This window comes from Ensifer sp. ENS09, assembly GCF_014852425.1.
GTDB lineage: Bacteria > Pseudomonadota > Alphaproteobacteria > Rhizobiales > Rhizobiaceae > Ensifer.
In genome coordinates this window covers 341,836-399,506 of sequence record NZ_JACVBP010000003.1, presented here as the reverse complement: position 1 = coordinate 399,506, position 57,671 = coordinate 341,836, and the positions used below count along the sequence as shown (strand labels likewise).

Here is a 57,671-nt window from a genome sequence, read left to right as displayed (position 1 = left end):
GACGATCTCGTCGACGAAGATCCGGTTCGTGCCGATCCGAACGACGCCGCCTCCCCTTCCCTTCCCTGCCTTTCGATCCGCCTCGGCCGCACGAAAACAACGACAAGCGATGAGGACGAACGTGTGATCCTGATCGGACGGCCGGTATCGGCGCTGAAGCGCTGGCTCGCTGAGGCTCAGATCAAGGAAGGGCCGGTGTTCCGGCGTATCGACCAGTGGGGAAATGTCGATCGGCGGACTTTGACCCCGCAGTCCGTCAACCTCATCCTGAAGAGCCGCTGCAAACAGGCCGGGCTCGACCCGGCGCTGTTTTCGGCGCATGGACTGCGATCAGGCTACCTGACCGAGGCGGCTAATCGCGGTATCCCCCTTCCCGAAGCGATGCAGCAGTCGCTGCACAAGTCCGTCACCCAGGCGGCGAGCTATTACAACAACGCCGAACGCAAGAACGGGCGAGCGGCGCGACTGATCGTCTGGGAGGAATCTGGGTCTGACGGCCCTAACGGCGCTCAGTAGACCAATCGCGTTCGTATCGTTCCGGGAATTCCGCGCAGAGCCTGAAGAATCTCGTCGGCATTTGTGGAAATTCCATCGGCCTCGACCACGACATAGCCCGTGTCGCCAAGCGTCTGAAGGAACTCAGCGACGATGTTCAGCCCGCGCGACGAGAAGATTTCGTTGAGCTGAATAAGCATTCCAGGGCGGTTTTCATGCACGTGAATGAAACGCGTGCCGTTCGGGCGCTCGGGCAGCTGTACTTGCGGAAAGTTAACCGCGCCCATCGTTGAGCCGATGTCGGAATACTCGACCAGCTTCCTTGAAACCTCCCCACCGATGCGCTCTTGGGCTTCCTCAGTTGAGCCGCCGATATGCGGCGTCAGGATGACATTGCTCAAGCCTTGCAACGGCGTCTCAAAACGCTCGTTGTTCGATGCCGGCTCCTTGGGGAACACGTCGACCGCGGCACCCGCCAGATGCCCGTCCTTCAGGACTTTCGCAAGCGCGTCGAGATCGACAACGGTGCCACGGGAATTGTTGATGAAGATGGCGCCCTTCTTCATGCGACGCAATTCGGTTTCGGTGATCATATTATGCGTCGACGATGTCTCGGGAACATGCATTGTCACATAGTCAGAGATCTCAAGAAGTTCGCCGAGGGAGGCCATAGACTCCGAATTGCCCCGGCGCAGCCGATCAGAAAGATCGAAGTAGCGCACGACCATGCCCATGCTTTCGGCAAGCGCGCTGAGCTGCGATCCGATATTTCCATAGCCGACAATGCCCAGCGTTTTGCCGCGGACCTCCCGGCTGCCGACAGCGGTTTTCTCCCACCCACCTTGATGCGCGGAAGCCGAGCGCGGAAAAATCTGCCGTGTCAGCATGATAATCTCGCCGATCACAAGCTCGGCCACCGATCGCGTATTTGAATAGGGTGCGTTGAACACCGGAATGCCGCGCCGACGAGCTGCATCCAGATCGACTTGGTTCGTACCGACGGAAAAACAGCCAACGGCGATCAATTTCCTGGCGGATTCGAGAATCTCGTCTGTCAGCTGCGTGCGGGAACGAATGCCAATGATATGCGCCTCGGCGATGTGGCGCTTAAGATCCTTGTCGTCGAGCGCCTTCGGCAAATGAATGAGGTTGGTGTAGCCGGACGACGAAAAGTAGTCCACGGCGGTCTGGCTAATACCTTCCAGTAGAAGCACGGAAATTCGGTCACGTGGGAGAGAAAGTTGGCGGTTCATATATGTTGCTCCGATTTCCGGAAGACAGATGTGGCTTGGTTGGCCATGAAGATTTAAGCGGCTGGACAGGCTAATATCAACACACTGATACCGCGAACAAATCTCAAGATACCGCGGTTTTTCCATGCTTTTAAGCCAAAGGTTGGCAAGAATGGATGGCCTAGGCTTCCGGCCCTCCCAACCGACCGGAAAACCCGACCAACGAATGGTCGATCCCGCGGATACCGGCTCCCCCTGCGCGGGGCGTATTGGTTATCATGCGGTCCCCTTTTCTGCGGTCCTAGAACGGCATGGCTAGGCCTTCGCCGATCTCCACTGCTCTGAGACCGTCCCTAAGTCGGCCCCGCTCATCTTCGGTGAGCATTCCCGCACCGATGCGGATGCCGCTCTGCCACTGAGCGCCGCGATCCCACGCTTCGTTGTATACAAGTGCGAGGTCGGCTGCCCTTCGCGTTTGCTGGAGAGCCTCGAAGAGTAGTGCTGCCTGTCGAACATCCTTATCCCGCTTGATTGCGCTCGGTCCGTCGTTGTGTCAGCGCGAAGCCACGACAAGTTTATGGACAGCGTATCGCTCAGGTGCAGGGACTGTTACGGGGACCCCCGGACTTGTGAAGCAAGATCGTTCGAACAGGGTCCGTTATCGAGAAATAAAGGAACCGAAGTGGATACGCGCTGGCCCTACCGGGGTCTCGCATCTTCGCCGGTTGATAGGTGTAGTCGCCGCTACCTCTGTTTGAGGTCAGGAACTCCAAGCGATAGCCAGAACTGCTGACGAACGCAGAAGAGGCCGCCGCCGCTGCTCGATGCGGGCCCGGGCGGAAGCTTGGATCAATGGTCTGAAGCAGGTCCACGATCGGAGGTAGGCTATCTTCAACTTCATGGCTGACTGCGGAGTCCTGTGTAATGTCCGCATCACCTGTAAGGACCGCTGCCATGGGCAAACGCACGCCAAGGATCCCGGCAAGTGATCAAACCACTAAGGTGAGCATCAACGGCGTGTCGTAAAGTTGCCGGCCGGCAATATTTGTATTTATTGTCGTATTTTCAAACGCTTAAAATGCCAGCGCGGCGACAAAACGTTCTTACGCGTTCCATGCGAAAGCGCTTTTCACGGTGGTGCGAGCAGCTAAGCGGAGCGCGCTCAGGCGCCCGTTGGCCTCCAGCCGGAAGGAGTTGCCGGTCGGCAAGATCGGCAGAAGTCCCCGTCCTTTCAATGCTTTGCTTGCGCACAATAGCGAACGATACCTTGAAACACCCAGTCTTGGAGCGTTGAACTTCGGTTACGAGCCAAGCCCGACGATAGAAAGCTTTACGGTTTGGTACCTAAACGTGTCTCTGTCCCAGACCATAGCCGCTGAATGTTGGTGATGATGGTCTGCATTACATCGTCTTTCACATTGGCCGATTTCGCCGATGGAGCAGTTGTACGCAGTCGGCCCGCAACCTTGGCTTACCAACATGCCGAGCGATACCGACCGCCGCCCGAAGGGCGCCGTTACATTTCCACCTTGCATCTTCTTTCACCTACATTCAGGCAAAAGACGTCCGCTCACCCGTTCCGGTGCCAAAGACTCTTGACTGCGATTCGTGGAAAAGCGATTCTCAGGCTGCTAAACGATGAGAGAGGCTTCCACGATGGCTACCGTCTGGGGGCCTTTTTCTTTTGCCCGTTCAGTCTTGCTTCCCATCATTCACTGCCAGGAATTCGGCATAGAGCCGATCCAGGTTTGCAGCGAGATATTGCCCGAACCGGCCGGCATTCTTCGACTTCATCGATAGATCGAATGCCTTGCCGGAGTTCGAATATTGAGCCGAGACCGCCTTGTCGCTCGTCTGCCAGCTTTCCTTGGATTTCGGCAGCCCCTTGCGAACCGGTTGACCCGTCGTATTCAGAGCCTTGAAGAGGGCATTGAACCGATCGTCGCTTTCAAGCGATGCGAAACTAGGGTCGGCGACGATTTCGTTCACCTTGTCCGCATTCGATGCCTTGCCGACCAGCAAGGACAGTTCGAGCCAGCGATCTCTCCCCGTCGCGGGTGCCGTACCGATTTGCTCGATGACGGAAAGTGGCACGCGCTCAGTGACGTTCATCATCTTGGAGATCGCGGTCTTGTCCGCAGCAAGGGCCGACGCGATCACACCGCGGTCGTATCCCAAAGTTTCCAGCCGTGAGGCAAAGCTCGCCCGTTCGATGAAGGAAAGGTTTGCTCGGGCCGAGTTCTCTTGCCCCTGGGCGATGACGTGCGCCCGGTCATCAATCGCTTTGACGACTGCCCGAACCTTGCGGCCAAGTTCACGTGCAACGCGCGCACGACGATGGCCAAAGACGATCTGATAGCGGCCGGATACGGACGGGTGAGGGCGCACGAGGATCGGTGTGTCCTGGCCGCGTTCGGCGATTGCCGCTTTCAATTCTTCGAACTGCTCCCGATCATCCGTCAGGCGATCGGCGACGAAGGAACCGTCGATCGTCGAGGGATCGAGGTCGACGACCGCTTCGCCCTCGAGAAACTTGTCGGCCTGCTTGGAAAGTTCGTCAAGCGAACGCACCATGCTCTTCGACGCGCCGCGCATCGGATAGGCCGGAGCAACATCCGCCTGCGGGGTCTCCGCTTCGTCCACCAGTCCCGCCAGTAGGTTTTTTCTCGCCATCTGCCTGCTCCATTTCCCCTAAATCGACTGCGCGCCACGACTTTTTTGGTCAGCCGGCGACTTTCCGTCCCCAGGACGCATGCACGAGTTCAGCAATTTCGGCATTGACCGCATTCAAGGAATCGATCGCGCGCTCATAGGTCGAACGCGTCATCTGGCTCTTGTCGACCTCATAAAGTGTCTGCTTGGTGATCCCGGCATCCGAGATCGCTGTCGATTTCAGCATCTGGTTCTTCAAAACGAACTGATGAAACAGCGTCTGCATGAAGCCGACCATCTGAGCCTGTGGCCCGTCAGTCGGCTCATAGCGCGTGACAACGTAGCGATACCACTCGAGATTGACTGCGGCGCCGGCCTCCCTAATCGGCCTCAGAATGCCGCCGAGCATCAGCAGGAACTGGCCCATCGACATGACATCGAGCATCTGTGGGTGGATCGTGACGAGTACGCTGGTTGCAGCAGTAAGTGCCGTGATCGTTAGATAGCCGAGTTGCGGAGGGCAATCGATGATAACCACGTCATAGCGACCTTCGACCTCTGCAAGTGCGCGCGAGATGCGCGTGAAAAACGTCTTGCCATCGTTCGAACTCTTGTTCGTCATGGCAAGCGGCGTGTCGTACTCGAACTCCTGCAGTTCGAGGTTTGCCGGCACGATATCGAGGCCCGGGAAGTTGGTCGGCAGGATAATGTCCGAGATCGGGCGACGCTCACCATCATAGCGGATCGCATCGTAAAGCGAGGGCGTCAGGTCGAGTTCGGGCTGGAAGCCATGAAGCGATGACAGCGAAGCCTGCGGATCGAGGTCGATGGCTAGAACCCGATGCCCCGTCAGCGCCATATATTGGGCCAGGTGCGCCGCCGTCGTGGTCTTGCCGGAGCCGCCCTTGAAATTGACGACCGCAATGACTTGGAGCTTCTCACCAGTGCGTCGATGAGGCACGTAGTTGCGTGCCTCCGAACGACCGTGCTGATCAAGATACTGCCGCAGCTCTTGAATCTGTTCGCCACTGTAGGAGCGCCTGCCTGAAGCTGACGTCTGCGGGACGGGGCCTTTGCCGTCGAGATGCAGCTTCTTCAATGTGCTCTGCGAGACGCCAAGGAAATCAGCAACCTCAAACAGGGAAAACTGGCGCAGCAGTTTCTTTGCATTCGGAGGGAACTGCTGCATGCTCAGAAGGTGCAGCTTCTTCGAAATCAAATCCCCCTGTTCGAGGATCATGTCCTCGAAGTGCATGGGTCGCGCGGGTCCCAAAGATGGCGAATTAGCGTTCATTGCAGTGCAGCTTTCAAATAACGGTTTTTCAATCAGAAACCCGATCAAACCGATATTAGGTGCCATTCACGGCCGCTGACAAGGAATATAAAGTTAACGAAAGGTTAACGCGACGCTGCCTGAGTTGAATCGACCAAATCAGATTACCCAATAATTTCCCCTGGTTGGCAATCAATCCGGTTCATCGAGTTCGCCATAAGTTTTACTGTGATTTCTGGATGGCCTGCCCTATGAGCGGGCCTCCGGAAGCAAGTTTCCGTAGAACGCTGGGGCCCTCTGGGTACGATCCAGTCCCTAATAAGCATGTAGAATCCTACAACTGCACCCGAACGCCGATCTGTGCTGCTCTCCCGTCGAACAAATATGGACGGAGAGTTTCATGCAGATTCTCGCAATTTCGAAGCCGCGCAACGTCGAGGAGATCAGACTTCTCCACAAACATCATCAACTGCGAGCTCGTATCTTTTCTGATCGGCTCGGATGGGAAGTGGATGTTATCGGCGACCACGAATCGGATTGCTTCGACGCACTTGAGCCAACGTACATCCTAGCCGTCTCCGACGATGGACAATTGGTGGGGTGTGCCCGCCTTCTACCAGCGCTGGGCCCAACCATGCTGGCCAAGATTTTCCCTTCACTCCTTCCAAGCGGGGGGCTCCGCGCTCATATCGGAATGATCGAGAGTTCGCGCTTTTGCGTGGACACCTCTATCGAGGAGGGACGGGGAGGGGGCTCAGTACACGAAGCCACGCTCACCATGTTCGCCGGAATAGTCGAATGGAGCGTCGCCCACCGTTTCACCGAAATCGTCACCGTCACGGATCTCCGGTTCGAACGGATCCTCGCCCGCGTCGGATGGCCTCTCCAGCGCCTGGGTGAGCCCAAGGAGATTGGCGCGACGATGGCCGTCGCGGGCATCCTCCCTGCCAACCGGGACACCTTGCTAAACCTCCACCACGCCAACTACCGGTCCAATATTATCCACCCCTTTTGACCAAGCAGCTTAGGGAGAAGCCAATGATCCAGCCTCGATCCCATCCTCGACTTGTCCGCAAACTTCAGGAAGCCCTTGGTGATCAGCTCTGCGTCGCCCTCGACGACGTGAATGTCGTCGAGATCATGCTCAATCCGGACGGAAAGCTCTTCATTGAGCGCGTCGGGTATGGCGTAACCCCCGCAGGAGAGATGTCGCCAGCGGCCGCAGAAATGGTAATCGGCACGGTGGCGCATGCGCTCCAGTCCGAGGTCGATGCGCAACAGCCGATCATCTCTGGTGAGCTCCCGATCGGCGGCCACCGTTTCGAGGGACTATTGCCCCCCGTCGTCGTCAAACCAGCTTTCACCATACGGCGCCGGGGATCACATCTCATCTCGCTCGATGAGTATGTTCGGGCCAGCATCATGACGCAAGATCAGGCGGCGACAATCCGTACCGCAGTCTCGGCGAGGCTGAACATCATCATCTCGGGGGGAACCGGTTCGGGCAAGACGACACTTGCGAACGCTGTCATCGACGAAATTGTCAGATCCGCGCCGGAAGATCGCCTCGTTATTCTCGAGGACACGGCCGAAATCCAATGCACGGCCAAGAACGCTGTGGTCTTGCGCACGAGCGATACCATCGATATGGCGCGGCTTCTCAGGAGCACCATGCGTTTGCGTCCGGATCGGATCGTCGTCGGCGAGGTCCGCGATGGAGCTGCACTGACGCTACTCAAAGCATGGAACACCGGTCATCCGGGTGGCGTTGCAACGATCCATGCGAACACTGCCACCTCTGCTCTGCGCCGTCTTGCGCAACTGACCGCGGAGGCGAGCCAACAGCCGATGCAGGAGGTAATCGGTGAGGCGATCGACCTGGTTGTTTCGATCGAGCGGACCTCGCGTGGGCGCCGAGTACGAGACGTCATCCACGTCAAGCAGTTTGACGATGGCCAGTACCAGATCGAATCCGATCAGTTCACTGAAGAACAGGAGGCCCGTCATGTCGCCTAAGCATGCTCTGATCGCCATGACGCTCATTGCGGCGCCCAGCTTTTTTACATCGACCGCACCGGCGCTGGCCGGTTCGGGCGGCAGCCTCCCCTGGGAGGGGCCGCTTGAGCAAATCCAAGAATCGATCACCGGCCCGGTGGCCGGATACATAGCGCTTGCCGCCGTCGCAATCGCGGGCGGGATGCTGATCTTCGGCGGCGAACTCAACGACTTTGCCCGGCGGTTGGTGTACGTCGTCCTCGTAGCGGGCATTCTTCTCGGCGCGACACAAATCGTGGGCCTCTTCGGTGCAACCGGTGCTTCGATCGGCCTGGCGGACGCGCAAATCACAAAAACTCCGTCGGGCCGCCCTGATGGTTGAGCGTGTGTCCCGACTGCAGCGTAACCGCATCCATCGCGCCCTCTCGCGGCCGAGCCTGCTGATGGGCGCAGACCGCGAACTGGTGTTGATCACGGGACTTGCCGCCGTAATCCTCATCTTCGTCGTTCTAACCGCGTACTCAGCACTCTTCGGCATCGCCGTCTGGATCGGGATCGTCGGTATTCTTAGAGTGATGGCGAAATCCGACCCGCTGATGCGGCAGGTCTATCTGCGGCACATCTCCTACAATCCCCACTACAGGGCAACGAGTTCGCCGTGGCGGCGGTACTGAGGACAACCATGGTCGCTCTCAAACAATTCCGGGCCACCGGCCCGTCTTTCGCTGATCTCGTCCCGTATGCCGGCCTGGTCGACAACGGCGTTCTGCTCCTGAAAGATGGGAGCCTGATGGCGGGTTGGTACTTCGCTGGGCCAGATTCCGAAAGCGCCACTGACCTCGAGAGAAACGAACTTTCGCGTCAGATCAACGCAATCCTGTCACGGCTTGGCAACGGTTGGATGATCCAGGTCGAGGCCATTCGGGTTCCCACAGTCGATTACCCCTCGGAAGATCGTTGCCACTTTCCCGATCCTGTAACGCGCGCGATCGATGCCGAACGCCGAGCCCATTTTGCGCGCGAGCACGGGCACTTTGAGAGCAAGCATGTTCTGATCCTCACCCACCGACCGCCTGAGTCCAAGAAAACTGCCTTGAGTAAATACATCTACTCGGATGAGAACAGTCGGAAGAAGACTTACGCAGATACAGTCCTCGCCATATTCCGGAATAGCGTGCGCGAGATCGAACAGTATTTTGCGAACACCCTTTCGATCCAGCGAATGGAGACACGCGAAGTCTCCGAGAGGGGAGGGGAGCGCATCGCGCGATACGACGAGCTCCTTCAATTCGTCCGGTTCTGTATAACAGGTGAAAACCAGCCGATCCGACTCCCCGACGTCCCCATGTACTTGGACTGGCTCGCAACGGCGCAGCTTCAGCATGGGCTTACGCCGAACGTCGAGAACCGGTTTCTCGGTGTCGTGGCTATCGACGGCTTTCCTGCTGAGAGCTGGCCAGGGATCCTGAACAGCCTTGATCTGATGCCGCTCACCTATCGCTGGTCCTCGCGTTTCATCTTCCTTGACGCGGAAGAGGCGCGGCAGAAACTCGAGCGCACGCGCAAGAAGTGGCAGCAGAAGGTTCGGCCGTTCTTCGACCAGTTGTTTAAGACGCAAAGCCGGGCCCTCGATCAAGACGCGATGACCATGGTCGCCGAGACCGAAGATGCAATCGCTCAGGCGTCGTCACAGTTAGTCGCTTACGGATACTACACGCCGGTCGTCATCCTGTTTGATGATGACCGAGAGCGGCTGCAGGAGAAGGCCGAGGCGATCCGCCGGTTGGTGCAAGCCGAAGGGTTCGGTGCACGGATCGAAACGCTCAACGCGACAGACGCCTTTCTCGGCAGCCTTCCAGGTAACTGGTACTGCAACGTCCGAGAACCCCTGATCAACACCAGCAACCTCGCGGATCTGGTTCCGCTCAACTCGATCTGGTCGGGCAGTCCGATGGCCCCTTGTCCCTTCTTTCCCGCCAATTCTCCGCCACTGATGCAAGTCGCCACCGGTTCGACGCCTTTTCGATTCAACCTGCATGTCGATGATGTGGGGCATACGCTGATCTTCGGCCCGACGGGCTCTGGGAAATCGACGCTGTTGGCGCTGATCGCCGCGCAATTCAGGCGGTACGAATTCGCCCAGATCTTCGCTTTCGACAAAGGCAATTCACTACTGCCGCTAACGCTGGCAACCGGCGGGGAGCACTACGAAATCGGCGGCGATCATGAAGAAGGGAGGGCGCTTGCGTTCTGCCCACTATTCGACCTTTCGACCGATGGCGATCGGGCCTGGGCCAGCGAGTGGATCGAAATGCTCGTTGCGCTGCAAGGCATGACGATCACGCCTGATCATCGAAACGCCATTTCCCGCCAGATCGGTCTGATGGCCAACGCGACCGGCCGGTCTCTTTCGGATTTCGTCAGCGGCGTGCAGATGCGCGAAATTAAGGACGCACTCCACCACTACACCGTCGATGGTCCCATGGGTCAGATTCTCGACGCTGAGCAGGACGGTCTCACCTTCGGCACTTTCCAGACCTTCGAAATCGAACACCTCATGAACCTGGGCGAACGCAATCTCGTGCCCGTCCTTACCTATCTGTTCCGCCTAATCGAGAAGCGGCTAGACGGCTCCCCAAGCCTGATCGTGCTGGACGAAGCCTGGCTGATGCTGGGCCACCCAGTATTCCGCAACAAGATCCGCGAATGGCTGAAAGTCCTCCGCAAAGCCAACTGCGCGGTCGTGCTCGCGACCCAGTCAATCTCGGATGCCGAGCGCTCGGGCATTATCGACGTGCTGAAAGAATCCTGCCTGACCAAGATCTGCCTTCCGAACGGAGCGGCCCGCGAACCGGGGACGCGCGAATTCTACGAGCGGATCGGATTTAATGAACGGCAGATCGAGATCGTCTCTACGGCCATCCCCAAGCGTGAATATTACGTCGTCACGCCCGAAGGCCGCCGGCTCTTCGATATGGCGCTGGGTCCGATTGCACTGAGTTTCGTCGGGGCGTCCGGCAAAGAGGATCTCAAGCGCATCCGCGAACTCAAGTCCGCACACGGTCAGAACTGGCCAAGCCATTGGTTGACAACAAGAGGAGTTCCCGATGCCGCGTCGATGCTCAACATCGAGTAAGGTGCTTTCAGCCGTGGCTGCTATCACAACTGTCGTCGGATCGCCGCAAACCGCGCGCTCCGGATCAGCGACGGGCGTTGCCACCGAATGGACGCAACTCGCCAACAATGCCCAACTCGTCGATCTCCTTAAGAGCAGTGGCTTGCAGGTCGAGAACCAGTTGACCCAGATCAGCCAGTTGGCCGAGCAGATCCAGAACCAGCTGAAGATCTACGACAACATGCTTCAGAACACGTCGCGATTGCCGAACCAGATCTGGGGAGAGGTGGAACGGGATCTGAATCAATTGCGCGGAATTGTCGACAGGGGGCAAAGCATCGCCTTTTCGATGGGCAACGCCGACGACGTCTTGCAACAGCGCTTCAAGAGCTACGCAGACTTAAAGACGAACCTGCCTAACGGTGAGAGCTTCTCGTCAACCTACCAGTCCTGGTCAAACACAAACCGCGACACCATCGCGGGCACCTTGAGCGCAGCAAGCCTCACCGCCGATCAGTTCGATACGGAGGAGGGCACCATGGATGAGCTCCGATCGATGTCGCAATCTGCCGACGGACAGATGAAGGCGCTGCAAGTCGGGCATCAGATCGCTGCACAGCAGGTCAGCCAGATGCAGAAGCTGCGCGGTCTCGTGTCGCAGCAGACGGCGATGATGGGCACGTGGCTGCAATCCGAGCAAACAAATAAGGATCTGGCCCAAGGACGCAGGGAGAGGTTCTTCAACGCTCCAGTGAGCGACATCCCGGAAGGACAAAAGATGGAACCCCGGTGGTGAACCGCACATTGGCAATCGTGAGCTTGATTGCTGCGGTCGTCGCCGCATCAACCGTGACCGCCGTTTTCCTATCGCGTTCCCCAAATCGACCCGCCGTATCGCAAGAGCAAAGGGAAGCACGCGAGAAATTTTTCGGCTCAAACAAAGAAATGTACCCGATACAGAAGGGACAGGAGATGAGGCCTAGATGGTGACACGTTCGTTTGACCGGGCGCTCGCTGCCGCGGTTTTGATTGTCCTCCTGGCGGCCATACCCGCCTTCGCTCAAGCTGGCCAGGTACTGACGGAGCTTGAAAACCAGGTCGTGGCCGCAGCCAGAGGATGGGAAAGCACCGTCTTGGATGCGGCGCGATCCCTGTTTTGGCTCCTGGCAGCAATCGAAGTTGGCATATGCGCCGTCTGGCTGGCCCTTCAGGCATCGTCGCTTGACGGTTGGTTCGCTGAACTCGTGCGACGAATAATGTTCATCGGCTTCTTCGCCTTCGTCCTGGACCAGGGCCCCACCTTCGCCAGAATAGTCGTCGACAGCCTCTTTCAGATTGGAGCCCGCGGCGGCTCTGCGTCTCCCGCAGAGGTGTTCGATGCAGGTATTCGGGTCGCCTCACAGATGTCGCAACAGGCGAAATTCGGCGTATTCGAGGATAACGTTCTGGCGGTCGCTGCCGTTCTCGCCATGGCAGTGGTGGTCGTGTGCTTTTCTCTCGTCGCCGCGATTTTCGTCTCAGTCATGGTCGAGATGTATGTGGGCCTGCTTGCAGGGATGATTATGCTCGGGCTTGGCGGCTCTTCATTCACGAAGGACTTCGCTGTTCGATACCTTGTCTATGCCTTCGGCGTCGGCATGAAGCTTATGGCCCTCGTCATGATCGCGAGAATAGGATCGAGCGTGTTGCTCGGATTGGCCCAGGCGCCGACCGCAACGTCCGACCAATTCATCACAACTCTCGCAATCGCGGGCATTTCCGTCATCGTTTTCATGATCGCCATGTATGTGCCAAGCATCATCCAAGGCGTGGTGCAGGGCGCCTCCGTTACAGGCGGCATGGAAACTATCCGTCACGGAAGCCAAGCCGCGTCTTTCGCTGCCGGCGCGGCCTCGCTGGTGGCCGGCTCGGTTGGCGCCGGGGCTGCCGCTGCCCAGTCCGCTCGTGCTGCTGGTTCGTCGATCGGCGGTTCAGCGCTTAGCGGGGCTTGGTCAACTCTCAGCTCGGGAGCAAAGGCAACCGGTTCTGCCGCCAAGGAGAAAGCGATCGGATCGCCCGGCGCCTATGCCGGATCACTGCTGGGTCTCGCCAACGCAAAGCTGGACCAGGCTCGCGGTCGTGGCGGCGGCAAGACACCTCTTCCTGAGCGAAACGAAAAATCATAGTCCGGAGGAACGATCATGGAAGCAAACCGCGTCCCCGAAAACCCGTACCTTGCCGCGCGTCAGGAATGGTCCGAGCGCTACGGATCCTATGTCAAAGCCGCTGCCGCCTGGCGGACTGTGGGCATTCTCAGTCTGGTGATGGCCATCATCGGCTTCAGCTATGCGATGTATTTAAGCACCCAGGTCAAACTCGTGCCGTACATTGTCCAAGTAGACAAACTCGGCACGCCGGTCGCCGCGGGTTTCCCTGAACAGATTGAGTATGCCGATGCCCGTGTGGTGCGCGCGATGCTCGGCAACTTCGTGACCAATTTCCGAAGCATCTCGCCGGACGCGGTCGTCCAGAAGCAATATATCGATCGCACCTACGCCCTTGTTCGCACCGCGGACCCGTCCACCCAAAAAATCAACTCCTGGTTCCGCGGTAACTCGCCGTTTGAAAAGGCAAAGACTTCGACCGTCGCAATCGAGGTCAACAATATCGTCGCGCTTTCGAACCAGACGTACCAGATCGACTGGTCCGAATACGAGCGTGACCGCAAGGGCAAAGAAACCGGCACGCGCCGCTTCCGCGGGATCGCGACCGTCGCACTGACCGCGCCGCAGGACGAAGCGATCATCCGCCTCAATCCGATTGGCCTTTACGTCCAGGACTTTGACTGGACGGCGCAGCTCTAAGAGCAGGGACATTCAAATGCAGAAAACAGTTCTGAGCGCGGCCGCGGGCTGCGTGGTTGGGCTCGTCTTCGCCATCACCGCGGAGGCCCAAAACATGAGTAAGAACGAAGCCAAAGGAACGAGCATTTCGGGCAAATGGCGGGGTTCTTCAGGGCTCGTCACAAAGGGACCTGACGGCAAGGTCGTTTTTCTTTTTGGCGAGACCCAGCCTTCTGTCGTCTGCTCTCCTTTGCAAGTCTGCGATATCGAGCTCCAGGGCGGTGAGATCGTTCGTGACGTTCTCGTCGGCGATACCGTGCGCTGGAAGATCGAGCCCGCGACATCGGGGGCGGCTGGGGGGCAGGCAATCCATCTGATCGTCAAGCCATCCGAGCCTGGCCTCGTGACCTCAATGGTCGTCACCACTTCGCGGCGCACCTATCATATCCAGCTCAGATCCCATCCGAGCCAATACATGGCGAGGGTCGGCTTCGAATATCCGGAAGCTACCTCTCATATGCTGGCCGACATCAACTCGCGGCTGGAGACCGGTAGCTTTGCCGGAGCAAGGCCGGAAGCACTGAGCTTCTCCTATTCTGTGAGCGGTAGCGCGGCATGGAAGCCAAAGCGGGTCTATTCCGATGGCATCAAGACCTACATCCAGTTTCCCCGGTCCATAGCCGGTCAGGACGCGCCGGTGCTCTTTGTCTTCAGTGGCGGCCAGAACCGCATTGTCAACTACCGAATGAAGAACGACATGATGATCGTCGACTATGCAGTCGAGAAGGCGGTGCTCGTTTCCGGCGTCGGCTGGCGCCGGCAGAAAATCACCATCCGGAGAGGAGGCTGACGATGCGCAAAGTGCCCATGTTCTTTCTCACGGTGGTGCTGCTTACCGGTTGCCAGACGGGAGATGAAGCGCTCACCGCGAACAATACTCCGACTGCGGTTACCGGGTCGGCCGCCAGTGCGATCGCCGGCGACATGGCGAGCCGGTTTGCCGAACAGATTGGCTCCCCGTCAACCACAACGATCAAGCTCGAGAAAAGCGAAACGGAATACGCAATCGCGCTGGAAGCAGCTTTCAAGGGGTGGGGTTACACCGTTACCCAAGAGCGGAAGCCGATCAAAAAAGAAAAACCGCTCGAACTTGCCTATTCCATCGACGTTTTTGAAGGCCAGATTCTTGCCCGCCTCACGACCCCATCGATCGCCCTTGCCCGCGCTTACACGCAAACCGCAAGCGGCGCGACACCAGCAAGCCCGATCTCAATCATGCGCCACAACTGAGGAAGAGAGAATGGTCCAGTCACTACAGCTTGGCGCATCCAGCAATGATAGCCAGCAGGAAATGCGCCGTCTTAATCGTCTTCCCATCATTATTGCGATCGTGATCACCGTGCTGTTCTTTGGCATCGTGGTCGTCGGTCTTTCATTGCGCGGCCTTTCATTTAGCAGAGGCAACGAGCTCGGCAGCGCGGGGAGTACGCCGGCGACGAGTTTTGGCGATCAACTCAAGCGTGGCGTTTCGGACGGCGTGATCGCCGAGCCCGACAAACAGGAGGCCTTTCAGCCGACACCGGTGACCGTTCCAAGCGAAAGTAACAGGCAACCCACCGTAGAAAATCCTCCGATCGAACAACGACCACAGCGCGAAACTGAGGAGGACTGGAAAACGCGACTGAACCGGGAGCAAGATGAGCAGTACCTCCGGGAGGCGCAGCGTCAGAGAATGGCGCGGCTTCAGGCACGTGCCACCGCCTATGACTCGCCGTTGAAGGTAGATGTCGCAGTCATCTCGGGTATCCCCGCCAATTCTAAAACCTCCGTCACGCGGACCAGCGGTATGACAGGCGGCGAGTCAGATCTCTACGCGGCTGCGCTCAACGCCGGCCTCATGAACCAAAAAGCCGACCAGAACGGACAAACCTCAAAAGAGGACTTCTTCAATCAGGACATTAAAGATCTCGGTTATTTGCCGAAACAGGTGGTCCCGCAGCTATCGCAATATGAATTGAAACGCGGCTCGGTCATTCCGGCCACCTTGATCACCGGCCTGAACTCGGACCTACCGGGCCGGATCACGGCCCAGGTCAGCCAGAATGTCTACGACAGCGCAACCGGCCACCGGTTGCTCATCCCCCAAGGAGCCAAGCTCTTCGGTCGCTATGACTCAAAAGTCTCCTTCGGCCAAGGACGCGTCCTCGTCGTCTGGACCGATCTGATTTTTCCAAATGGATCGACACTACAAATCGGTGGCATGGCGGGTACCGACGCCGAGGGATATGGGGGCTTTAGCGACAAGACCGACCGGCACATCCTGAGGACATTCGGCTCGGCAGCGCTGATTGCCCTGATTGGGACAGGTATCGACATGTCGATACCGGAGAGTTCGACGCGAGCATCACAAGACACCGCGTCCGACGCTGCTAGACGCAACTTCGCAGAAACATTTGGCCGCGCGGCAGAGCAAACGATCTCGAAGAACCTCAACGTTCAACCAACGATTCGCATTCGGCCCGGCTATAAGTTCAATCTGCTCGTCGACCAAGACATCATCTTCCCGTCGGTCTATCGTGGATAACCCCACCAAGGCCCCAACCGTTCATTGGTACCAGCGTCGGTGATGCTTCTTGCCTCTGTCGCTAAACGCGCGATCGCAATTAACGGTAGCGCGACTTGAAAAGTCTCTACTCGATCCTAGGGATATAGAGCACGGATGGAAGAATCACTTGGTATAAAGCTACCAATGTTTGCCACCATGCCGCGGGTGCTCAGGTGACCGAAAGGGCTCGTGAGTACGATCGTAGCGGAAGGAAATTTCGCCGGATCAAGATGACGGGAGAGATGATCGTGAGTGACCACCTTCGCTCGTTCCTCGACAGGCTGGAAGGCGCCTGCGATGAGCAAATGATAAAGAGTGCCCTCAAACGCTTCGCACATATGCATGGATACGAGCGGTTCGCCTATCTCCAAGTTGACGGGTATCAGGTCAAGACGTTCAACTCGTATCCCGGCCTATGGGAACACGACTACCTCAAAAGCGGATACTCCACCCTCGACCCCGTTGTCATCGAATCGAAGCGGATGCGAGAGATGTTCGAGTGGACTGCGGACGACTGGGCAGCGCGTGGGAGATCGGATCTGCGGCGATTTCGCGACGACGCGATCGGTCATGGCATTCGATCCGGCGTCACCATCCGCGTAGAGGGTAGTTATGGATCCGAGATCATGCTGACATTCTCATCGGCCGAAAAGAAGGCGGGCATCTCCGGAGCAATCGATTCCAAAAAAGCGCTCCAACTGCTAATGGCCGTCCACTACCAGCTGAGGGCCGTTGCGGCGAAAGTGACATTCAACCCCAAGAGGGCGCTTTCGCCACGGGAAATGCTCTGCCTCGTATGGGCTTCAAAGGGGAAGAAGGCTGAGGAAACAGCGAAAATTACGGGAATCACGACGCGTACCGTCCAGCACTATCTCGATCAAGCACGTCACAAACTGGATGCGGATTCAGTTCCTCACCTCGTCGCAATTGCCAAGGATCGGCGTCTCGTCTGACTCTTGGCCGTCGTCGTCGTCGTCGTCGATAGCCATATCCGGCAAAAAGCCGAGCGCATCTAAAATCTCCGAGAGCTCCTCTTGCTGGGCCTCGGACTTTTTTTGGCGTGCCAGAAATTCGTCCTGGAGTGTCTGTAGGACTGCACTCGAGATCGACGGATCGTCATTTGCGCGCAGCCACTCTTCGTAGACGGCCTGATCCGCCGCGAGAAGCGCGCGGTGTTCTCGGATGGCGGAAACTGCCAGCCTCTCCAATTCTGATTTACTGATGGAACTGTAACGAGATGCGAGCTCCGCTTCCTTGCCCCCACAGGATCCGGCCTCTTCCTTCATGTTCCCCAGCTCCGTCCTTCCACTCTAGGCACGCCGTGCGACTGTTTGCCAATTACCACTACTCTACTCAGTCGTAACAGTGAGATGATCGTTAGGCGCGTAATAGCACATGCCTTGTCGAATCGGAACTATAGTTCCTGGCACCATAGTACGGATTAGAGTTCCGCTCATGCGATGGATCTCAGGGAGGTCATGGCGGTGAACTTGCGTCGAATACGTCATGGCAAGAAGTTGACGCAGGAAGAACTGGCCCACCGAACCGGCCTGAGCGTCCGGCATATCGGGGATATCGAAAGGGCAAACACATCCGCCACCGTCACGGTGCTCGGGCAGCTCTCCGAGGTATTGGGTGTGGATCCGAGCGAGCTTCTGGCAAAGCCCTAGGGATCTGATGCCGCGCATCGTCGCGGACATTTTACTTTCGTGACCAACACGCGCGCGATCTCAGAAAATTATACGTGCGTTGCACGCCGGCCTGATCATCATCGTCCCCGGTGCTTCACGCCCTGCAGCGGGAACTGTTCCTCGCGGCCCTTGATGAACTCATTCATCGAAACATCTTGGTGAATGAATTCATCGAGATGACGATGGAAGGCAATGAGGCCATCGTGTCGCGCCACGCACTGCCCGAATGAAGGTCAATTTCCGCCGATGCGGGAAAGATCGATGCGTATTCCAGCGCCTGCAACATCCTCGTGAGCTTGTTTATCGGGTGTCGTGCCCGCTCCGTCTTGATCAACGATGGACGGCACTTTTCTTCGCTGCGGCAATTCGAGCCCACCTCCCGGGTCTTTCGCTTGGAAAACGCTGACGCCTTCGAACTCACCAGTCTTCCAGGCATAGACCGCATCCTCGAATATGTGTGGGAAGGCCTCTTCGCTCGTCGGATTGCCGTACCACTTGCTGACAATCCGCAAAACCTTCGCAAACATCGCCGTTCCACTGCGAAGATTTTCACATGGATCAACAAGCTCCGGCTTCAGGTCCCCGGCGTCCTTAACGCCGAGACCCGCCGGAAACTGCGTCAGTCCGACGCGAACCACCGATCGTCCAGCATGCTGGCGGATGATCGCCATTGCCTCGTCGGTCGATGACGGTTGCGGCACCAGGATCAACCGCCCGCCCGATTTGACGGTGACAGTGAGGGGATCGGTGGAACCCGCAGCCGCCACGAACTGCTCGACGATCGCGGGTTTAAGGGAAGGATCGGCGCACTCTTTGATCAGGGCAGCGTCCACCATGACGTCTCCTCGGGTTTCAGGTGTTGAAGGAAAGTACAAGCGGCATTGCAAACAGCTTTGCCCAGGCGATGGTGCTCGCTCGTTGAATTGCGACAATCGATGTCCCCTTGGTCCACCACCCGTTTCCGACGGCGACGATCAGGTCCGGATCGTGGAGCATCGATTGCAATATCGGCCAGACGACGAGTTGCTCGTAGCAGATCAGTGGTGCCACCCGACGATTGCCCATCGTCGCAACTGGACTGCCTAGCAGGTGCGCCCGCGCGCCACCGCTCTTCCCGAACCATGACCGCCAGGGCTGCCACATCGAGCCCGGGACCGGCATCCGTTCGCGATAGAGAATCTCGCCTCCGTCCGCCGAGAGACCGAAGAGGACGTTGTCATAGGTCTCTCCGCCAAGCATGGCCGCACCGGCGATCACGGTGATGTCGGTCCGTTGCAGGGCGTTCACCCAGAGCCGTTCAACGGTTGGCGTCAAGAAGCCCAGGGCACTTTCGGGCAGGACAACGGCTCTGCCGCCAACTGCACGATCCTTCACCGTTGCAACCAAAGCACTGTGACGCTCTAAACTCGCATCGCGCCCAAGCGATGCCCCCAGCTCGAGATCGACGGGCAGCCAACCCTCGGGTAGTTTCGGATCGGTCCAGTTTGCGGCGGACCAAAGCCAAAGTCCCGAAAGGACAATCGCGACAGCCGGCCAGGCGCGGGTCACGAGGCCCATGAGGCCGGCTGTCAACGCAAGCAATCCCCACCATCCCCATCCGGTAAACAGAACGCCGGCAGCCGTGGCGGGATGAGCCCAACCTGTGATCCCGAAGGGTGGAAGTGCCATGACGACGGCCGCAATCAGGTAGCGGAACGGACGAGCGCCGGAGCGCTTCGTCCAAAGCAACGCATGCACAGCAACAAAGCTTCCGGACGCGCATAGCCAAAGCAGCAAGCCGGGCCAAAGGTCGGATACGTAGAAGGCTGCGACGCCCTGCGGCAAACCACGGGACGCAGAGAGGAAATAGCCGGCCGAGACGAGCAGCGCCACAGACCTCGTCTGCGCGCTCGACCAGAGGACAGGAAACACCAACGCGACCGGCAGAAGGAAGACGTTGCCGCTCCACCCGATCCATCCGGCCACAATCGATGCGATTACCAGACTTGCTGGCCGGAGGTCGTTACGGTGCATAGGTCAACACCTCTTGCGCCAGTCCGAGAATTCCCGCTTCGGAGACGGGCCCGAAATAGCGGGAGTCGTAGGAACCCGCGAAGGGTGAGTGCAGGAAGACTGAACCTGCCGGCACAATCCCTCCCGAAAACGGCGTCATCTTCCGTCCCTGTCCATCAAGCTGCACCACGCTGGAGGCGGGTATCGAACGGCCGCCCACCCTGACGCTGGCGCCCACCTCGACACGCTGTCCGGCAATGGCGATGACCGACTTGATGAGTGGGGAGACGCCGCCCGGACAGAGACCGGAGCGCAGGTACCCGCGCGCCCGTGCTTCTCGCATCGTCGCGGTTTGCGGTGGACAAATGAAGACGAGATCGCCGACGGCGGCTGGCCGAGCGAGCTTGACTATTCGCCAAAGACCAAGCGGCTCGCTCGGCGTGAGATTGATGCGATGGTTACCGAACCAGACAATGCAGATCGCGCTGAGGGACGCCGCTGTCATGATGGCCAAACCGAGTAGGAGCGGGTTATTGCGTCGCTTCAACGGCGCGGTTGCGGTTGGGAGGGCGGTCATTTCAGCGACAGCCCCTGACCTTTGGTCTGGCGTAGCGTCTCTGCCTGTTTCAGGGCTTCGACCGTTCGCTCATGGGCGCTGAGCTGCTGCACAGCGCGCATCAAGTTCCACGCCAACCGGACCTCCGCGGTATCACCGGGTTTCAAGCCAGCTGTGATCGTTTTGAAGGTCTCTCCGTTCGTGTCCTTGGCGGCGAGCGGCAGGAACGTGCGCTCCCCGAAACGCTCGGCGACCGCCTTGGCAAAGCCGTCCAGTTCCGCCTTCACTTGTATGTCGGCGAGAGCGAACCCCAATGCCGCGGAGAGGTCATTGCGATCGATGGCATCCCGCACCCGCTCCAGCGTTTGTCGGGCGCCCGCAGACAACTCGGGGATGTCGATAGCGACCCTGCGGCGGAGTGCCACTTCCTCTGCCCGATAGCGTTGCTCGATCCGGCTGCGCTGGCCCACGTAGTCGCTGACGCTCTGGACCAGAACCGGAACGTTGCGCTCCGCCCGCTCACGGTCCTGTTTGTCGGCGCGGCTTGCGAGAATGCCGGTTCTTCCTTTAAGCGCGCCGTAGGTGTCCGGCTGACTAGCGACCTTGGCGAGCGTCGCATTCGCGACGGTATAGTCCTTCAACATCTCGTCGACATTGACCGCCTTGAAGGCGGCTTCCGGCTGGGCGTAGACAAGATGAAACCGGGTCGACACATCTTCCCATATCTTCTTCAAACCGGGATCGGCTTCGATTTTGTCACTGACTGACTGCTCCATCGATTTCGGGAATGTGGCGATACCGGCAACCATGGGCCTGGTCTCCTTCAGTCTTTGCGCATTCATTGTTTTGGCGCCGACGGCGAACCCGAGCTGCTCGCCGATACTGGCAAGGCGGTGAGCCAGATCAGTCAATTTCTGTTTCTGCCGAACCGTCCAATCAAGTTGGTCGCGGGCGATCGTTCGAGCGACATTGACGAGGTGCAGGCCCCGTGCTTCAGCGAAGTGCAGCGCGTGGCGATAGAAGGTCGCCTTCTCGTAATCGAGCGTGGTTTCCTTCGAGTTCTTCTGCGACAGCATCTCAGTCAGGCCGCCGGCCTTGGCGAATGAACGCTCACCGTAATAGACGTCGAGATCCTCACGGTGTCGGGTCATCGCAACATAAGTCAAATGCCGATCGAGGGAGAGCGAAGCAAGCACCTTCACCCGGTCCACGGTGGCGCCCTGGCTCTTATGGATCGTGGTGGCATAACCGTGGTCGATATTGTTGTAAAAGAGGCTCTCCACCGTCACCTGGCGCTGATGCTCTCCTTCGCCAATCTCCGCAACGATACGATTTTGAGCAGCGTCGAGGACCTTGCCGAGCATGCCGTTCTTGACGCCCAGAGATCCTTCGTTCTTGAGGAAAACGATCTGATCACCGGGCGCGAAATGGCGGTTCCCGTCCTCGGTCCGAAACATGAAACCGTCGTTGAGCAAGCCACGCTCAACGAGCCTGGCACGTGCCATATCGTTGAGCATTTTCACATCGCGCCGAAGGTGGGCGAGGATCAGCATGGTCCTGGTTGGATCGTAATCCCGCTCCCAGTCCACAATCAGGTTCTGGATGGCTTGGGCCTTGAGCTCGGAAGCAACGATCCTGCCATTTGCGCGATAGGCTTCAACCGCCTTGCCGACATCGCCACGGGCGAGATCGAGCGCCGCGTCGCGCATCCACTGTTCGCGTTGTCGATAGATGGTCCCAAGTTCGGCGTAGCCGATACGATCGGCAATGGCGCGGAGGGCCGCGCCCGCTTCAATGGGCTGCAGCTGTTCCGGGTCGCCGATCAGGACGAGCTTGGCGCCAGCCTTGGTAGCGGCCTCGACGAACAGCGCCATCTGCCGGGATGATACCATACCCGCTTCATCGAGAACGAAGACCGTCTTGTTGTCGAGCGGGTTTCGACCTTCTTTCCAGCGCAGTTCCCAAGCCGAAAGCGTGCGCGAGACGATCCCCGCGTCCTTCTCCAACCCTTCAGCGGCCTTGCCGGCGAGCGCACCACCGACGACACGATACCCCGCTGTTTCCCACGCTTCACGCGCAGCCTTCATCATCGTCGTCTTGCCGGCGCCGGCGCGGCCAATGACAGCGGCGATGCGCTCGGGTCCCGCAACATGCTCGATCGCCGATATCTGTTCCTTCGACAGGCGCGAATGACGTGTGAACGCCGCCTTGAGCACTGCATCCCGAACGCCATGCGAGGATCGGCGTGACAGCCAAACCGCGCGACTTGCCATCTCCGCTTCCACCCGGATTAACTCGCGCGTAGCGTATTTTGCCGGCACACGCACGCCTGTCGCAAAAGCGAGCCGCTCGCGGTCGAGACAAAGCGCGCGCGGGCTTTGCAGAATGCGCGCCATCAGACTCTGGAAGAGGCCGGGGTCATCGATATAGCGATGCAGGATCTTGGCTATGTCGCGTTCGTCAAAGACGCTTTTTTCACGCGAGATCAGGTCGAGCACAATCTCCGGCCGGCCCTGGATGCGTCGCGCGTTCTCGCTACGCCGCTCCTCCTGCAATGCCAGCCGCTCGAGCGAAGCTGCCTGTTCGTCCGCCACGGATTTCCGCTCGATCGCCTTGGTGCCGACCCCGAGATGAATGGTCGGCGCAAGCTCGATACCCTGCTGTTCGAAAGAACGGCCATCGATGCGAATGTCGAGACCGGCAAGCCCCAGATGACGGTTCTGGCAGGCAAACCAGCCATCGCGAAATGCGTTGAAATCTTCGAGGTTTCCGGCCCAAAGTTCGTAGACGATCTTGCCATGATCGTTGCGGATTGGATTGCCGTCCGCCCCCAGAACCGCGATCTTCTTGCCACCGAACCCGTTGTCGGTCAGCGGCCTCAACGTCGTCATCAGATGGACATGCGGGTTGCCCGACGCATCGTGGTAGACCCAGTCGGCGACCATGCCCCTTGAGGTGACGTGCCGCTCGACAAAGTCGCGAATGAGCGCGATGTTCTGCTCAACTGTCAGTTCAAGCGGAAGCGCGATCGTCACGTCCTTGGCGAGTTGGGCATCGTCCCGCTTCTCGAAGATCTCAATCTTGTTCCAGAAGGCTTCTGCTGCTCCCGAGATGGGACGGTCTGCAATCATCGACCGCAACCAAGCGGGTGCCTCGGCCGGGATGGCAAACTCCTCGTGGAGCAAACCCTGCTTGGCGCGATAGTCGATCGTCCTTGCTTCCCGCTCGTAGTCCATCTTGGCACAATGCCGATAGGCCGCCGACATGACCGCGCTGCGACCGGAGCCGCGGGCGACGACGCTGACGGAGAAATGGGGAACGGCCACGGCAGAAATCTTTCCCGATTGCGAACAAACTTAAACGGTTCGTGGGGAACGGCGGCCCCGCCAGGGGGAGAAAAGCAAAGCGTCGCATCGGCGACGTATAATTGCGCACTTTGATGCCGCTCCTTCGGAACGGCCGTGATCATTCACAAAAGCATCGCGGTTGGCGATTGTAGGATTAACCGTAGTGCGTGGCGCCCTCCGGTCCGCAAGACTGGCTTCGAAAGACACGCTTTCTGAAGCCAGGGAGAACTGCGGACATGAAGAAACCTTCTTCGAAAATTCGCGACGAAATCGCCAAACTGCAGGAACAGCTCAAACAAGCGGAGACACGGGAAGCCGAACGCATCGGCCGGATTGCACTCAAGGCAGGCCTTGGCGAAACCGAGATCGACGAAATCGAGCTTCACGCGGCCTTCGAGGGTCTGGTGATACGCTTTCGCCAAGGCCAAGGAGTCATCGCTTCGACCGGAAGAAAGAGGAGCGCTGGCGAAAACGGCGGACCCGCCGGGACTACGACGCTCGCGCCTGGCGCGGCTCAGGGCAGCGGTGGCGAGGCTTAAGCGGATGGCGAAAACGAGGACATCCGATGCCCGCAGAAACGACACGCGGGAAAAAATTGAACTCGGTGGCCTGATCGTAAAGGCGGGCCTGCGATACGAAAAAAGGGCGCTTCTGCTTGGAGCACTGGTCGAACTGAGCCTCAGACTGAAGTCCGACGAAGGCGAGCGGACACGGCTGATCGCCATCGGAGCGGAGGCTTTCAGCAATGACAGTGAATAGGTTCGTGCTCGCAATGATCCCCGTCGCGTTGATGACGCTGACGGTTATCGGCATGCATGGCATCGAGCACTGGCTTTCGCCCTTCGGCAAAACGGATGCGGCAAGAGATGCGCTCGGCCGAATCGGTGTCGCCGCACCCTATCTCAGTGCCGCGGCGCTCGGGGTGATTTTCCTGTTCGCAAGCGCGGGCGCAGTCAGCATCAAGCTCGCGGGCTGGAGCGTTCTCTTCGGGGCCGCTGCAACGCTTCTGACGGCAGCATTGCGTGAGGCATCCCGTCTTTCCGCGCTTGCTGCAGAAGTGCCCCCGGGCAAGGTTGCCTCGTACCTGGACCCTGCATCTATAATCGGTGCGGCTACAGCGCTGATGGTTGGATGTTTCGCGCTCCGCGTTGCGCTGATCGGAAATGCGGCCTTCAGACGTCCCGAGCCCAAGCGTGTGAAGGGACAAAGGGCTCTTCATGGCGAGGCCGACTGGATGAAGATGCGCGAAGCGGCGAAGCTCTTTTCCGATACAGGCGGAATTGTCATTGGCGAGTGCTACCGCGTCGATAAGGACAGCTCGGCAGAGCAGTCGTTTCGAGCGGATGATCTCGACACCTGGGGCGCTGGCGGCAAACCGCCATTGCTCTGCTTCGACGGGTCATTCGGGTCGTCGCACGGGATCGTCTTTGCCGGATCCGGTGGGTTCAAAACAACATCAGTGACAATTCCGACGGCACTCAAATGGAGCGGGGCGCTTGTCGTGCTCGACCCTTCAAGCGAAGTGGCGCCGATGGTCTGTCGACATCGCAAAGCCGCCGCGCGGTTCCTCCGGATCCTCGATCCGAAGGAACCGGAAACGGGCTTCAATGCGCTCGACTGGATCGGTCGGTTCGGCGGGACCAAGGAGGAAGATATCGCGTCGGTCGCTTCATGGATCATCAGCGACAGCGGCGGGGCGCGTGGCTTGCGCGACGATTTCTTCCGCGCTTCGGCGCTGCAATTGTTGACCGCTTTGATCGCTGACGTCTGCCTTTCCGGCCATACCGACCAAGAAAACCAGACCTTGCGGCAGGTTCGGACCAATCTGGCGGAACCCGAGCCGAAACTGCGCGAACGGCTAAAGTCGATCTATGGCAATTCGAACTCGGACTTCGTGAAGGAAAACGTCGCCGCCTTCGTCAATATGACGCCGGAAACCTTCTCGGGTGTCTACGCCAATGCTGTGAAGGAAACGCATTGGCTGTCCTATCCGAACTATGCGGCCCTGGTTTCCGGTTCGACCTTCTCTACCGATGCCCTTGCCGCCGGAAGCACCGATGTGTTCATCAACATCGACCTCAAGACCTTGGAGACGCATGCCGGGCTTGCCCGTGTGATCATCGGCTCGTTCCTCAATGCGATCTACAATCGCGACGGCCAGGTGAAGGGGCGGGCGCTCTTCCTTCTCGATGAGGTCGCGCGCCTCGGTTACATGCGGATCCTCGAAACCGCGCGTGATGCTGGCCGCAAGTATGGCATCACGCTGACAATGATCTATCAGTCGATTGGACAGATGCGCGAAACCTATGGCGGCCGAGATGCCGTAAGCAAATGGTTCGAGAGTGCGAGCTGGATTTCTTTCGCCGCGATCAACGATCCCGACACGGCGGACTACATCTCTAAACGCTGCGGCATGACGACGGTCGAGATCGACCAGGTCAGTCGAAGTTTCCAATCGAAGGGAGCGTCGCGAACCAGATCAAAGCAGCTTGCCGCGCGTGCCCTGATCCAGCCACACGAAGTGCTTCGCATGCGCGCCGATGAGCAGATCGTCTTCACCGCCGGCAACCCGCCGCTTCGCTGCGGACGGGCGATCTGGTTCAGGCGAAAGGACATGAAGGCTTGCGTCGATGTGAACAGGTTCCACAAGATCGCGCAAGACGTCTGAGGCTCCAGGATCGAACCGGCGCGAAGAGCAGCGAGCAAGGGTGATCCAGAAAAATGAAGAGTATCGGAGAAATCAGCATAGCGGCGCCCCAAAGGGCGAGATGTCGGGAATTCTCGCCGTGCGGAGGGCGGGAAAAGGGCAGCCGCAGGAGCCTCAACGTAGAGGCCCGAAGGGGAGGCGGGACCGACTGTACCCCGCGCCTCGCACACGATCGACGGCGAGCCTGCCTGCGCAATGACGATCGGTGCGGTGGCTCGTCGGAATAATACCCACAGGTGCCCGCGCCCCCAACTTGAGAAAGATGGGCACGGTGTCAGTTGCATGCAAAAAAAGCCTCCGTCAGAACGGAGGCTCTGCGCTGACACGGCCGTTTTGTTCCGCCAGGGCGACCTCGCGCTCGGCCTTGGCGAGTTCAAGTTCAGTCTCGATTTGCCGACGCTCGCCAGTGCAGACGGCGTTCCTGAGCTCGGCCAGCACTTCTTCGATGTGTTGTTCGATCGTCATCATCGTCATCTCCTCATGTTTGAGAAAGATGACATCCGCGGTCTTGGGGAGAGGGTCGGGTCAAGGAGCGCCAAGCGCCCGCACCACGGCGGGTGAAGGAGCCGAAATGCGCAGGCATTTTGGGGGGAACCGCCCGTCCTTGAGGCGGTCCTTTCAACACGTCAAAATGGGATGATCTGAGCAAATCCCAACCTCTCGTGTGACAGCAAAAAGCCGGAAACCGGCTCGATGCCTGTTTCCGGCTTCAGAAATGAGGCCTAACCCCGCTTGGTGGCGGGGCCGGCGGCTCCTTACTCCCGGTTCGGGCGGGACCAGATGAGCTGGTATCCGTCTTCGCCATCGACTTCCGTCAGCGTCGCGTAGATCGGAGCCAGGAAGCTCGGGTCATCGAGCTTGACCGAGAGGTAGTCGCGGTCCTGTTCGGAGCGCTTCTGCCAGGCGGCGCCGAGTTCAACGGCGCCCGCAAAGATGCGGAACTGCGGCCCCTTGTCGGAGGGGCTCTCGATGCGGGCGATGCGAGCCTTGACGTTGAGGGCGAGGGTGCGGATCGAGCCGGTGAAGCCGCTTTCGTTTGCGGTGAAGGTGCCGATGGTAGCCATTGTCCTGTTCCTTTTGCTGTTTCGGGCCGCACCATTGCGGCCTCGATGGCAGTCGTAAAGGCCGGGGACGATCGGACCGCACCCGTAAGGGCCGGAACAAACGTGAAGGGCGGAACGGAAGAACTTTCTTGTTTCGCGAGGAATGGCGGTGATCCGGGGTCCCACTCAAGTGGGGCGGTCTCCGCCAGGGGATGAAAGTTTCGGCGAGCCGTTGCGGGAACAAGAGCAAGGCGAAGCCGTTCCCCGGGCAGACATACCCCATCGAGACCGCGGATGGTGCCCCGGCGCTCAGGAAAAAGGATATGACTGTGGCGATCGACATCAGATGATCCCAAGCCGACAGCCGCACCGGGTTTAACTTGACTGCCAGCACAACGGTCAAGACATGCTTCTCGCTTTGCCCTCAGCCAAGGGTCGCCTGCGAGACAAACTTAGAGCGATAGATTTACATCGCGATTCGTCGCCCGGAGGAAAAATGCGTCAGCAAACCAAGCCGTTCATCGTTGAGATCAAGCAGTCCAGAAAGCCGAAAACGGGGATCCATAAACCGTCGATCTGGGGGAAACTGGATCAGAGCGTGGCTGACAGCCCTATGGACCACCTGAAGCCGGTCGTGGAGTCGGCCACCGCCAATAGCGGCGACCGGCCTTAATCATTCGCCTCCGACGCTACCAAGCCGCATACGGTCGCGCGCTGCGCGTGCACCGCCGCTACCTCAGTCCCCACTTTGGTTTTTCATGACACCTTCTGGCTCGCGGCATCCCGGCCATCCGGGTCAAGGGCCGGCGCAGGGGCGAAGCCTCCGTTGATGCGGTCAGCGGGTACGCGGCACGTCTGCCTTATTCGTTGTCTTGTTCATTCTATCCTTGTCCTGCTGCAGCACATGATTCCAATCGTCGGCGGAGGGGCGAAGTCGATGCCATGCGCACCCGACGTCGTCAGCCAGTGCGCGGAGCCGGCCGGCATAGGCGTCGCCTTGCGAATTGGCATCTGTCGCTGCGACGAGTTGCGGGTCCGAGCCTGCCGCCAGCGCGCGCAAGGCGGCACTCGTCGCCGGCGCCCAGCCACCGCCAGTGCTAAGATAGAGCGTGCCCGCCCGCATCCCTTCGATGGCCGCCAGGCTCATGGCGTCGATCGCCGCCTCGGTCACACAGAGGCGAGTGGCATTTGTGCAGCCAATCCGGAACAAAACCTTGCTGCCGCCGGTCGCAAATCCACGCCATTCCGGCCCACGAGATTCCCATCCGCAAACCTCACCGAACTCGTCGGTATGCGCCGCCCACATGCTCCCCGAGGGCCCTTCGCGCAGTAGACCTTGAGCGATCGCGGTGCGGATGATGGGGACAGGAAGGCACCGCTGCCAACGGAGATAACGCCATGTTGCGGAGCCCGGCCATGGCGATCTCCGGCTGGCCCAAGTTTCGGAAATGGAAGTGAGGTCCGGAAGTTTACGACTTTCGTGCTCCCACATGGTAGGCGACGGCTCCGCACCCGAAAGTGCGGCGACCCGAGCGCATGCTTCGAGGAAGGCGCAACGCTCCAAGTGGACTACGAGACCGAAGACGTCGCCTTTCTCCTCACCCAGAGGATCGAACCATCCCTTTCCTGAGTGCGTGACAATGATGATTTCGCTGCCACGGCGATACTTCAATGCACGTTTTGTGCTCTCTCTAGGGTCGAGAGCGAAACCAGAGGTCTCCAGTGCCACCTCACAGCGCACAGTTTCCCGCAGTCGTTCAATCTCACTCCGGTTCATTTCTTCATTCAGTCGCGTCGCGACCGTCCTCCCATCTCGCTTCTTCCCGTGATTATCGCGGGCCGATTTCAAACCGCCGCGAAGAGAAAAGGCCGCAAGGGCGCGCTCCGCAATTGTAGGATTCTACAATTGGAGACGTCAGCCGCGAGGAAGCCTCGCTTGCGGCCGCCGGCTCGCAACCGGCAGCCGGAACAGCGCAGGAATGAAGGAGGGGGGCCCAATGAGCCGCCCAGGGATGAAATTCTTGGTGGAAGATCCGGACCCGGGCCAGGACGCCATCACAAACAAGCGGCTGACCCAGCACGATCGTCAGCATGCACCGTTACCGCGGAAATCGCCGCCGCCGATGAACAGAACGCTCAAACATCACCGACGGCCGATCTTCGAATTGATTGCTCAATCGCTCACAGCGGCCGACCCAGTCGTGTCACCTCCTCACCGCCAACCGACAAATCCCCATTGCCACCTCGAACGAATTTTCGAACGCCGGGAGTGGCAGGACCTCGTAGCGCGAATGGAAGTTGTAGGCGCCGGTAAAGAAGTTCGGCGTCGGAATGCCCCGCGCCGAAAGCACGGCGCCATCGGTCCCGCCGCGCATCGGGAACAGCTTCTTCTTGATCCCAAGCTCATCCATGGCCGTGAAGAGCAAGGAGACCGCCCGATTGTCCTTAGCCAGGCTGGCGGCGATGTTTCGATAGGTCTCGGTGACCTGGTAGCGGACGTTGCCGCGGGGGTAACTTAACCGGATCCGCTCCGCGACCTCGGCGATCCGCCGCTTGCGCTGATGGAACCCGTCGGTGTCGAAGTCTCGGATCAGGCAGGTGAGTGTCGCCTCGCTGTCATTGGCGACGAGATCCTTGAACCAGAAGAAGCCCAGGCGATCCGCGGTGTGTTCCGGCGTGTCGTTGCGGTCGAACTGGGCCATGAAGGCGATCGCCATCGTCAACGGATTGACGAGATTGCCCTTGGCCGACATCGGATGGGCGCTGACACCGGTGAAGACGATCTCGGCGGAGGCGGCGTTGAAGGTCTCAAGCACCACTTCACCCAGTTCACAGCAGTCGATCGTATAGGCAAAATCGCAAGGAAACCGAGAGAGATCGAGCGCCTTGGCGCCGCGTAATCCGATTTCCTCGTCGGGTACGAAGGCGGCGTAGACATCGCCGTGCTCTTTGCTGTCGAGCCGTCCAAGCAACGTCATGATCACCGCGATCGCCGCCTTGTTGTCGGCGCCGAGCACACTGGTGCCATCACCGACGATGATGTCCTCGCCCTGCCAGCGGGCGATCTCCGGATGCTCGGCGACCCGCAGCCAGATGTCTTCCTCGGCATTGAGGCAAAGGTCCTTGCCGTCGAAGCGCAGGATCTGCGGCCGGATGAACGGCGAAAGGCCGACATCGACGGTGTCGAGGTGGGCGATAAAGCCGATCGCCGGCGCGTCGGGGCAACTGCCGCGTTTGAGACCGGTGACGATGGCATTTCCATCGACGACAACGTCTGCCAGGCCCAGTGTCCGCATCTCCTCAGCCAAGAGGGCCGCGAGGGTGGCCTGACCGGGCGAGGAGGGCAGGCAAGTCGCGCGGCCATTGCTTTGGCTTTCGATCGCCGCATAGCGAAAGAAGCGGTCGATCAGTTCCTGGCGAACGTCCATGGATGGTCCTCAAGTGGGAGATGCGGGCTGAGACGGCCCGTTTAAAGGGTGCAGCGGTCCGACTAGACTCGGACGATGCCGACACCATGCGAGATCTGGATATCGGTGCCGAGCCCAGCCGATTGCTCTTTGAGCCGCGCCAGAATCCGCTCGGCGCGGGCCCCGGTCGCCAGATGCGGCGCTAGCCGCCGCTCGAGCACGCCGTCTTCCAACGCTTGTTCGCCACCGATGATGACCGGATACAGTTTGATCTCGACGAGACGGTTGTCGGCATCGAAGGTCGTGGCCGCCACCACGCTCTCCCAGACCTCCGGCGCCGTCCAGGTCGACTTCTCGGAGCGCACATGGAAGATGAAGTTGCCGAGGCTGTAGAAGATCGGCCGGCCGCGATAGATCTCGATCGGCTGCAGCACCGGCGCACCGTGGCTGACGAAGAGCGACGCGCCGGCATCGATGCAGGCGCGGGCGACACCACTCACCCAGCCAGGCACCTGGTACCAGTCGGACGCCCAATGATGATGGTGCAGATAGGCGACCACCAGCGATCCGTCTTTCGCCGCCGCCGTGATGGCGCCAAGGTTCCTCTCAAGATCCGCCGCATCGATGTTCACGCTGCGGCCGCAGCGCTCCGATCGCCGGAACACGGCCCGGGCAAGGGCGATCTCGGTCTGCGGATCGAGCTCTGGACGATCGTCCGGCTGGCTGTCATTGGCGAGATCAATCGCGGTGTAGCCGACCTGGTCGCGAATGGCGGCCAGTTGTTCGAATGCCGGGGCATCGACCTCGATCCTCTGGGTGATCCCGAGCCGATTGACGCCGGGACGGGCGGGGCGGTTGGCGTCGCCGTCGGCAGCATACATGAAGTCGGGTCCGGGACCGCCGTCCATCGCAACGATGGCAACCGGCCGCCCGGATACCGTTGCACGGCTCGCTTGAGAGACCTCGCCCTGATCTCGACCGAGACCCGCATGCAGGAAGCCACGTTTCTCGACCTCTTCCAACGTCGAGAGCACGCCCGACGGACCGAGGTCGAAGGCATGATTGTTCGACAGCGACAGCGCGTCGAACCCGATGCCCCGAAGGCAGTCAAGCACGACTGGATCGCTGCAGCCGAAGAACGAGCCTTTCAGCGGCCAGCCACCGTGACGCCCAAGGATCGTGCTTTCGAAGTTGGTGAAGGCGAGATTGGCTTGGCAAAGCAGCGAGCGAACCTTGGTGAAGGCCGGATCGGTGACGTCGCGGATGTCGTGCTTGATCAGCGATTGGCCAGTCAGGGCAAAGGTGAAGCGTTCTTTCATGCGATAACTTTCTATGGCGATTGCGGCCAAGCGTTCGGGGATTGTGATGACGGGCGCAGCGCTCGCGCGTTCCCGTCCTGGAAGGAGCGCGTCCCTCAGCATGTGAAGCGCTCGGGTCGGGCGGCAATCAGGCTGCGGGTATAGGCGTTGTCGGAGCGGGAGAAGATGAAGTCCGAGGACCCAAAATCCTCGATCCGGCCGTTTTTGAAGATGTAGACGGCGCTGCACATCGCCTGGACGATCGCCAGGTCATGGGAGATGAACACCATGGTCATGTCCTCTCCGGCGATGGTTTCCTTCAGCAGCGTGACGATCTCGGCCTGCACCGAGACGTCGAGGGCCGATGTCGGCTCGTCCGCAACGATGATCTCAGGCTTGGCGAGCAGCGCACGAGCGATGCAGACCCGCTGCTTCTGGCCGCCGGAGAGCTGATGCGGATGGCGAGACGACAGGCTCCGGGCAAGGCCGAGGCGATCCATCATCATAGCCGCCGTCTCGGCAATCGGTTTGTCTCTGGATCCACCCGCTGCACCGAAGCGAATGCTTTCCTCCAGTGTCTCGGCAATGGTCAAACGCGGATTGAGCGAGACGGACGGATCCTGGAAGATCATCTGCACCCGGCCAAGAAGACCGCTGCGCCGGCCGCTTGAGGCCGCCTCATAGCTTTGCTCGCCGATCACGATCCGGCCCTGATGGGCGCTGTCGAGACCGGCGAGGATGCGGCCGAAGGTGGTCTTGCCGCTGCCGCTTTCGCCGACGATGCCGGTGATCGTGCCACGCGGCAGGCGGATGCCAACATCGCGCAGGCCGAAGCTCGATCGTTTGCGGCCAAGTCCCAAGCCCAAGCCCAAGCGCAATCCTTGCGGGGAAAAAGCTTTCGAGATGCCTTCGGCAACAAGCAGCGGGCGCTCGGCATGATCGGTGGCGCGAGAGCCGTCCGGACCATCCCTGTCTGCCACTTTGTCTTCAGCCGTCGCGACCTGTGGCGGGATGCGCAGTCGTGGAACGGCGGCAAGCAGCTTGCTTGTATAATCATGGCGTGGCTGATCGAGGATGATGACGGTGTCATCCGTCTCGACCACCTGGCCCTTCTTCATGACCAGCACCCGGTCGGTGATCTCGGCGATCACCCCCATGTCGTGGGTGACGAGAATGACCGAGACACCGGTGTCATCAACGAGGGTTCTGAGCAATTGCAGCACCTGCTTTTGCACCGTGGCATCGAGTGCCGAGGTCGGCTCGTCGGCAATGATGATGTCGGGTGAGCCGGCAAGGGCAATGGCGATGACGATGCGCTGTCGCTGACCGCCGGAGAACTGGTGTGGGTAGCTGCCATAGCGCCGCTCCGGCTCGGGAATGCCGACACGGGCCAGCAGATCGATGGCCCGGGCGCGGGCCGCGCGTTGCGACAAGGAAGGGTCGAGCGCAAGGCAGGTTTCCTGAACTTGCGCGCCGACGCTCATCAACGGATCGAGCGAAGCGGTGTGATCCTGGAAGATCGCCGAGATCCGTTTTCCCCGCAGCGCCTCGCGCTCGCTGGCGGTCATCCGCTCCAAAGCCTTGCCGTCGAAGCTGATCGTTCCCGAGGACTGCTGGAACTCGGGCGCAAGCAGTCCGAGGATGGCATTGCCGACGGTCGACTTGCCAGCCCCGGACTCGCCGATGATCCCAAGGATCTCGCCACGGCCGAGCTCGAAGCTGACGTCGCTGAGGATCGTCGTCGGGCCGGCCGCGGACAGATGGCGAAGGCTAAGGTTCTCGACCCGCAGCAACGCGGCCAACGGAGACGTCGAGGATCCTATGTTCAATCGCTGCTGCGGAGGCATGTTCATCTGTTCCACTGTCATCGCGTCTGGTTCCTTGGATCGAGACTGCGGCGAACGTCCTCGCCGACGAGATTGATGGAAGCGATCAGGCCGAAGAGGGCGAGACCCGGAAACAGGCTGATCCAGTACTGGCCGGTCATCAGGTACTGGAAGCCGTTGGCAACGGCGGAGCCGAGCGACGGTTTGTCGATCGGAACGCCGAGGCCAAGGAACGACAGCGTCGCCTCCAGTGCTACCGCATGGCCGACCTCGATCGGGATCAAGGTGATCGCCGGTGCGATGCTGTTGGGCAGCAGGTGGCGGAAGATGACCCTTGATGTCGGAAGCCGCATCAGCCGGGCCGCATCCATATAGGGCTTCTTGACCTCGCTGAGCGCCACGCCACGGGCGATCCGGGCGTAGGTCGCCCATTGCACGATGACCAGCGCCAGGATGATGCGGTCGATGCCCGGACCGAGCGTGACGATGGCAATCAGCGCAATCAGGATGGTCGGCAGGCTGAGCTGCAGGTCGACGAGCCGCATGATGACGACATCGACCCATTTGCCGAAGTAGGCGGCACTCACCCCGGCGGTGAGCCCGATCAGGGCGGCAAGTGCTGAACTGACGATCGACACCACCAGGCTGATGCGCAGGCCATAGAGAATGGTGCTGACGATATCGCGGCCAAGCCCGTCGGTTCCAAGCAGATAGAGATAACCGCCGCTGCCAAGCGTTCCCGGTGGCGACGATGCCTCCCAGCCAAAGATCTGCAGGGGATCGTAAGGGTTCTGCGGTGCGATCAGCGGTGCGGCAAGGGCAACCAGCACGTAGCTGACGAGCAGGATTTTGGACAGGGTGAGCACCGGTCCGCGTCGGGGCTTCTTTAATGCGCTCAGGATTTGGGCTTTCATGACGGTCCCTCTCAAGAAGACAGGCGCACGCGCGGATCGAGCACGGCGTAGAAGAGATCGACGAGGGCGTTGAGCCCGACGAAGGCGACGGCGATGAAGGTGAGGGTCGCCATCACCACCGGGCGATCGAGCAACTGGATGGAGTCGATCAGAAGCTTGCCGACGCCCGGCCAGGAGAAGATCGATTCCACCACCACGGCAAAGGCGAGCATGCCGCCGAACTGCAGGCCGATGATCGTCACGATCGGCACGCTGATGTTCGGCAGCGTGTGGCGCATCAGGATCCGCCGTGACGACAGCCCCTTGGCGCGGCAAAACCGGGTAAAATCCTGGCTTTCGACCTCGATCGTGCCGGAGCGTGACAGCCGTGCGATCAACGCGATGTTCGGAATGGCGAGCGCCAGCGCCGGCAGCACCAGGTGCCAGAGCCCGTTGGCGGTCAGCCAACTCCAGTCCTCGCCAAGGACACGCTCGGTTGCCCCCCGGCCACCGGAGGGAAACCAGCCGGTGAGGATGGCGCCGACGAGGATCAGCATCATCGCCAGCCAGAAGGAGGGGATGCTGAGCGCCGAGACGCTGCCGTTCAGCAGAGTCCGATCAAACAGCGTGCCCACGCGCCGGCCAGCAAGAAGTCCGAGCCCGGTACCAAGCGGGGCGGCAATCAGCATGGCGATAATGGCAAGTTCCAGGGTTGCCGGTAGCTTGCTCATCACCAGGGTGAAGGCCGGCTGATGGTAGATGTAGGAGGTGCCGAAGTTGCCGCTGATCACGTTGCCGATGAAGACGAGGTACTGGCGCCAGATCGGCTGATCGAGACCGAGCGCGATGGTGGCCGCCTGAATGTCCTCCGGGGTGGCGGTGTCGATGTTGACGACGTTGAAGACCGGATTGCCGACGCTGTGGATGCCGATAAAGCCGATCAGCGACATGGCGATGAGCAGCAGGAAAGCCTGTGACAGCCTTCCAAAAACAATCGAGATCATGCCCATCAGCGCTTACTCCGTCGCAGCCTGCGTCTGCATCGCCGTCGTCCAGCCGCGCGGATGCATGACGTAGGAGCCGATGCGCGGTCCGTAACCGACGATGTGGTGGAAGTGGTAAAGCGGGATGATCGGCTGGTCGGCCATCACCAGCTCCGTTGCCGAAGCCAATGCCGCATTGCGCTCAGGCCCGACGGCAATGCTCTCGGCCTTGTCCAGCATCTCGTCGAAGGCGGCGTTCTGATACTTGCCGAAGTTCAACGCGCCGGTTCCGCGCTCCTTGCTCGGTGAAGCGAGCAAGGCGCGAAGGATGATGTCGACAGCCTCACCGGAGGTGCCGCCATACCAGACGGCGTAGTCGCCGGCAGCGCGCTTGGTGTTGAACACCGAGAACGGCGCTGTTGCCGGCTGGGCGGCAATCCCGATGCGGGCCCAGCTCTGGGCAATCGCCTGCAGGCTCTCGGCGTCGCCCGGATAACGCCCGGCCGGTCCGGCAAGCACCAGGTTGAAGCCATCAGGATATCCGGCCTTAGCCAGCAACGCCTTGGCCTGCGCATAATCCGGAGCCTCAGGCAACAGCTTGGCCGACGTGCCCGGCAGGCCAGTCGGAAACACCTGTGACGCCGCGGTGCCATAACCGGCAAGGATCTTGTCGGCGAGAATGCCGCGGTCGGTGGCAAGCGCCAGCGCACGCCGCACCTGCGGGTTCTTGAACGGGTTGGCGATCGGCGCGCCCGCCTTGTCGGTCACACCGGGAAGGGTGTCGCGAGCCACATCGAACTGGAGGAAATTGATGCGGGCGGCACCGACGCTGGCAATCCACGCGCCGCGCTGCTTCAGACCGTCGACATCGCGGGCGGGAATGGCGTCGGCGACATCGACCTCACCGGTGCTTAAGCCCGCCACCCGGGCGGCCGGGCTCTCGATCACTCGGAACGTAACCTTCAGCCAAGCAGGCTTGCCGCCCCAGTAGGCGTCGTTGCGAACAAGCCTCAGGTTCTCGCCGGAACTCCAGCTCGCAAACTTGTAAGGTCCGGTGCCATTGGGCGCGGCGCCGGAATTGAGCGCTTCGGTGGTCTCAAAACCGTCCGCCGGCTTGTTCATTATGAAGATCGAGGAGAAGGTGAGCGGCAGGGTCGGCGCCGCAACATTGGTCTCGATGACCACCGTCAGCGGATCGGGTGCAGAAACCGCCTTGATGCCGCTGACAGACGAACGAAAGCCACCGCTTGGAGGCTTCAGGAAATCCCGGATGCGCTCGATCGAATAGACAACGTCATCGGCGTCAAAGACCGCGCCATCATGGAAGCGCACGCCGTCGCGGAGCTTGAACTCCCAATGCGTGGAGGAAAGTGCGCGCCACGAACTGGCAAGGCCGGGCTTTAGCTCGAGACCCTCGTCCTGATACACCAGTCGCTCATAGATATGCGAGAGCAGTGAGGTGTTCTCGTTGAGATTGGCGTAATGCGGATCGAGCGTCATCAGCTTGTAGGAGGTGGCGATGCGCAGTTCGCCCGCTTCCTGCGCCCCGGCGGGCACAGAGACCAACGGCGCCCCTAGCGAGACGGACAGGAGAAACGCCGGCAACAGGCGCTTGCGAAAAGGTCTTCCCAGTTTCATGTGCAATTCCCTTTGTTTTTGGCAGAGTCAGAGGCTCGCGCCGAAGGGCTCCGGCGCGGGGTCATTTTGAGATTGCTTAAGTGCCGGCGGCGGGCTGCGAGCGAGCCGCTTACGATGCGGCGAACACCTTCAGCCGCTGAGGCGTGGCGAGGGGTCAGCTGCCGTGTCAATTTTGAGCAAATCAGCCAGCACGGTACGGATTTGCGGCCAGGGTTCGTCGGAACAGGTGAGGGAAGGCTGGTTACGCGTCACAATCGCGTCGAGTTTGGCCGCAACACCAGCGATCGACGGCGCCGGCGTCAGCCACAAGGCTTGGGCGGCCAGTTCCTCCGCCAGCGCTGCGCGGTCCTCAACTTCAAGAGCCTCATTGTAAGCTCGTGATCCGTCTTGGTCGCGCGAGGATGACGGGTCAGCCGAAAAGAGGGAGGTTTCGAGGTGTTGCAGTTGCGCCGTCGATTCGCTCATACGGTCCCACGTGGCACGCCAAAGATGCCAGGCCGCCAGCGCCTCATCCTGGTTGCCCGCTTCAAACAACGGATTTTCAGGGGCGGAATGAGCCTGAGGTGTGGGTAAGCAGGCCGCAACCAGGGAATGTAGATCTCCACGGGTGACGGTAGGCAAAGTTCTGCTATTGTCGGAATCAGCCATGATCCGAGCTCCTGACAGCTTGGGTTTGGTCAGGCTGTGCGTGGTGTTCCAAGCACCGAGCACAGCCGCATGAACCTTTAAGTGCCACATGAACCAAAAAAGTTCAACCGAGAAATTGAAATTTATGAGTGTAATAACGGGAGCTCAGATTCGCGCTGCAAGAGCGCTTGTGCGTTGGACCGCTGAGGAGCTGGCAAATGCAGCAAGCGTGGGGCTCTCCACAATCCGACGAGCTGAGGCGGAAGATGGGCCACCAACAATTACGCCAGCGAACCTGAAGTTAATCCGAATTGCTCTGGAATCCGCCGGCGTAGAGTTTATCCCCGACCACGGCGACGGAGCAGGGATTCGATTAAAGAAGTAGCCATCGAAACTCAGCTTCCTTGTCCACCCAAGCCGGTTACCGCTGCTTAACCAGCACAGATGGCGCTGCTAACTTTGGCTTGAGCAACCGCTCTTGATCGCATGCTGATCTCTGACGCGCACAATCGCGTGAGGGGACTATGAATTTCACAGGCTCCGTCATCTATGTGCGGTCTTTGAAGTCGGACGCTCAGACGCCGGGTCTCTTCTTGCTCATGCAAGAGGAGGCCTTTTTTGAGTGCCCTATCCCCGACTTGTACCGCAACGCCGACCAGGAGCGCCGCGAGCTTAACCGCAGCACTGGAAACGCGCCAACTTCATTCGACGCCCTCGCGCGCCAGACCAATAATATACCACCCTGTCACCTCCCTGCGACGTGCGGTAGACTAACTCACCCCCGGCTCATTCCCTTTCAACGAGGATGATGCGCAGCGCCCGAATGGCGTCCGCTGCGTCGATCAGGGTATCCTTGATGTCCTCGATGGATAAATCTCTGACGCGGGCAGATGCGATACCCAAATTGATCACCACATCGTTTTTGCGCCGGTTGCCTGCAACGCCGGCTTGCTCGCGCATATCGCGGATCGTAGCGACCGATCGATCGAGGAGCCGACTTACTTCGGAGGGCGTTAGCTTCTCGACCTCATTCGCAGCTCTGATCAGTTCGGAAACAAATGCGGTCGTTTGAAACATGGGAACCCGAGAATTCATAAGCAATGCATCCAACGTGCGGATCTGTCTCGCACGTCGGTTTTTCCTTTTAAGCATCATGACGCGGTCGGAGCGACCTTCTGATCTTGCACGATCCCTCACTTCAGCCGATCTTTTGCGACGTTGTTTGCGGTCAAAAAGAAGCCCCGCCTTTTGAGGCGAGGCGAGGATCGCATCCATATGGCTCGATGGACGCGGGCAACTTTAGGAGAAGCTACCGAACGGACGAAGGGAAGGTCTGTTTCTGTGATTCCGGTACGGTTCGGAGAAAAATCTCGCCGGGACCAAACGGCGGCGCCAACCGAAGAACCATAATCAACTCATCGTGCTTGCTGCCATGGCCGATAAAGCCGTCGGGAATGCGGCCAACCGCCATGAAACCCTGGCGCTCATAGAAGCGGATTGCCTGCGAATTCTCCGCGTTCACGGCAAGCTCGAGCTGAAGAATTCCGTGCGCCTGCGCGTGATCTGCCACCTCTCGCAAGAGATTTGCCGCAACCCCGCTACCGCGCTCGCACTTTCGAACATAGACGCTGACAAGCTTCGCGCGGTGGGCCATTTTCCGCGCATTCTCAAACCTCAGCCCCATCATGCCCACCGATTGCCCATCCTGAAACGCGACAAACACCGGCTGGTTTAGATGTTGACGCCATTGACGATCGGAGAGTGAAGCCCAGTCCGCAAACACGCTCGCATAGGAAAATGGTTCGTGCGAAAGCGCCTCCAGGCGCATCCGCCGAAACACATCCACGTCCTTGGGGTACAATCGTCTGACGACCAATCCGTTGTCAGGCACATTGGCCTCCCTAAAATCACCGGTTCGTCCTGACCTGCTCATGCATGTGTCTCTCTGAGGAATGAACCTGCCTCGGCGGCTAGGCTGTCGCATCGCTCTGCGCTTATTGACCCGACCACTGCCATTCGGTGGATGCCGAGTTGATGGTTCCTCGCGCTGTATTCGCTGACAGGTCTGCCCAGAGCGGGTCGCGCGTGAAACTCTCGAGATCACCGGCCGCCTGGACTAAGGGCATCTTCCGGTATCGCGAAAGGAGCGCCGCCGCACCATCCAAAAGTCCGATCCCGCCGAATGGGTCAGTGCCATCCGGTTTCAAGACGCGGTGTCCCCAAAGCCCCGGCAGACGGTCGCGACGCATCTCTTCCCAAACTTCCAACTCGCCCGATCGCGCAAACGCTTTGGCAGCGAGGTAACGCATGAGTGGGTAGTAAATGACCTGGCGACATCCACCGAGAACGCGCACGCCCGGCATGATGGAAGTCACCAGAAACACCAAGAAGAGATTTGGCGCCAGCACGCGTTGTCGAAGCGCCGCCACGAGACTTTCCGGTCGGAACTGGACTTCGAAGTCCGCTTGGTTTTTCGTTCGCAGCACGTTGTCGCGGAGACGAAGGGGAACAATTCTGCCTTTGTCAGTACCCCAAAAGAAATCTGTTGTTCGGCGGACCCATCCCTTCCAGGGGCCCGTGTTCAATTGATCGATCGTGTCCAAGACGCTCTCGGCAACCGCACGATTTCGGATGAAGCCTGCCGACAGCCACGATGCGGGGTCTTCGAGGTGATCTGCAACCAGGTCTGCTATATCGAGATCGTCAAGCTGAAGCAGCTTGACGGAAGAAGACAGCCTGCGGCGCCACAGCATCTGATTGGCGCCCCCGATCGCGTCGGCAGCAGAAGCAAATTCACCTGAAGGAAGCTCGCAGAGGAGGTGAGCGGCGGCGGCGTTCGGCGCCAATTGGCCTTGAGCGTTCGTCAGCGCAAAACGGTATGGTCCGCTCAAACCGCAGACGCTGAATGAATCCATCCGGCTTCGCGGCAATCCGAAGACATTGAGCGCCTCACCCTCAAGCCAGAGCCAGCCGGGGCCTTTCTTCGCCTTTTCCGCGAAACTGACAGTCGAGGCATGATAGGTGATGTACCACTCAAGCCCGTGCGCTTCGAGACCCATCAGGCTGAACAAATGCGTGTAGAGCGCGACGGGCTCGGGCAGCAAAAAGCAGTGCGGACCCGTCTGAAGAACCGGCGCGGACGCCAACTGGTGGCTAGCCCTTCGGGCTTCTTCGTCAGCGAAACCGGATCTGCGCGCCGCCCGCTCGACGCATCGACACAACAGTTCCATGGCATGTAGGCGTACCCGACACGCTGCCTGAACCTTGACGGCGTCGAAGACTGTCGCCGCGTAATCCTCCAGCGGACGTTCCCAGCATGGGCCCATATGCGGCATGAGATCGGACATGGCATGACGCACGTCGCCAGCGCTGCAAAGTTTTCCGTCGGCAAGAGAAGCGGTCATTTCAGGAGGCCTGTCGCCTCGGCGCGAGTGACGCCATGGTGTTCGCGCTGCGCCAGCTGAGCTCAGGCGCCAATGGTTCAGCTTCGGTATCGACGAGTATGACCGGCAAACGCTCGTAACAGTAGCCCGGCGGGATCGCCGGCTTCAGCATCAACGAAACCAGCTCCAACGTGGCGGTTCGCGAATTGGACGACACGATCGTGTAGAAATTCCCGCTGTTCCACGTTACCACCGAATAGCGAAAAAAGGTCCCGAGAGCAGCTGCCGTCGTGGCCAGATCAACCTGAAGACCCGTCATCGTATTGAGAACTTCATCCTTCTTCTTGGAGATGTCGCCAGCCGAGAAGTAGCGCGTTTTGAAGAGCTCGTCCTTTTGGCGTTCTCGTTCCTCGTAGGTGTCAGGGTCCTCATGCGCGAGCTTCTGGACCTGCACGAGGACGCCGCCCGGGCGAATGCGGGGAACGACGAAGTCCAACTGCCTTATCCGGTCACGGTCGTACATCTGGAAAGTTGTGTCCTCCAAGAGCACGTCGAATCCGGCCTGAAAGGCAAAAAGTTCTGGATCCGACAGGTATCTGTCGTCGGTAAGATCAAAGAATGGACCATGGAAGAAGTGCGCATGTTCGCTTCCCCGCTTTGCAACGAATGACACCCGATTGGCGGCAGTCGGGCTGCAGCAGAGAGCTTCGATCCGCCCATTGCCGAGCGTTGCAAGTGCGCGCGCAAGGCATCCGGTCCCTGTCCCGAGCGTATATATTGTCGCCGGCGAAGCGCTCCGGCTCCAGGCCCGCAAGGCAAAGGCGAGGATCGCCGCTCCCAGGCGCGCTTCCTCCTCAAGGCGATAGGGAATGCTGGCGAAGTAGTGGCTATCGAAGTGCCCCCAAAGACGCCGGTGCGTATCTGTAAAGACCGCAGCCTCCAGGTCAAAGTCGAGGAGGCTCATGTCAATTTTTGGCTGAGCAAGGTCCGGAGCTCCGGACTCACCGCGTGCGGTTCTTTCAAAGAAGCCTGCAAACGCCGTGAGCCTCGGCGCACTCCGCCACTGATTAATCGTTGTCCGATCCACCATGACCATCTCCCGTTACAGCGCTCGGTGCAAGTCGACCTCAGTCGGCAAGCACCGCAACCGCAGGTAAGTTCTGGTGCATTTGTGAACCCGGACGGGGGGATAGCCAATCTACCGAAATCGGTAGGCCAGATTGGCGAAAGTTGCGGGATTGGGCAGGTTGGATCGTTCAGAACCTGATCAATTCGAGGAAGCTTGCCCGGGCAACAGCATGATAGCTGGTCACAGCGCCAAGTTTCAGCCTCGCGGAGCGAAGATACAATTTGACGGAATTCTCGGAGATTCCGAGATCCGCAGCTATCTGTTTGGAGATCCGACCCATCGCGAGTAGCCGCAGACACTGGCTCTCGCGCCCGGATAGCTTTCGAATGCGGTCGAACTTGCGATAGCCGACAACCTCAAACACTGTCTCGTGGAGATAGTGAGATAGAATTTGCATTTCGTGGATGCTTGAATCGCGTAGTCGCGTCCATTCTCGCCTAGGGAGCCTGGAAGTCACTGTGAATAGACTACGTTCGCCATTCGAGCCTCGAACTGGAACCGTCAGCCCTTGTGAGCCGATCCCATACGACCGCGCCTCCTTAAACAATCGGCGGGCCCGACCCGAACGCCGGTCAAGGGACGACCAATCTAACGGAAGAAAGCCCCACCGCATGACGTCGATCACCGGGTCTATGTCGAAATAGCCGTTATCAACATATCTCGCCGCCCATGCGTCTGGATAGGTCGTGGCGTAATAGGGGTAGGCACTCGAGCCGCCTCCGGCACGGACCACCAGAAATGTCATGTGCGCCACATTGTATTGCGCGCAAAGTTCGCCAAGTGCGGGGTGGACGTCCTCACGGTGGTTCACCGCCCGCAGCGTTCTCAAGCACGAAGACAATCTGCGGTGGTCGAATAGGGGAAGAAGATTTCGTCTGCCGGTCATTTCATACTGCGCTTCAGATCGGAATTCTGGATCATAGCGGCCGTATTTCGACCGCGAAATTGTAGGATTCACCAACGATGCCAGGAAGCAGCACGCATTCCTGATTTCGGCCGGCGTTGCTTAATGTCCTGTTCGATGGCCATTGTCGGCGCCCGGCGTTGAAAGAGGGGCCCCGCCTGACGGCGGGGCCTGCTGCTTGTTAGTCCCGGATGGAGCGCGACCAGATCAGCTGGTAGCCATCTTCACCTTCGACTTCCGCAAGCGTCGCGTAGATTGGAGCGGGGAAGCTTGGATCGTCGAGCTTGACCGAGAGGTAGTCGCGACCGGTCTGCTCGGAGGTCTTCTGCCAAGCCGCTCCGAACTCGACGTTACCCGCGTAGATGCGGAAGTGCGGGCCTTTGTCGGAGGGAGATTCAATCCGGGCGATGCGGGCCTTGACGTTGAGCGCCAGGGTGCGGATCGAGCCGGTAAAGCCGTTTTCGGAGGAGGAGAAAGAGCCAATGGTTGCCATGTCGAATTTCCTTTCTGTTGTTTCGGGCCGCGCCCTTCGCGGCCTCGATGGCTGTCGAAAGGACCGGGGACGATCGGACCGCACCCATTGGGCCGCAATGAAATGGAGGACGGCAAGGCACACTTTTGTTGGCTGGCACGGAATGGCGGCCCGAGCCGCCAGGGGCAAGAAAAGTGCGCTTGCCGTTGCGGAAGAACGATCGAGGCGCCAGCCGTTTTCCGGTCAGACACGCCTCATCGAGGCCGCGGAGGGAGGACCGTAACGGGAAAGAAACGCGGCAATAGTGACGAAGCAGGTCCAACAGTGGTCCAGAACGTTCAGCGGCTCTCCAGTTCCAGCAATGCCGTCGGAACCGACGTTCGCCATTGCTATCTCCATCCTCGATCAAGGCAGAGCTGCGAATGCCTCCACACGAGATCGTTCGATAGCGGTTCGTGGCCCGGAGGAGATATGCGTCAGCAGACAAGACCGTTCATCGTCGAAATCAAGCAGTCCAGAAAACCGCGGGACAAGACGCAGAAGGCGTCGATCTGGGGTAAACTGGACGTGCGCCTATCCGACGAGCCGCCTGCAATGATCTCGACAGAACAGGGTCCATCGGAGGCCCTCGATCCCGGCGATCAACTCCACAGCAAGCGCCCTTCAGTTGCCTGACGGATGCCAAAGCGCGGCACCAATCCGAAGCTCCCGTGCCGACCGCCTTCGACAGACCAGTCAAAACTCTCCAGTTCAATACGGGCGGCCTCACTGCTGATAGGTTTCCGGGTGGGCAGGGGAGTTTGAGGGGCGGGGCTTTGGGGCGCCCCTCAAGACACGGGATGGCCTCGCGTCCAGTTGGGTTACCGAACGCGAGGATTGTCAGCGGATCGAAGGTCAGCGGTGCAGCAACGCGGCCATCCTCTCCCCAATGAGCCAAAGAGCCTTGTTGAGTTTGATGTCCTGATCGATGCCGTTGATCGGGCGCGATGTCGATCGGCGCGCTCTGCCGAATTCGTCACGCCTTACACCGCGCAAACCGCCTTTGATGCTGTTCTCCTGCACGACATTCCACACGGTCCACAGATCTTCGGCCCGGTCCTCGATACGGCGAGGCACCAGCAATTGCTCTGATTTGATCGGGTTCGCCGCCACGCCTGCGGCGTCGCCAAATCGGACGAGATGTGCAGCTTCGGCCAAGACCTCCCTCTCCTCACGCCCCATTTTCAAGCCTGACCAGTCCTGCGGCGCCGCGAGAGTGCGTTCCGCCTCCCCCAGTACGCGATAGGTACCCTCGATCACCTTGCCTTGGACATCACCGGAATGTCGGACCTTGATCGCGTCGATTGTTCCCGTTTGCGCAACTAGCGAGTTGAGGCAGCACACGCGGAAAAGGCCTGCGAGCAACTCGTACGCACTTGTTCCGTCATTGGCGTTCTTCAGGAGGATTTCGCAAACGGTATCTCCGACGTGATAGACGTTGCCATCATCGAGACGGCGAAGCCGGATGAGGTGCTTTGTAAAGTTCGCCTTTCCTTCCGTCCGGCTAACAGACTGGCGCGCTCCGACCGGCATGAAGCCCTCCTTTATGAGAGCGCGGAGGATCTCAATTGTTGGGATCGGCTTGAAGCGCTCGGAGCGGCTTTCATGCGCCGAGGTTGCAAATATCGAGGGTGCGATGGCACGCATCTCGTCAACGGTGAGGGCACGACCTGTGTCGAAGCGGGCAGTTTTGGCGTAGATGCTCATTGTCATTTCTCCTTTTCCGTCGGACCGCGAAGCAGGCCGCGTCCTGCTTCCCGGGGCCGCGCGAGCGGTGGGGACGGAGGGGGAAAACAGTCTTTGCGGGGAACCGCCTGCACGAAAGCGCAAGCGAAGGAAGGTGGGCGAAAGACTGTTTGGGGGAGAGAAGGGGCAAAGCCCCTCGGCCCCCTCGACCGATGGCTCGATCGGTCAACCAAAAACGAAGCGTATCGGAGCTTTCAGCACAGCGCCGCGTCAGCGGGAAAGCGGGAATTCGCGTCGCGCAAAAGGCGGGAAAAGGGCCGCCGCAGGAGCTTCAACATAGTGGTCCGAAGGAGAAGCGGGACCGACTGCCCCCGTCCGTTGCGTTCCACATTTGGTCGACGCATCAACGCCGTGCCGGAACTGCGCAAGGACGACGCTGTCGCGGCGTGCCGTGCCGGCGCGCTCGGCATCTTTGTTCCAAATGCGAGTACACACGATTCATTCAGAACTTGCTGCGTGGCTCGGAACGAGGAGCGCAAACTTCAGCGTGAACGACTTCACATGCCAGCGATGATCGAGGATGCGGGCGCGCTGCTTGAGGCGCACGATTGCGCGTCACGAACGCGTGCTCGGCCTTTTGACGGGAGGAAGAGACCTCACCACCAGCATGGACGGTGATCCGTTTCCAGACGTGTTGGTCCATCTAGCGGCCGAAGCGGAAGGAAGTTGTCTTTTGGCACCCCGACGACCATTGCCGAGTATCAGGATCGCAAAGCCCTCAAACTGGCGTCACAGAAAGCAAGCCGCCACGGCTTCGACAGATCAACCTGCTTTCACCCTTCCGTCGCGCCGATCATGAACGCCGCATTCCCTCGGAGAAAGAGATCGCCCTAAACCCTGAACGCCCTCGGTGGATCTGAGGCCGCGGAGGTCCGGGCCCGCCTTCAAATATGACGAGCACATGGTGAATACTCGGATCATCGAGTGGGCACGCAAGATCCTGCGAAAGGCCTACTAGCCCGCCGTCGACGTCAGCCAAGCATGGCCATCTTCAACTCCGCCTCGCGGCCGAGCGAGGTCATCCATTCGGCAAACTCCGGTCGGCTCTTGATCTGGCGACCGTAGTGGCGGCGAAGCGCGGTGGTGAGTTCGCTTCCGCGGCCGAGCTTTTCATCGGCAAAGCCGATCATCTGAGAGTTCGGCCAAGCCTGCGGACGGATGGCCGCAAGACGGGCAAAGAGGCTCTCGCCTGACGCATCTGGGTTTGCCTGCGCCATCAAAATCAGCATCGCGGCGGTCGAGCGCGACACGCCCATATGGCAATGCACCAGAACATGGCTCGACGCCTGCTTGTTCTCGCGTGCGAGGAAGTCGGCACCAAAGCGCAGGATCGCCTCGACATGGTCCGGGTGAGGCATCACCCGGTCCGGTGCTGCAGCAATGATGTCGTGGAAGCGCAAGGTCGTGCGATGATGCTCGCCGTAAGCGCCGAAGGCCTCCAGTTCCGGGAGTTCAGGATCGACAATCGACAGGACGTGGGTCACGTTCCGACTGCTTTGGCCCGGCAATTCGTCGATCCCACAAACGGTCAGCACTGGAGAAAAAGTCGCTTCCATGTCAATTTTCCTCGGTCCGGTTTATCAAGCGCCTTCCTCGCATTTACGCGCAAGCAGGGCAAAGAGCACGTCCAGCATCACATACATCGGAGCGCGGCCGGTCGGCACGATGAGGGGATGGGTTGAGGCGCGTTAGGCGTTGAGATTGATGTTTTCATCGGCAAGGGAGGCGACGACGGAGCCGCCGGCAGAGATGGAGACTATACGTGCGCCAGCCTTCTTCGCAATCTCCATGTTCGAAATAAGGTAGCTCGTGCGGCCGGAGAAGGAGAGGACGAAGAGCACATCTTCTGCCGTCAGGCGGGGTGCCGAAACCATCTGCAACGTCGGGTCGGAATAGGCAACGCTTGCGACACCGAGCGAGGCAAGGCAGTGTTGCGTTTCGCCAGCGAGGAAGCCGGAGCCGCCATAACCGTAGACGTCGATGCGGCGAGCCCTGGCGAGCAGTTCGACGACACGGCGAAGTGTCTCGAGGTCGAGATCATGACGGGCCTCGCGCAAAGATTCTGCGGCGCGGTTGAAAACGTCATCGACGAGGCTCGTAAACGGGTCGCCGCCAGCTTCGATTTCTGCTATCTGGCGACGGGTAAGGCCGACGCCGGACGATGGGTCTCTCGCTCACAGCACAATCGCTCCGTCGCCAGTTGTTTCGAAGCGTTCCCATCGGCGTGGATCCGTGATCCCCACTCTGATGTGTCAAAGCGGGTGGTCTCAGCCAGGCGATGAAAGTTTCTAAAGCCCGTTGCGGGAACAAGAGCGAGGCGCAGCCGTTCTACAATCAGACCTGCCTCATCGCGCCCGCCCATGAAGCCGCGGCTGAGGGGAAGGGGATTTGACAGTGGCGATGCGCGCACTCACGCCCCTACTCGAATAGAAGCAGCGCGCTGCAGCACACTGCCACAGCCACAACGAATACTCGCACGTTTCTCGCACGACCTTCGGGCAAGGTTCGCTAGCGAGACCAATGCGTTGCGAAAGAGTTGCGTTGCGATTCGTCGCCTGGAGGAAAAATGCGTCAGCAGACAAAACCGTTTATCGTTGAGATCAAGCATTCCCGAAAGCTGAAACCCAACGGCGAAAAACTATCGATCTGGGGGAAACTGGATTTGAGCGTTGCCGAGGAGCACGTGGCATCCGAGAACCCAGTAGAGGCACCGGCCGCCATCGAAAGCGGCGTCCGACCTTAGCGCCGCGATTGGCGCAAATCCTCAAGAGCCATCTCAAACCTCTGTCGTGTGCGGCTGCAGCCCATAACGAAGCGCGGCCGCACGCCAGAATTCAAGGGTCGCCGTTCGCGTTCAGGCGCTATTGCTGGATCGGCGCATTTCAACGCGCCTCGCCGAGCCGATAACAGACACTCTTTTTGCGAAGCTTAATGGTATCGAAAGCGTCTGGTTATACCAAAGCCTCATGCGTGGGGGTGGGTTTCGAAGTCTTGTGTTGGCAGTATTTCTGCTTTTGTTGATGCTGACGCACCTGGGCGTTGGATCGACCCACGCTGCTGATTCCAGCAACATTCGCAATTCCTGCTGGGCATCCGGCCGCATCTCGGAGAACGTCATTACCATAGCTTTGGCAGCGGAGCGGTGGTTCTGTGATGACCGGAAATTCTCGATTGATTCCGAGCGAGTGCTGCTTCGCTTCGATCTTAGACCGGGTGATCACCTACCTCGATACTTTCTCTCGAGGCGGAGCGCTCTCGAGGCGGTGCATCTGCTTGCAATCGACCAGGACGGCGCGGTGCGGCAAGCCTCCGTTTCCGCAGCAGCGTTGCCCAGCTCAATGGCCGGCGGGTATTTCAAGGCTCCCCTGCCTGGCGTGACCGATGCGACGCGGCAAGTCGTCGTCGCCATCGACTTGCCTAGCCACCGGATGACACTGGAGCGAGCATATCTGGCACCAGAGGATGTCGCAGGCAACAGCATCGAGGATATGCAACCCCTAATGATCGTTGCAGGCCTTGCGGGCATGCTCGCCATGCTTCTGATCTTCAATGGGGCGTTCTATCGGATCCTGCGCGAATCTTTTATTCTCTGGCACTCGGCTCTGACGCTCTCGTTGCTGATGACCATTCTGACCTCATCAAGCTTGTCAGTTGTCTTCTTCGACCCGCCCGCCATGACGTTGAGCTGGATGACCACCTTGCTCTTCGGGATGACGGTCGCATCAGGAGCGATGTTCACGTACAGCTTCATCGAACCTGGACTGATGCATCCTGCACTACGGCGTCTGCTGCCCTATTGCGCGGCATCGGCATTGTTCCTGAGTGCGTTTCACGCGGCATTCCCGTTCGTTGCTCGGCCAATACAATCGACGGCGTACACGGCTTCGTTTGCACCGATCCTCATCATTTTCATACTGTCGATGATCGACGCGTTGCGCCGCGGGAGTCGCGCGGCAAAATTTCAGGCAGTCGGATATACGCCAATGGTCGCGGTCGGGTTGATCCGTCTTGTGACGGGCGTCGTCCCCTGGTTCGAGAGCATCGACGCCACGCTCGCATTTTATACTGGCTGTCTATTCGAAGCCCTCTTCACCACGCTCGGCGTAGCTGATCGCTTCGTGACCATGAAGCGAGAGCGAGATCGCGCACGCATCGAAGCTGATCTGCTTGAGCGGCTTTCCGAAACAGACCCGTTGACGGGCTTGCTCAATCGGCGGGCTATTGAGGGACAATTCGCACAGCTTCGAACTGAAGGCTTTGCAACATTGGCGGTCATTGACGTTGATCATTTCAAGTCAATCAATGACGTAAACGGACATGTCGTTGGTGATGCCGTACTCAAGGCTGTCGCCAGTGCCTTCCAGCCTGGGCCGGACGTGAGGGCATACCGTCTTGGTGGTGAAGAGTTTGTGCTACTCACGCGCGGCAATGGCGCCGCCACATTGGCCGAACGCCGGCGGCAGGCGATTCCGGCAATCGTCGCAAATGTCGTTCCCGGTCTCAAGCGGCCCGTAACCGCCAGCATGGGAGTGACGGATGCCCTCGGCGATGAAGATTTCGAGAAACTCTATGAACGGGCCGACAAACTGCTCTACGAAGCAAAGAGTGCGGGCCGAAATCGAACGCGGAGTGCCGTCAAGGCAGCGACGGATCAGGAAATCTTTGCGAGAGAACAGGCCTTCGCCGACTAGAGAACTCACTGTGCTGCACGAACTCGGGCGGAGTTTTCCAGGATCTGAAGCGTGAACTTGCTTTTGGCGTGAACGGGGCACTAAACGACAGTGTTTTGCCAATCCACTGGCCGTGGAACGGACGACCGCTTGTCTAAGCCGCAGCAAAACCGAGCGACGAGCCGAGACGGGACCTTACCTGATGCCCCCTAAAGGGATGTGGCGACCGAGCCGCCTCCGTCTAGCCCCGATGGGGGAGCCGTTACATTTGCGTCAGAACCGCAGAAGAGGTAGGGGTGCACCCCAATGGCAGCGGCCGCGAACGCGACCGCCGCAATATCCGAAGAAACATGCAAGGCAGACCATGAGCGACCAGAACGACGACTATGTGTACGACGATGTAACGGGTGAGTGGCGGCCAGCCTCCGAACTTGCTACCGAAAAAGCAAAAGCCGCCGAGGTACGCGATGCGTCAGGCACCGTCCTTGCAGATGGTGACTCGGTCGTTCTGATCAAGGATCTCAAGGTCAAGGGTGCCGGGCAAACGCTGAAGCAGGGAACGGTGATCAGGTCTATCCGGCTGACTGATAACCCTGAAGAAATCGATTGCCGCCATGAGACAATCAAAGGTCTCGTTCTGCGCACCGAGTTTGTTCGCAAGCGCTAGGCGATCGCAGGGTCGCCGGTGAACGGCAGCCCTGCTTCCATCCAACCGCGCGATAATGAACTGTCGTCGGGCGCCGGCGACCGCTCACGCCAAAAACCAAAGGAAAGCGGGCTACCATTCGGCTGCAATGCCAAGGGCGGCATAATCACGCGGCAGCTCAGCGCCGACGTCTTCGAAACCTCCGCCTCAAGGGCCGAGGGAATTTCTCCGCTTCCACGCTCGACGGAAGAGGCAACTCGTATCAGAGCGGCCGTCTCATTCGGATCTCGTGAGAAGAGCGCCGCCCAATGATCAGGCCGCACCCTATGAAGGTCGCGCAGGGCCAACGACCCTCAGTCTGCTCTCCAACAGAGACTTGCTGCCCAGCGCTGAGCTGGCGAAGAGCCACGTTGGAGACAATTGGCCGGCCATGCCCACGCCCTTTTTGGCAGGCTTCATGCACCCTCCGCGGAAAGGCACGAACATTCGATCCGCCTCGCTCGAATCGCCGCGATACGCGCCAAATTCGCCAGGTTCTAACTATCTAATTTCTCTATACGAAAACCCTTCGAAGAAGTTATCAGGCCGTCTACTTCCGTCACCTGGACCGAAATCCATCGCGCCTCACAGCGGCGTCGTCGCCGATGGCCTAGAACTGCCATTGGCGGACGACCAAGCCGCGACGCAAGTGGCCTACAATCACCACGTCCAATTATGGCGCGAGCCTGTTGCCCGCGGTCTCCTCCCCTATCCCGAGTCAAAAGGTCTGCTTCTCGAGATCGTCGTCCACTATCTCTTGCAGATAGTCGACCTTCACGCGCTCAGCCGGCCAACAGATATTTTCGGCGGCAGGCAGCTCAAATCCCTATTGCCACCGGCGCTGCGTCCCGGAACGCAACCAAGACATACCGAAATCCAAGATCGCCGTCATGGCCCAAGTTTCGGCAAGACTGGCAAGCCGCCGGCCACCGTCTATGAGAATGGTTGACAGCAGGGGCGCCACCGCCAAACGGCGAGTTGTCAGCTACCCCGGCAATCGGACGTGGCGGCGTTGCGGATCAGAGATTAAGAAGAACCAGTTCACGCCAGGCCGAGCGACAGGCCCCTCTTCTCTGTCTTTCGACCTGCCCAACCACGAGAAGCGAGCACGACGAACCCGTCATCCCGATCCGCCGACCGATTTCGGCGCAGAACGGCTGGCCCGATGAAGTTCAGATCAAGGAACTGCCCTCACTCCATCGTGTCGATCCAGGAGTGAATGGCGATAGGCGCGCACCCGCGCCGCAGTCGCTCAATGTGAACGCAATGAGCCGCCGCAAACCGTCCGGGCACGATCCCTATGTTGTCGAAATCTATCCCGTGTCCGTGCGATGGCCGCATTGCCCCGGGGTTTTCACATGGAGAGGCGATATTTCCTCAATGTTGGCGCCTGTGAAAAGCCCGCGTCCAGCGAGCCCTTGGCTGTTGTCCGTGAAATGACCGAGTATCGACGCTTACACGGAATCGATGACGGCTGGCAGCGGAACCTTCCCAAAGCAGCACCACCATTTGCCGCGTCAAACCATCCATCAAATCGTTGCCCAGAACGATGAAGTGGAGGAGGCCCTCGCGGACGAACAGCTCAAGAGACGGCTGGCGCACGGCTCTGGCGCTCACAAACAATCAAACATCAGCCGCCACTCTGAGATCCCGAAACGCGACCCGCCTGAAGGCGCCCCCCGCGAAACAAAGCGATCTAACAAGCACCACGGAAGGCCCGAACCTAACCAAAGCGCCGCCAATCTAAGAACCTTATCGCCTCCCCCCCTTATGGCGCGTATAGACGCTGAATGCCTCGATACAGGCTTTTCCCATGCGCTACAGGGATCCGCGAATTTTGTTTGCAAGCGCACTTCCAATCCCCGCCGAACGTTGGAGCAGGACCTATCGAATGTCACAGGGTGAGTTCGAAGCGGCACCAGCGAAGACGGAAGGAGCCCGCGACCTCTTGACCCAAGGACGCCGCAATCCGGCCGAGCGCACCACTCTCGCGCGCGCAATTTCGTCCGCTTGGGCGGATCAATTTCGGGTCACATATCGAAGCGCAGCAAACGCCGGTTTCATCACACACCGGGCCTTCGAGCGCTTACAAAACTGGCTAACAACCGAAGATGTCCCCAGCGAGGATTGCGTCTCAGGTGCGTGGTCGCTACCGGACTCGTCACAGACCTGTATTACCCGTAACCAGGAGACCCGCGAGGATCGCTAGAGAAGCAACCCCCGCGGCGGCGATTTTGTTAGGAACTTCGCAGGCAATCGCGCCAAGCATCCAACATCTCCTTTTTGCTTCCTGAAGCGACTTTCGACAGTGATGCCATCCGTAGCCCAGCATGAAATGGTTGGAACCAGGATCCGGCCCGGTCGACGCGAGATCAATTTGAGACGATCGCCCGCGCCCAACCACCTTCAGACAAACTTCAAACACTCGCGAAGGGCACGGCGTGATCGGTCGCCTTTGCTTCATCTAGCCCAAGCAGACGTCTCATTTAGGAATGGCAGCCCTAGGCAGCCTTTCCTGACATTAGAGGTCGCCACAGGCCGATATCCATGACTTCAACTTCAGACCCAGCTTTCGCCCTTTGCTATCCTTGCCCGATAGCCTAGGAAAGCGGCCAGCACCCGCGCTCATCGCGAGCCGCCTCTGGAATATCCTGAAGCCGCAAGATGGGTTTCTAGCTTCCAATTGAAAGAGATCGGCTTACAAGCTCGTGTTTAGCGGCACGGGTTCCGGACCTTGTCAGCTGACAAGGTCCTTTCGCATTGGATCATCTGTCGCGACTGCGCCCGGATACCCTCAGCCCCGGATTCGACAAAAGCAACATAGAAGCCTTGTCAGCTGACAAGGTCTTCGTACGCCGCATTACGACCACCCAAGCCACATACCCCACCTCGTCTACGAACGCAGTCGGTCGACGGTCGTTCAGTCATCAATACTACCTTTGGTTGCTTACCGCATCTCCGAAGTTGGCAGCACCAGAACCCTAAAGGTCCGAAGAGGTGTCTTGCTCTCAAAGCCCCTGCAATCCCGCCATCACGAAAAAAAGCCCGTGCCGTCGCGTTCACGCGCACAGATCGCCACAGCATCCATCGGGATGCAGGGGCGGGGAGCCCCCTAACGCTTCCAAGATCCCGACAGCACCGGCAAAACCAAAGTCTCGTCAGAGACTTCAAAGAAATTGGTCCGGCAATCGGCGCGCCTTGCCAATAGCCACATCAGATCCCGCGCCCGCCGCTTAAGATTTGAGGTCCCGAAGTCGCCAAGGCTTTCGTGCACTGCCGCGTCGGTTCAATCCTGACGTCTATTCTTGCGGCTCGCCCTCGTGACCCAACACCTACGGGTGGATCGCCCTCGAGTGCTACGGTCCTCATGTCCCGCCGTTGCTATGCCTTCGCTGCATCAACGCACGCAAGGCCCACTCCATCATCTATCCAGTACCTTGTTTCGAAAATGCCCTCGACGCGAAACCCAAACCTTGCATCCCGGGATTTGGCCTCTTTCGATGACCTCGACCAATCCTGCGGGTGCCAACGATCGCTTGGCTTGCTGGCCGTCGTTTTCGTTTCACGATCTTTGACACCATTTCGCGACAGGTATCGCGGCGTGGCCTCCGTAGGCAGCTTGTTCCGAGTTCTTCGGCGCGAAGCCCGGTGTTGGCCTGCGCGAGATAAACAACAGATCAATCAGACCAATTTGTACGCCGTCGCGACCTCTTTTGCAGGAACGTCGAGATGCAAGCAGACACGATCGAGCCCGCGCCAACGCTGCCCAACCCAATGGTTACATTCCGAATACGACCGCTGAAAGATCAGTGCGACCAGATCGTGGAGTCCGACTTCTGGTCGCGCTGGCGACAAGCCGTTGTAGTCGCCCACTTCCGAGCGAGGGATGCGGAGACCCTGAGCCGAGAAATTGGAACCTCCAGACTGACTTGTCGAACAGTGCTGCAGACGAAGGGGAAGGGGGTAGTCCTCTGCGCCTGGTTGACCGCTTGCGAAACGCTAAGGGAGAAGCGGAGTTCACGAAGCTCCTGCCGAAAGCGACCCACATTGCTATTGAACGCAATCAGTCCAGCCTCATGATTAGCCAGGTCATGGCCGGAAGACATGAGAGTCGGAGAAGGGGAGGGCGCTGGCGAGATATACGCAGGGATGTAGCAGATGCCAACTGTCCGACGTCAAAGAGGGTGGATCTCTCAGGTTCTCCAGCCTTCAGTTTCCAAAACCACTAGACGTGAAACGCCCAGCCTGGGTTCGACCGGCCCTTTGGCGATCATCTCGCATTGCTCAGCCGATAGAGATCGCCAATGGAGCTAAAGAGTTCAAGGTTCGATGGCAGAAGTCTTCCGGTAGTTAGCTTCCGCTTCTGCAATAATGGCTTTTATATCATATAGTTAACAAGTGCATAACTTTGGAGCGAACCCAAATCCGAACCTGAGTGGCGATTGCGCTCCTGATTCCGCTCGCTTCGAACCGGTTGCTTGTGCTGGTGGTCGCACGGGCCGCTTCCCTGCTCAGCCGTCGGCATCACAAACGCCGCAAATGCGCGGAACTATCGCTTGAAACGCGCCAAACGCGCGGCTCGTCGAGCCCCCTTTGCGCCGACGAGCCTTCCGGAGATTCTGAGTGTTCAATCTGAACCAGGAGAGCGGTGTTTCCGTCGACCAAGCCGCATGTCGAAACTGCGTCGCTTGCCACCGTCCCTTTTCGTGCAACGATCTCAGGCGTGCAGGAGAATTCACTCGCGGCGCTCGAAGAGCGGGAATGCCGGATTTCCGACCATGCAAAATTGAGCCCAATTGGCCAGCGCTGTTCGGTCCAGTACGCTTCGATATGGCGCCCCACTGACGTCAATTGTCACCAGGTTGGCAGAGTACGGGACAGTGCTCCGGTTCGAGTGAGCGAGCATCGGGTGCAAGGCACCGGGTGATACCTGGATGGCGGCTGCGTCACAAATGGGGGTTTCCACCAGCCGGTAAGCGACGGATCGCTTGAGATCTCGTCAGCCCGTGAAATTGCAGGCTCACCGAAGTCCGCTCGTCATCCGTTTCCAACTTCGCTTGTTGAATTGCCATGACATGTTCGCGGTAGGAGCGGTCGCCCATGCTGTAGCGACCGGACAGTGTCACGTTTCCGCAGTCAGCTGTCGGATAGGCGAGGGCGGTAGCCAATCACACTTTCCGCCAGGGGAGGGCACGACGAGAACGATACCCGCGATCGGCGCCGATCGCGGTCACCGATGCCAATCATTCAAAACTGATGCCGCGAGCTAGGACGTGGTCGGACTTCCCGAGCTCAACCATCTTGATAAGCGTTGCGTTGGACTCGCAGTTTGCCAGCGCTGTCTGAGAACGATCTGGGATAGGCTCCCAGGTATCCGTTTCAGGCAGCCAGACTCGCAGCTGACCGACCGGTTTGAAGCCAAGCTTCAACAGCTCATCCAATGCAATGCCGTGATCGTATCCAACAAGTGGCAGATCTCGGGAAAAGGCGTTACCGGCGAGCAAAACAGCATCCCGAAACGCGGGCGGCGTATCAGACAAACTGAAGATGTTCGAGACGCCTACCGTATGAGAGGACCGGTTCACGATGCAGCCGGCATCAAAGCCATGCCCCGTCGATCGGCCATAGATATGCAGGTCGGGCTCGGAAAGCAGAGAGGTTGGAAAGACGTTGGCATCGGAGGCGCTGCCGGCCTCTTTCCAGGCGCGTTCCCAGCGGTTCAATGCTGTCGCGTCGCGCACGCGTTCCCAGCCTTGGGTCGAGGAAGCGGGTGTTCCGCAAGGTTCGGCCCAAACCCATGACGCCGTAAACAACAGCCGGAATCCCTTGCCGGTCAGATCCAGCGTCGAAAATCCGTCTTTAAGACTGGGCCGCCGTCCCAACCTATCCGTCAGCCGGGCGATCTCGACGAACTGGTCCGCACCACCGTTCGGGTCGAGTGTCGTCATGTTCGAATAGTATGGAGGGGCGATCGCATCGCTGGACCAAAACGTGTCGGTTCGGTGATCAGGCCGTCCATGTGCTCGAAACACCGCCTGATAGAGATCGGCATTGTTGGCCGCGCAAAGCCACGCTTTCTCTTCATCCGAGTGTATCGGGATTTCGGATTGTGAAAGGCTCTCTGTCATACGTACCTGTTGAACTGAATGGCAAACGCCCGACCTGTCCGTTTTTCGCTCGTCTGTCGAGTAGCCACGACAGACGATACACCGCAGTTTCTGTCGATCAAACCCGAGAACAGACAAGCCGCGTTCCGGCCGCCCTTGAAAACTCCCGCCAGCGAAGGCTCGCCCCGCATTCGCGCGACATGACGACAATTACCTCCCTGTCGAAACGACATCTCCGGAGCTGCGCGTTCGAGGATCAACCCTCTGTGCCAACCGCCAACCATCTTTGCCCGATGTCTAAGTTAGACGGCCACATTCCCTCGGGGCCGAATCTGGCCT

General features: G+C 59.4%; 52 protein-coding genes and 2 pseudogenes (1 of these 54 running past the window's edge). 24 read left to right on the top strand and 30 right to left on the bottom strand.

What is annotated here, in order from left to right:
- Positions 1-516, top strand: the 3' end of a protein-coding gene (locus IB267_RS16880; RefSeq protein WP_192448638.1) for a site-specific integrase. 705 nt of this gene lie to the left of the window's left edge; 516 of the gene's 1,221 nt are visible here — the last part of the coding sequence; its start codon lies beyond the left edge, outside the window; the stop codon is at positions 514-516.
- On the opposite strand, the gene serA is transcribed toward IB267_RS16880, so the two are convergent.
- From serA to repA, 4 genes and pseudogenes are all read right to left on the bottom strand, one after another.
- Positions 510-1,748 (bottom strand): phosphoglycerate dehydrogenase, encoded by a 1,239-nt coding sequence (gene serA / locus IB267_RS16875; protein ID WP_192448637.1) that lies wholly within the window; start codon positions 1,746-1,748, stop codon positions 510-512. The two genes, IB267_RS16880 and serA, sit on opposite strands and share 7 nt — an antisense overlap.
- Before the next feature lie 280 nt (positions 1,749-2,028).
- Positions 2,029-2,710 (bottom strand): annotated as a pseudogene (locus IB267_RS16870) (GSU2403 family nucleotidyltransferase fold protein); the annotation flags it as partial.
- Positions 2,711-3,419: 709 nt separating this feature from the next.
- Positions 3,420-4,400, bottom strand: a complete 981-nt coding sequence (gene repB / locus IB267_RS16865) for a plasmid partitioning protein RepB (protein ID WP_192448636.1) — start codon at positions 4,398-4,400, stop codon at positions 3,420-3,422.
- A gap of 49 nt (positions 4,401-4,449) precedes the next feature.
- Positions 4,450-5,673: a plasmid partitioning protein RepA gene (gene repA / locus IB267_RS16860; RefSeq protein ID WP_192449249.1), complete on the bottom strand. Its 1,224-nt coding sequence runs from the start codon at positions 5,671-5,673 to the stop codon at positions 4,450-4,452.
- Between the two features lie 379 nt (positions 5,674-6,052).
- Between repA and traI the strand changes: the two genes are divergently transcribed.
- From traI to IB267_RS16795, 13 genes are all read left to right on the top strand, one after another.
- Positions 6,053-6,667: an acyl-homoserine-lactone synthase TraI gene (gene traI / locus IB267_RS16855; RefSeq protein WP_192448635.1), complete on the top strand. Its 615-nt coding sequence runs from the start codon at positions 6,053-6,055 to the stop codon at positions 6,665-6,667.
- Between the two features lie 23 nt (positions 6,668-6,690).
- Positions 6,691-7,668: a P-type conjugative transfer ATPase TrbB gene (gene trbB / locus IB267_RS16850; RefSeq protein ID WP_192448634.1), complete on the top strand. Its 978-nt coding sequence runs from the start codon at positions 6,691-6,693 to the stop codon at positions 7,666-7,668.
- Entirely contained in the window at positions 7,658-8,029 is a 372-nt protein-coding gene (locus IB267_RS16845; protein ID WP_192448633.1) for a TrbC/VirB2 family protein, read from the top strand. The genes trbB and IB267_RS16845 overlap by 11 nt, the downstream gene beginning before the upstream one ends.
- A complete protein-coding gene (locus IB267_RS16840; protein ID WP_192448632.1) occupies positions 8,022-8,321 on the top strand; it encodes a conjugal transfer protein TrbD in 300 nt (99 codons plus the stop codon). Before IB267_RS16845 ends, IB267_RS16840 begins: the two co-directional genes overlap by 8 nt.
- A gap of 8 nt (positions 8,322-8,329) precedes the next feature.
- On the top strand, positions 8,330-10,783 hold the full coding sequence (locus tag IB267_RS16835) for a conjugal transfer protein TrbE (protein ID WP_192448631.1): 2,454 nt from the start codon (positions 8,330-8,332) through the stop codon (positions 10,781-10,783).
- Positions 10,755-11,558 carry a P-type conjugative transfer protein TrbJ gene (gene trbJ, locus IB267_RS16830; RefSeq protein WP_192448630.1) on the top strand — a complete coding sequence of 268 codons (804 nt, stop codon included), beginning with the start codon at positions 10,755-10,757 and terminating at the stop codon, positions 11,556-11,558. Before IB267_RS16835 ends, trbJ begins: the two co-directional genes overlap by 29 nt.
- Entirely contained in the window at positions 11,552-11,752 is a 201-nt protein-coding gene (trbK, locus tag IB267_RS16825) for an entry exclusion protein TrbK (RefSeq protein WP_371742553.1), read from the top strand. Before trbJ ends, trbK begins: the two co-directional genes overlap by 7 nt.
- Complete coding sequence (gene trbL / locus IB267_RS16820) at positions 11,746-12,927, top strand: P-type conjugative transfer protein TrbL (RefSeq protein ID WP_192448628.1); 1,182 nt, start codon at positions 11,746-11,748, stop codon at positions 12,925-12,927. Before trbK ends, trbL begins: the two co-directional genes overlap by 7 nt.
- Before the next feature lie 15 nt (positions 12,928-12,942).
- A complete protein-coding gene (locus IB267_RS16815; protein ID WP_192448627.1) occupies positions 12,943-13,605 on the top strand; it encodes a conjugal transfer protein TrbF in 663 nt (220 codons plus the stop codon).
- Positions 13,606-13,621: 16 nt separating this feature from the next.
- Positions 13,622-14,434: a P-type conjugative transfer protein TrbG gene (gene trbG / locus IB267_RS16810; RefSeq protein WP_192448626.1), complete on the top strand. Its 813-nt coding sequence runs from the start codon at positions 13,622-13,624 to the stop codon at positions 14,432-14,434.
- Between the two features lie 2 nt (positions 14,435-14,436).
- Positions 14,437-14,874, top strand: a complete 438-nt coding sequence (gene trbH / locus IB267_RS16805) for a conjugal transfer protein TrbH (protein ID WP_192448625.1) — start codon at positions 14,437-14,439, stop codon at positions 14,872-14,874.
- A 10-nt stretch (positions 14,875-14,884) separates the two neighbouring features.
- On the top strand, positions 14,885-16,168 hold the full coding sequence (trbI, locus tag IB267_RS16800; protein WP_192448624.1) for an IncP-type conjugal transfer protein TrbI: 1,284 nt from the start codon (positions 14,885-14,887) through the stop codon (positions 16,166-16,168).
- Positions 16,169-16,431: 263 nt separating this feature from the next.
- Entirely contained in the window at positions 16,432-17,142 is a 711-nt protein-coding gene (locus IB267_RS16795) for an autoinducer binding domain-containing protein (RefSeq protein ID WP_192449248.1), read from the top strand.
- A gap of 15 nt (positions 17,143-17,157) precedes the next feature.
- Here IB267_RS16795 and IB267_RS16790 read toward each other — a convergent pair.
- Positions 17,158-17,475 (bottom strand): annotated as a pseudogene (locus IB267_RS16790) (transcriptional repressor TraM); the annotation flags it as partial.
- Positions 17,476-17,649: 174 nt separating this feature from the next.
- Between IB267_RS16790 and IB267_RS16785 the strand changes: the two are divergent.
- Entirely contained in the window at positions 17,650-17,859 is a 210-nt protein-coding gene (locus IB267_RS16785; protein ID WP_060529727.1) for a helix-turn-helix domain-containing protein, read from the top strand.
- A 254-nt stretch (positions 17,860-18,113) separates the two neighbouring features.
- Here IB267_RS16785 and IB267_RS16780 read toward each other — a convergent pair whose 3' ends face one another.
- From IB267_RS16780 to traA, 4 genes are read right to left on the bottom strand one after another with little or no spacing between them, the layout of a single operon-like run.
- The gene (locus IB267_RS16780; RefSeq protein WP_192448622.1) at positions 18,114-18,716 is read right to left on the bottom strand and encodes a TraH family protein; all 603 of its coding nucleotides are present in this window, start codon (positions 18,714-18,716) and stop codon (positions 18,114-18,116) included.
- Positions 18,717-18,732: 16 nt separating this feature from the next.
- Positions 18,733-19,893, bottom strand: a complete 1,161-nt coding sequence (locus IB267_RS16775) for a conjugal transfer protein TraB (RefSeq protein WP_192448621.1) — start codon at positions 19,891-19,893, stop codon at positions 18,733-18,735.
- Complete coding sequence (gene traF / locus IB267_RS16770; protein ID WP_192448620.1) at positions 19,883-20,449, bottom strand: conjugative transfer signal peptidase TraF; 567 nt, start codon at positions 20,447-20,449, stop codon at positions 19,883-19,885. Before traF ends, IB267_RS16775 begins: the two co-directional genes overlap by 11 nt.
- Complete coding sequence (gene traA, locus IB267_RS16765) at positions 20,446-23,754, bottom strand: Ti-type conjugative transfer relaxase TraA (protein ID WP_192448619.1); 3,309 nt, start codon at positions 23,752-23,754, stop codon at positions 20,446-20,448. The genes traF and traA overlap by 4 nt, the downstream gene beginning before the upstream one ends.
- A 257-nt stretch (positions 23,755-24,011) precedes the next feature.
- Here traA and traC point away from each other — a divergent pair, with 257 nt between their 5' ends.
- Genes traC through traG form a run of 3 tightly spaced genes read left to right on the top strand, consistent with a single transcriptional unit; the run spans position 24,012 to position 26,443 of the window.
- On the top strand, positions 24,012-24,314 hold the full coding sequence (gene traC, locus IB267_RS16760) for a conjugal transfer protein TraC (RefSeq protein WP_192449247.1): 303 nt from the start codon (positions 24,012-24,014) through the stop codon (positions 24,312-24,314).
- A 4-nt stretch (positions 24,315-24,318) separates the two neighbouring features.
- Positions 24,319-24,534 (top strand): type IV conjugative transfer system coupling protein TraD, encoded by a 216-nt coding sequence (gene traD, locus IB267_RS16755; RefSeq protein WP_192448618.1) that lies wholly within the window; start codon positions 24,319-24,321, stop codon positions 24,532-24,534.
- Positions 24,521-26,443: a Ti-type conjugative transfer system protein TraG gene (traG, locus tag IB267_RS16750; protein WP_192448617.1), complete on the top strand. Its 1,923-nt coding sequence runs from the start codon at positions 24,521-24,523 to the stop codon at positions 26,441-26,443. The genes traD and traG overlap by 14 nt, the downstream gene beginning before the upstream one ends.
- Before the next feature lie 339 nt (positions 26,444-26,782).
- Here traG and IB267_RS16745 read toward each other — a convergent pair whose 3' ends face one another.
- Both IB267_RS16745 and IB267_RS16740 read right to left on the bottom strand, forming a co-directional pair.
- A complete protein-coding gene (locus tag IB267_RS16745; RefSeq protein ID WP_192449317.1) occupies positions 26,783-26,950 on the bottom strand; it encodes a hypothetical protein in 168 nt (55 codons plus the stop codon).
- Positions 26,951-27,237: 287 nt separating this feature from the next.
- Positions 27,238-27,546, bottom strand: a complete 309-nt coding sequence (locus tag IB267_RS16740; RefSeq protein ID WP_192448616.1) for a DUF736 domain-containing protein — start codon at positions 27,544-27,546, stop codon at positions 27,238-27,240.
- Between the two features lie 475 nt (positions 27,547-28,021).
- On the opposite strand from IB267_RS16740, the gene IB267_RS16735 reads away from it, so the two are divergent.
- Entirely contained in the window at positions 28,022-28,198 is a 177-nt protein-coding gene (locus IB267_RS16735) for a hypothetical protein (protein ID WP_192448615.1), read from the top strand.
- A 162-nt stretch (positions 28,199-28,360) separates the two neighbouring features.
- Here the strand turns inward: IB267_RS16735 and IB267_RS16730 are convergent, their stop codons facing one another.
- The 14 genes from IB267_RS16730 to IB267_RS16665 all read right to left on the bottom strand — a co-directional run bounded on the left by IB267_RS16730 (position 28,361) and on the right by IB267_RS16665 (position 44,106).
- Positions 28,361-29,254 (bottom strand): DUF3991 and toprim domain-containing protein, encoded by an 894-nt coding sequence (locus tag IB267_RS16730; RefSeq protein WP_371742552.1) that lies wholly within the window; start codon positions 29,252-29,254, stop codon positions 28,361-28,363.
- A 475-nt stretch (positions 29,255-29,729) separates the two neighbouring features.
- Positions 29,730-30,953 carry a peptidase T gene (gene pepT / locus IB267_RS16725; RefSeq protein WP_192448613.1) on the bottom strand — a complete coding sequence of 408 codons (1,224 nt, stop codon included), beginning with the start codon at positions 30,951-30,953 and terminating at the stop codon, positions 29,730-29,732.
- 62 nt (positions 30,954-31,015) lie between these two features.
- Entirely contained in the window at positions 31,016-32,251 is a 1,236-nt protein-coding gene (locus IB267_RS16720) for a CapA family protein (RefSeq protein ID WP_192448612.1), read from the bottom strand.
- A 95-nt stretch (positions 32,252-32,346) separates the two neighbouring features.
- Positions 32,347-34,077 carry an ABC transporter ATP-binding protein gene (locus tag IB267_RS16715; RefSeq protein ID WP_192449246.1) on the bottom strand — a complete coding sequence of 577 codons (1,731 nt, stop codon included), beginning with the start codon at positions 34,075-34,077 and terminating at the stop codon, positions 32,347-32,349.
- A 17-nt stretch (positions 34,078-34,094) separates the two neighbouring features.
- Positions 34,095-34,970 carry an ABC transporter permease gene (locus IB267_RS16710; RefSeq protein ID WP_192448611.1) on the bottom strand — a complete coding sequence of 292 codons (876 nt, stop codon included), beginning with the start codon at positions 34,968-34,970 and terminating at the stop codon, positions 34,095-34,097.
- An 11-nt stretch (positions 34,971-34,981) separates the two neighbouring features.
- A complete protein-coding gene (locus tag IB267_RS16705; RefSeq protein ID WP_192448610.1) occupies positions 34,982-35,959 on the bottom strand; it encodes an ABC transporter permease in 978 nt (325 codons plus the stop codon).
- 6 nt (positions 35,960-35,965) lie between these two features.
- Positions 35,966-37,570, bottom strand: a complete 1,605-nt coding sequence (locus tag IB267_RS16700; protein WP_192448609.1) for an ABC transporter substrate-binding protein — start codon at positions 37,568-37,570, stop codon at positions 35,966-35,968.
- 129 nt (positions 37,571-37,699) lie between these two features.
- Positions 37,700-38,218 carry a hypothetical protein gene (locus tag IB267_RS16695; RefSeq protein WP_192448608.1) on the bottom strand — a complete coding sequence of 173 codons (519 nt, stop codon included), beginning with the start codon at positions 38,216-38,218 and terminating at the stop codon, positions 37,700-37,702.
- Positions 38,219-38,983: 765 nt separating this feature from the next.
- Positions 38,984-39,274 carry a hypothetical protein gene (locus IB267_RS33925; protein WP_192449245.1) on the bottom strand — a complete coding sequence of 97 codons (291 nt, stop codon included), beginning with the start codon at positions 39,272-39,274 and terminating at the stop codon, positions 38,984-38,986.
- A gap of 232 nt (positions 39,275-39,506) precedes the next feature.
- Positions 39,507-40,130, bottom strand: coding sequence for a GNAT family N-acetyltransferase (locus IB267_RS16685; protein WP_192448607.1), 624 nt, complete (start codon positions 40,128-40,130; stop codon positions 39,507-39,509).
- 61 nt (positions 40,131-40,191) lie between these two features.
- Complete coding sequence (locus tag IB267_RS16680) at positions 40,192-41,601, bottom strand: hypothetical protein (RefSeq protein ID WP_246810679.1); 1,410 nt, start codon at positions 41,599-41,601, stop codon at positions 40,192-40,194.
- Between the two features lies 1 nt (position 41,602).
- The gene (locus IB267_RS16675; RefSeq protein WP_192448606.1) at positions 41,603-42,670 is read right to left on the bottom strand and encodes a class I SAM-dependent methyltransferase; all 1,068 of its coding nucleotides are present in this window, start codon (positions 42,668-42,670) and stop codon (positions 41,603-41,605) included.
- 166 nt (positions 42,671-42,836) lie between these two features.
- A complete protein-coding gene (locus IB267_RS16670; RefSeq protein WP_192448605.1) occupies positions 42,837-43,595 on the bottom strand; it encodes a LuxR family transcriptional regulator in 759 nt (252 codons plus the stop codon).
- Positions 43,596-43,794: 199 nt separating this feature from the next.
- Positions 43,795-44,106 (bottom strand): DUF736 domain-containing protein, encoded by a 312-nt coding sequence (locus IB267_RS16665; RefSeq protein ID WP_192448604.1) that lies wholly within the window; start codon positions 44,104-44,106, stop codon positions 43,795-43,797.
- A 450-nt stretch (positions 44,107-44,556) separates the two neighbouring features.
- Between IB267_RS16665 and IB267_RS16660 the strand changes: the two genes are divergently transcribed.
- On the top strand, positions 44,557-44,760 hold the full coding sequence (locus tag IB267_RS16660; RefSeq protein ID WP_192449316.1) for a hypothetical protein: 204 nt from the start codon (positions 44,557-44,559) through the stop codon (positions 44,758-44,760).
- A gap of 219 nt (positions 44,761-44,979) precedes the next feature.
- Here IB267_RS16660 and IB267_RS16655 read toward each other — a convergent pair whose 3' ends face one another.
- The 3 genes from IB267_RS16655 to IB267_RS16645 form a co-directional block, all read right to left on the bottom strand.
- Positions 44,980-45,831, bottom strand: coding sequence for a DUF932 domain-containing protein (locus IB267_RS16655; protein WP_192448603.1), 852 nt, complete (start codon positions 45,829-45,831; stop codon positions 44,980-44,982).
- A gap of 1,010 nt (positions 45,832-46,841) precedes the next feature.
- Positions 46,842-47,426 (bottom strand): tyrosine phosphatase family protein, encoded by a 585-nt coding sequence (locus IB267_RS16650; protein WP_192448602.1) that lies wholly within the window; start codon positions 47,424-47,426, stop codon positions 46,842-46,844.
- 132 nt (positions 47,427-47,558) lie between these two features.
- Positions 47,559-47,927: an SIS domain-containing protein gene (locus tag IB267_RS16645; protein ID WP_192448601.1), complete on the bottom strand. Its 369-nt coding sequence runs from the start codon at positions 47,925-47,927 to the stop codon at positions 47,559-47,561.
- A 509-nt stretch (positions 47,928-48,436) separates the two neighbouring features.
- On the opposite strand from IB267_RS16645, the gene IB267_RS16640 reads away from it, so the two are divergent.
- The 4 genes from IB267_RS16640 (at position 48,437) to IB267_RS33135 (ending at position 52,174) form a co-directional block, all read left to right on the top strand.
- Entirely contained in the window at positions 48,437-48,613 is a 177-nt protein-coding gene (locus tag IB267_RS16640; RefSeq protein ID WP_192448600.1) for a hypothetical protein, read from the top strand.
- Positions 48,614-48,863: 250 nt separating this feature from the next.
- Positions 48,864-50,561 carry a diguanylate cyclase gene (locus IB267_RS16635; RefSeq protein WP_371742586.1) on the top strand — a complete coding sequence of 566 codons (1,698 nt, stop codon included), beginning with the start codon at positions 48,864-48,866 and terminating at the stop codon, positions 50,559-50,561.
- Between the two features lie 343 nt (positions 50,562-50,904).
- Positions 50,905-51,207 (top strand): alkylphosphonate utilization protein, encoded by a 303-nt coding sequence (locus IB267_RS16630; RefSeq protein ID WP_192448599.1) that lies wholly within the window; start codon positions 50,905-50,907, stop codon positions 51,205-51,207.
- Positions 51,208-51,847: 640 nt separating this feature from the next.
- On the top strand, positions 51,848-52,174 hold the full coding sequence (locus IB267_RS33135; protein WP_210335894.1) for a hypothetical protein: 327 nt from the start codon (positions 51,848-51,850) through the stop codon (positions 52,172-52,174).
- 3,997 nt (positions 52,175-56,171) lie between these two features.
- Here the strand turns inward: IB267_RS33135 and IB267_RS16620 are convergent.
- Positions 56,172-56,393, bottom strand: a complete 222-nt coding sequence (locus IB267_RS16620; protein ID WP_192448597.1) for a hypothetical protein — start codon at positions 56,391-56,393, stop codon at positions 56,172-56,174.
- A gap of 75 nt (positions 56,394-56,468) precedes the next feature.
- Positions 56,469-57,353 (bottom strand): hypothetical protein, encoded by an 885-nt coding sequence (locus IB267_RS16615; RefSeq protein ID WP_246810677.1) that lies wholly within the window; start codon positions 57,351-57,353, stop codon positions 56,469-56,471.
- Between the last annotated feature and the right edge of the window lie 318 nt (positions 57,354-57,671).

Bases quoted from the DNA above. Each gene is read 5' to 3' on its own strand.
- IB267_RS16845 (WP_192448633.1), top strand. From the start codon at position 7,658: ATGTCGCCTAAGCATGCTCTGATCGCCATGACGCTCATTGCGGCGCCC.
- traD (WP_192448618.1), top strand. From the start codon at position 24,319: ATGGCGAAAACGAGGACATCCGATGCCCGCAGAAACGACACGCGGGAA.
- traC (WP_192449247.1), top strand. From the start codon at position 24,012: ATGAAGAAACCTTCTTCGAAAATTCGCGACGAAATCGCCAAACTGCAG.
- IB267_RS16735 (WP_192448615.1), top strand. From the start codon at position 28,022: ATGCGTCAGCAAACCAAGCCGTTCATCGTTGAGATCAAGCAGTCCAGA.
- traI (WP_192448635.1), top strand. From the start codon at position 6,053: ATGCAGATTCTCGCAATTTCGAAGCCGCGCAACGTCGAGGAGATCAGA.
- traF (WP_192448620.1), bottom strand. From the start codon at position 20,449: ATGACCGCCCTCCCAACCGCAACCGCGCCGTTGAAGCGACGCAATAAC.
- pepT (WP_192448613.1), bottom strand. From the start codon at position 30,953: ATGGACGTTCGCCAGGAACTGATCGACCGCTTCTTTCGCTATGCGGCG.
- IB267_RS16660 (WP_192449316.1), top strand. From the start codon at position 44,557: ATGCGTCAGCAGACAAGACCGTTCATCGTCGAAATCAAGCAGTCCAGA.
- IB267_RS16710 (WP_192448611.1), bottom strand. From the start codon at position 34,970: ATGAAAGCCCAAATCCTGAGCGCATTAAAGAAGCCCCGACGCGGACCG.
- IB267_RS16700 (WP_192448609.1), bottom strand. From the start codon at position 37,570: ATGAAACTGGGAAGACCTTTTCGCAAGCGCCTGTTGCCGGCGTTTCTC.
- trbL (WP_192448628.1), top strand. From the start codon at position 11,746: ATGGTGACACGTTCGTTTGACCGGGCGCTCGCTGCCGCGGTTTTGATT.
- repB (WP_192448636.1), bottom strand. From the start codon at position 4,400: ATGGCGAGAAAAAACCTACTGGCGGGACTGGTGGACGAAGCGGAGACC.
- IB267_RS16695 (WP_192448608.1), bottom strand. From the start codon at position 38,218: ATGGCTGATTCCGACAATAGCAGAACTTTGCCTACCGTCACCCGTGGA.
- IB267_RS16795 (WP_192449248.1), top strand. From the start codon at position 16,432: ATGATCGTGAGTGACCACCTTCGCTCGTTCCTCGACAGGCTGGAAGGC.
- trbH (WP_192448625.1), top strand. From the start codon at position 14,437: ATGCGCAAAGTGCCCATGTTCTTTCTCACGGTGGTGCTGCTTACCGGT.
- traG (WP_192448617.1), top strand. From the start codon at position 24,521: ATGACAGTGAATAGGTTCGTGCTCGCAATGATCCCCGTCGCGTTGATG.
- IB267_RS16675 (WP_192448606.1), bottom strand. From the start codon at position 42,670: ATGGTGGATCGGACAACGATTAATCAGTGGCGGAGTGCGCCGAGGCTC.
- IB267_RS16745 (WP_192449317.1), bottom strand. From the start codon at position 26,950: ATGATGACGATCGAACAACACATCGAAGAAGTGCTGGCCGAGCTCAGG.
- trbG (WP_192448626.1), top strand. From the start codon at position 13,622: ATGCAGAAAACAGTTCTGAGCGCGGCCGCGGGCTGCGTGGTTGGGCTC.
- IB267_RS16630 (WP_192448599.1), top strand. From the start codon at position 50,905: ATGAGCGACCAGAACGACGACTATGTGTACGACGATGTAACGGGTGAG.
- IB267_RS16775 (WP_192448621.1), bottom strand. From the start codon at position 19,893: ATGCACCGTAACGACCTCCGGCCAGCAAGTCTGGTAATCGCATCGATT.
- IB267_RS16815 (WP_192448627.1), top strand. From the start codon at position 12,943: ATGGAAGCAAACCGCGTCCCCGAAAACCCGTACCTTGCCGCGCGTCAG.
- IB267_RS16835 (WP_192448631.1), top strand. From the start codon at position 8,330: ATGGTCGCTCTCAAACAATTCCGGGCCACCGGCCCGTCTTTCGCTGAT.
- trbB (WP_192448634.1), top strand. From the start codon at position 6,691: ATGATCCAGCCTCGATCCCATCCTCGACTTGTCCGCAAACTTCAGGAA.
- IB267_RS16665 (WP_192448604.1), bottom strand. From the start codon at position 44,106: ATGGCAACCATTGGCTCTTTCTCCTCCTCCGAAAACGGCTTTACCGGC.
- trbJ (WP_192448630.1), top strand. From the start codon at position 10,755: ATGCCGCGTCGATGCTCAACATCGAGTAAGGTGCTTTCAGCCGTGGCT.
- IB267_RS16720 (WP_192448612.1), bottom strand. From the start codon at position 32,251: ATGAAAGAACGCTTCACCTTTGCCCTGACTGGCCAATCGCTGATCAAG.
- serA (WP_192448637.1), bottom strand. From the start codon at position 1,748: ATGAACCGCCAACTTTCTCTCCCACGTGACCGAATTTCCGTGCTTCTA.
- IB267_RS16680 (WP_246810679.1), bottom strand. From the start codon at position 41,601: ATGACCGCTTCTCTTGCCGACGGAAAACTTTGCAGCGCTGGCGACGTG.
- repA (WP_192449249.1), bottom strand. From the start codon at position 5,673: ATGAACGCTAATTCGCCATCTTTGGGACCCGCGCGACCCATGCACTTC.
- IB267_RS16615 (WP_246810677.1), bottom strand. From the start codon at position 57,353: ATGACAGAGAGCCTTTCACAATCCGAAATCCCGATACACTCGGATGAA.
- IB267_RS16640 (WP_192448600.1), top strand. From the start codon at position 48,437: ATGCGTCAGCAGACAAAACCGTTTATCGTTGAGATCAAGCATTCCCGA.
- trbI (WP_192448624.1), top strand. From the start codon at position 14,885: ATGGTCCAGTCACTACAGCTTGGCGCATCCAGCAATGATAGCCAGCAG.
- IB267_RS16785 (WP_060529727.1), top strand. From the start codon at position 17,650: ATGGATCTCAGGGAGGTCATGGCGGTGAACTTGCGTCGAATACGTCAT.
- IB267_RS16685 (WP_192448607.1), bottom strand. From the start codon at position 40,130: ATGAGCAGGTCAGGACGAACCGGTGATTTTAGGGAGGCCAATGTGCCT.
- IB267_RS16650 (WP_192448602.1), bottom strand. From the start codon at position 47,426: ATGGAAGCGACTTTTTCTCCAGTGCTGACCGTTTGTGGGATCGACGAA.
- IB267_RS16715 (WP_192449246.1), bottom strand. From the start codon at position 34,077: ATGCCTCCGCAGCAGCGATTGAACATAGGATCCTCGACGTCTCCGTTG.
- IB267_RS16705 (WP_192448610.1), bottom strand. From the start codon at position 35,959: ATGGGCATGATCTCGATTGTTTTTGGAAGGCTGTCACAGGCTTTCCTG.
- IB267_RS16740 (WP_192448616.1), bottom strand. From the start codon at position 27,546: ATGGCTACCATCGGCACCTTCACCGCAAACGAAAGCGGCTTCACCGGC.
- IB267_RS16840 (WP_192448632.1), top strand. From the start codon at position 8,022: ATGGTTGAGCGTGTGTCCCGACTGCAGCGTAACCGCATCCATCGCGCC.
- IB267_RS16655 (WP_192448603.1), bottom strand. From the start codon at position 45,831: ATGAGCATCTACGCCAAAACTGCCCGCTTCGACACAGGTCGTGCCCTC.
- IB267_RS16670 (WP_192448605.1), bottom strand. From the start codon at position 43,595: ATGACCGGCAGACGAAATCTTCTTCCCCTATTCGACCACCGCAGATTG.
- IB267_RS16780 (WP_192448622.1), bottom strand. From the start codon at position 18,716: ATGGTGGACGCTGCCCTGATCAAAGAGTGCGCCGATCCTTCCCTTAAA.
- IB267_RS33925 (WP_192449245.1), bottom strand. From the start codon at position 39,274: ATGTTTCAAACGACCGCATTTGTTTCCGAACTGATCAGAGCTGCGAAT.